The 55,824-nt window shown below is 63.0% G+C and carries 55 protein-coding genes and 1 tRNA gene; 23 read left to right on the forward strand and 33 right to left on the reverse strand.

Annotation, left to right across the window (positions count from 1 at the left end; all coding sequences use genetic code 11):
* Positions 1-164: 164 nt before the first annotated feature.
* The 6 genes from ACGKZZ_RS15115 (at position 165) to ACGKZZ_RS15140 (ending at position 6,885) form a co-directional block, all read left to right on the forward strand.
* A complete protein-coding gene (locus tag ACGKZZ_RS15115) occupies positions 165-851 on the forward strand; it encodes an adenylate kinase (protein ID WP_411224420.1) in 687 nt (228 codons plus the stop codon).
* Positions 852-946: 95 nt separating this feature from the next.
* Complete coding sequence (locus ACGKZZ_RS15120) at positions 947-1,234, forward strand: DUF4212 domain-containing protein (RefSeq protein ID WP_411224421.1); 288 nt, start codon at positions 947-949, stop codon at positions 1,232-1,234.
* A gap of 2 nt (positions 1,235-1,236) precedes the next feature.
* Positions 1,237-3,018, forward strand: coding sequence for a sodium:solute symporter family protein (locus tag ACGKZZ_RS15125; protein ID WP_411224422.1), 1,782 nt, complete (start codon positions 1,237-1,239; stop codon positions 3,016-3,018).
* Positions 3,019-3,121: 103 nt separating this feature from the next.
* Positions 3,122-4,945 (forward strand): DUF294 nucleotidyltransferase-like domain-containing protein, encoded by a 1,824-nt coding sequence (locus tag ACGKZZ_RS15130; protein WP_411224423.1) that lies wholly within the window; start codon positions 3,122-3,124, stop codon positions 4,943-4,945.
* A 22-nt stretch (positions 4,946-4,967) separates the two neighbouring features.
* On the forward strand, positions 4,968-5,468 hold the full coding sequence (locus ACGKZZ_RS15135; RefSeq protein WP_411224424.1) for a hypothetical protein: 501 nt from the start codon (positions 4,968-4,970) through the stop codon (positions 5,466-5,468).
* Between the two features lie 4 nt (positions 5,469-5,472).
* Positions 5,473-6,885, forward strand: coding sequence for an exonuclease domain-containing protein (locus tag ACGKZZ_RS15140; RefSeq protein WP_411224425.1), 1,413 nt, complete (start codon positions 5,473-5,475; stop codon positions 6,883-6,885).
* Here ACGKZZ_RS15140 and ACGKZZ_RS15145 read toward each other — a convergent pair.
* From ACGKZZ_RS15145 to ACGKZZ_RS15155, 3 genes are all read right to left on the reverse strand, one after another.
* Positions 6,878-8,368: a tripartite tricarboxylate transporter permease gene (locus ACGKZZ_RS15145; protein WP_411224426.1), complete on the reverse strand. Its 1,491-nt coding sequence runs from the start codon at positions 8,366-8,368 to the stop codon at positions 6,878-6,880. The two genes, ACGKZZ_RS15140 and ACGKZZ_RS15145, sit on opposite strands and share 8 nt — an antisense overlap.
* A complete protein-coding gene (locus ACGKZZ_RS15150; RefSeq protein ID WP_411224427.1) occupies positions 8,365-8,859 on the reverse strand; it encodes a tripartite tricarboxylate transporter TctB family protein in 495 nt (164 codons plus the stop codon). Before ACGKZZ_RS15150 ends, ACGKZZ_RS15145 begins: the two co-directional genes overlap by 4 nt.
* 96 nt (positions 8,860-8,955) lie before the next feature.
* Complete coding sequence (locus tag ACGKZZ_RS15155; RefSeq protein ID WP_411224428.1) at positions 8,956-9,933, reverse strand: Bug family tripartite tricarboxylate transporter substrate binding protein; 978 nt, start codon at positions 9,931-9,933, stop codon at positions 8,956-8,958.
* A gap of 125 nt (positions 9,934-10,058) precedes the next feature.
* On the opposite strand from ACGKZZ_RS15155, the gene ACGKZZ_RS15160 reads away from it, so the two are divergent.
* From ACGKZZ_RS15160 to ACGKZZ_RS15170, 3 genes are read left to right on the forward strand one after another with little or no spacing between them, the layout of a single operon-like run.
* Positions 10,059-10,949 (forward strand): LysR family transcriptional regulator, encoded by an 891-nt coding sequence (locus ACGKZZ_RS15160; RefSeq protein ID WP_411224429.1) that lies wholly within the window; start codon positions 10,059-10,061, stop codon positions 10,947-10,949.
* Positions 10,946-11,689, forward strand: a complete 744-nt coding sequence (locus ACGKZZ_RS15165) for a sulfite exporter TauE/SafE family protein (RefSeq protein WP_411224430.1) — start codon at positions 10,946-10,948, stop codon at positions 11,687-11,689. Before ACGKZZ_RS15160 ends, ACGKZZ_RS15165 begins: the two co-directional genes overlap by 4 nt.
* A gap of 26 nt (positions 11,690-11,715) precedes the next feature.
* On the forward strand, positions 11,716-12,333 hold the full coding sequence (locus ACGKZZ_RS15170) for a glutathione S-transferase family protein (RefSeq protein ID WP_411224431.1): 618 nt from the start codon (positions 11,716-11,718) through the stop codon (positions 12,331-12,333).
* Positions 12,334-12,336: 3 nt separating this feature from the next.
* Here ACGKZZ_RS15170 and ACGKZZ_RS15175 read toward each other — a convergent pair whose 3' ends face one another.
* The 12 genes from ACGKZZ_RS15175 to ACGKZZ_RS15230 form a co-directional block, all read right to left on the reverse strand.
* On the reverse strand, positions 12,337-13,896 hold the full coding sequence (locus tag ACGKZZ_RS15175) for a thiamine pyrophosphate-binding protein (RefSeq protein WP_411224432.1): 1,560 nt from the start codon (positions 13,894-13,896) through the stop codon (positions 12,337-12,339).
* Positions 13,896-14,993 carry a sulfite oxidase gene (locus tag ACGKZZ_RS15180; RefSeq protein WP_411224433.1) on the reverse strand — a complete coding sequence of 366 codons (1,098 nt, stop codon included), beginning with the start codon at positions 14,991-14,993 and terminating at the stop codon, positions 13,896-13,898. The genes ACGKZZ_RS15175 and ACGKZZ_RS15180 overlap by 1 nt, the downstream gene beginning before the upstream one ends.
* Positions 14,990-15,655 carry a fumarate hydratase C-terminal domain-containing protein gene (locus ACGKZZ_RS15185; protein ID WP_411224434.1) on the reverse strand — a complete coding sequence of 222 codons (666 nt, stop codon included), beginning with the start codon at positions 15,653-15,655 and terminating at the stop codon, positions 14,990-14,992. The genes ACGKZZ_RS15180 and ACGKZZ_RS15185 overlap by 4 nt, the downstream gene beginning before the upstream one ends.
* A gap of 97 nt (positions 15,656-15,752) precedes the next feature.
* Positions 15,753-16,709: a fumarate hydratase gene (locus ACGKZZ_RS15190; RefSeq protein ID WP_411224435.1), complete on the reverse strand. Its 957-nt coding sequence runs from the start codon at positions 16,707-16,709 to the stop codon at positions 15,753-15,755.
* A gap of 40 nt (positions 16,710-16,749) precedes the next feature.
* Positions 16,750-18,513: an L-aspartate oxidase gene (locus tag ACGKZZ_RS15195; protein ID WP_411224436.1), complete on the reverse strand. Its 1,764-nt coding sequence runs from the start codon at positions 18,511-18,513 to the stop codon at positions 16,750-16,752.
* Between the two features lies 1 nt (position 18,514).
* Positions 18,515-18,853 carry a succinate dehydrogenase, cytochrome b556 subunit gene (gene sdhC / locus ACGKZZ_RS15200; protein WP_411224437.1) on the reverse strand — a complete coding sequence of 113 codons (339 nt, stop codon included), beginning with the start codon at positions 18,851-18,853 and terminating at the stop codon, positions 18,515-18,517.
* The gene (locus ACGKZZ_RS15205) at positions 18,850-19,176 is read right to left on the reverse strand and encodes a succinate dehydrogenase (RefSeq protein WP_411224438.1); all 327 of its coding nucleotides are present in this window, start codon (positions 19,174-19,176) and stop codon (positions 18,850-18,852) included. Before ACGKZZ_RS15205 ends, sdhC begins: the two co-directional genes overlap by 4 nt.
* Positions 19,176-19,907 carry a succinate dehydrogenase/fumarate reductase iron-sulfur subunit gene (locus tag ACGKZZ_RS15210; protein ID WP_411224439.1) on the reverse strand — a complete coding sequence of 244 codons (732 nt, stop codon included), beginning with the start codon at positions 19,905-19,907 and terminating at the stop codon, positions 19,176-19,178. Before ACGKZZ_RS15210 ends, ACGKZZ_RS15205 begins: the two co-directional genes overlap by 1 nt.
* 181 nt (positions 19,908-20,088) lie before the next feature.
* Positions 20,089-20,445: a PepSY domain-containing protein gene (locus tag ACGKZZ_RS15215; RefSeq protein ID WP_411224440.1), complete on the reverse strand. Its 357-nt coding sequence runs from the start codon at positions 20,443-20,445 to the stop codon at positions 20,089-20,091.
* A gap of 287 nt (positions 20,446-20,732) precedes the next feature.
* A complete protein-coding gene (locus ACGKZZ_RS15220) occupies positions 20,733-21,239 on the reverse strand; it encodes a hypothetical protein (protein WP_411224441.1) in 507 nt (168 codons plus the stop codon).
* A gap of 169 nt (positions 21,240-21,408) precedes the next feature.
* On the reverse strand, positions 21,409-22,074 hold the full coding sequence (locus tag ACGKZZ_RS15225; RefSeq protein WP_411224442.1) for a cytochrome b/b6 domain-containing protein: 666 nt from the start codon (positions 22,072-22,074) through the stop codon (positions 21,409-21,411).
* Positions 22,067-22,411 (reverse strand): PepSY domain-containing protein, encoded by a 345-nt coding sequence (locus tag ACGKZZ_RS15230; protein ID WP_411224443.1) that lies wholly within the window; start codon positions 22,409-22,411, stop codon positions 22,067-22,069. Before ACGKZZ_RS15230 ends, ACGKZZ_RS15225 begins: the two co-directional genes overlap by 8 nt.
* A gap of 145 nt (positions 22,412-22,556) precedes the next feature.
* Between ACGKZZ_RS15230 and ACGKZZ_RS15235 the strand changes: the two genes are divergently transcribed.
* Positions 22,557-23,216: a response regulator transcription factor gene (locus ACGKZZ_RS15235; protein ID WP_411224444.1), complete on the forward strand. Its 660-nt coding sequence runs from the start codon at positions 22,557-22,559 to the stop codon at positions 23,214-23,216.
* On the forward strand, positions 23,213-24,544 hold the full coding sequence (locus ACGKZZ_RS15240; protein ID WP_411224445.1) for an ATP-binding protein: 1,332 nt from the start codon (positions 23,213-23,215) through the stop codon (positions 24,542-24,544). The genes ACGKZZ_RS15235 and ACGKZZ_RS15240 overlap by 4 nt, the downstream gene beginning before the upstream one ends.
* 104 nt (positions 24,545-24,648) lie before the next feature.
* Here ACGKZZ_RS15240 and ACGKZZ_RS15245 read toward each other — a convergent pair whose 3' ends face one another.
* The 5 genes from ACGKZZ_RS15245 to ACGKZZ_RS15265 all read right to left on the reverse strand — a co-directional run bounded on the left by ACGKZZ_RS15245 (position 24,649) and on the right by ACGKZZ_RS15265 (position 33,750).
* Positions 24,649-25,917 (reverse strand): DEAD/DEAH box helicase, encoded by a 1,269-nt coding sequence (locus ACGKZZ_RS15245; RefSeq protein WP_411224446.1) that lies wholly within the window; start codon positions 25,915-25,917, stop codon positions 24,649-24,651.
* Between the two features lie 343 nt (positions 25,918-26,260).
* Positions 26,261-27,520 (reverse strand): D-amino acid dehydrogenase, encoded by a 1,260-nt coding sequence (locus ACGKZZ_RS15250; RefSeq protein ID WP_411224447.1) that lies wholly within the window; start codon positions 27,518-27,520, stop codon positions 26,261-26,263.
* A gap of 114 nt (positions 27,521-27,634) precedes the next feature.
* Positions 27,635-29,428 (reverse strand): gamma-glutamyltransferase, encoded by a 1,794-nt coding sequence (gene ggt, locus ACGKZZ_RS15255; RefSeq protein WP_411224448.1) that lies wholly within the window; start codon positions 29,426-29,428, stop codon positions 27,635-27,637.
* Between the two features lie 132 nt (positions 29,429-29,560).
* Positions 29,561-32,794 (reverse strand): efflux RND transporter permease subunit, encoded by a 3,234-nt coding sequence (locus tag ACGKZZ_RS15260; RefSeq protein WP_411224449.1) that lies wholly within the window; start codon positions 32,792-32,794, stop codon positions 29,561-29,563.
* Positions 32,791-33,750 carry an efflux RND transporter periplasmic adaptor subunit gene (locus tag ACGKZZ_RS15265; RefSeq protein WP_411224450.1) on the reverse strand — a complete coding sequence of 320 codons (960 nt, stop codon included), beginning with the start codon at positions 33,748-33,750 and terminating at the stop codon, positions 32,791-32,793. The genes ACGKZZ_RS15260 and ACGKZZ_RS15265 overlap by 4 nt, the downstream gene beginning before the upstream one ends.
* Positions 33,751-33,881: 131 nt before the next feature.
* Here ACGKZZ_RS15265 and ACGKZZ_RS15270 point away from each other — a divergent pair, with 131 nt between their 5' ends.
* Positions 33,882-34,241, forward strand: a complete 360-nt coding sequence (locus ACGKZZ_RS15270) for an ArsR/SmtB family transcription factor (RefSeq protein WP_411224451.1) — start codon at positions 33,882-33,884, stop codon at positions 34,239-34,241.
* A gap of 102 nt (positions 34,242-34,343) precedes the next feature.
* Here ACGKZZ_RS15270 and ACGKZZ_RS15275 read toward each other — a convergent pair.
* A tRNA-Leu gene (locus ACGKZZ_RS15275) sits at positions 34,344-34,429 on the reverse strand.
* A gap of 121 nt (positions 34,430-34,550) precedes the next feature.
* Here ACGKZZ_RS15275 and ACGKZZ_RS15280 point away from each other — a divergent pair.
* Entirely contained in the window at positions 34,551-35,129 is a 579-nt protein-coding gene (locus tag ACGKZZ_RS15280) for a YqaA family protein (protein WP_411224452.1), read from the forward strand.
* Positions 35,130-35,149: 20 nt separating this feature from the next.
* On the forward strand, positions 35,150-35,593 hold the full coding sequence (locus tag ACGKZZ_RS15285; RefSeq protein WP_411224477.1) for a disulfide bond formation protein B: 444 nt from the start codon (positions 35,150-35,152) through the stop codon (positions 35,591-35,593).
* On the opposite strand, the gene ACGKZZ_RS15290 is transcribed toward ACGKZZ_RS15285, so the two are convergent.
* The gene (locus ACGKZZ_RS15290) at positions 35,590-36,018 is read right to left on the reverse strand and encodes an Lrp/AsnC family transcriptional regulator (RefSeq protein ID WP_411224453.1); all 429 of its coding nucleotides are present in this window, start codon (positions 36,016-36,018) and stop codon (positions 35,590-35,592) included. The genes ACGKZZ_RS15285 and ACGKZZ_RS15290 overlap by 4 nt on opposite strands.
* A 117-nt stretch (positions 36,019-36,135) precedes the next feature.
* On the opposite strand from ACGKZZ_RS15290, the gene rocF reads away from it, so the two are divergent.
* Positions 36,136-37,059 (forward strand): arginase, encoded by a 924-nt coding sequence (gene rocF / locus ACGKZZ_RS15295; RefSeq protein ID WP_411224454.1) that lies wholly within the window; start codon positions 36,136-36,138, stop codon positions 37,057-37,059.
* A 12-nt stretch (positions 37,060-37,071) separates the two neighbouring features.
* Positions 37,072-38,112, forward strand: a complete 1,041-nt coding sequence (locus ACGKZZ_RS15300) for an ornithine cyclodeaminase (protein ID WP_411224455.1) — start codon at positions 37,072-37,074, stop codon at positions 38,110-38,112.
* A 28-nt stretch (positions 38,113-38,140) separates the two neighbouring features.
* Here the strand turns inward: ACGKZZ_RS15300 and ACGKZZ_RS15305 are convergent, their stop codons facing one another.
* The 6 genes from ACGKZZ_RS15305 to purC all read right to left on the reverse strand — a co-directional run bounded on the left by ACGKZZ_RS15305 (position 38,141) and on the right by purC (position 44,188).
* Complete coding sequence (locus ACGKZZ_RS15305; RefSeq protein WP_411224478.1) at positions 38,141-39,052, reverse strand: glutaminase; 912 nt, start codon at positions 39,050-39,052, stop codon at positions 38,141-38,143.
* Between the two features lie 215 nt (positions 39,053-39,267).
* On the reverse strand, positions 39,268-40,602 hold the full coding sequence (locus tag ACGKZZ_RS15310) for a sigma-54-dependent transcriptional regulator (RefSeq protein WP_411224456.1): 1,335 nt from the start codon (positions 40,600-40,602) through the stop codon (positions 39,268-39,270).
* Between the two features lie 4 nt (positions 40,603-40,606).
* On the reverse strand, positions 40,607-42,349 hold the full coding sequence (locus tag ACGKZZ_RS15315; RefSeq protein ID WP_411224457.1) for an ATP-binding protein: 1,743 nt from the start codon (positions 42,347-42,349) through the stop codon (positions 40,607-40,609).
* Between the two features lie 89 nt (positions 42,350-42,438).
* Complete coding sequence (purQ, locus tag ACGKZZ_RS15320) at positions 42,439-43,107, reverse strand: phosphoribosylformylglycinamidine synthase subunit PurQ (protein WP_411224458.1); 669 nt, start codon at positions 43,105-43,107, stop codon at positions 42,439-42,441.
* On the reverse strand, positions 43,107-43,337 hold the full coding sequence (gene purS / locus ACGKZZ_RS15325; RefSeq protein ID WP_411224459.1) for a phosphoribosylformylglycinamidine synthase subunit PurS: 231 nt from the start codon (positions 43,335-43,337) through the stop codon (positions 43,107-43,109). The genes purQ and purS overlap by 1 nt, the downstream gene beginning before the upstream one ends.
* Positions 43,338-43,426: 89 nt before the next feature.
* Positions 43,427-44,188, reverse strand: coding sequence for a phosphoribosylaminoimidazolesuccinocarboxamide synthase (purC, locus tag ACGKZZ_RS15330; protein WP_411224460.1), 762 nt, complete (start codon positions 44,186-44,188; stop codon positions 43,427-43,429).
* Positions 44,189-44,395: 207 nt separating this feature from the next.
* Here purC and ACGKZZ_RS15335 point away from each other — a divergent pair, with 207 nt between their 5' ends.
* From ACGKZZ_RS15335 to ACGKZZ_RS15350, 4 genes are all read left to right on the forward strand, one after another.
* A complete protein-coding gene (locus ACGKZZ_RS15335; RefSeq protein WP_411224461.1) occupies positions 44,396-44,710 on the forward strand; it encodes a DUF1476 domain-containing protein in 315 nt (104 codons plus the stop codon).
* Between the two features lie 88 nt (positions 44,711-44,798).
* Positions 44,799-45,458 (forward strand): histidine phosphatase family protein, encoded by a 660-nt coding sequence (locus ACGKZZ_RS15340; protein WP_411224462.1) that lies wholly within the window; start codon positions 44,799-44,801, stop codon positions 45,456-45,458.
* 168 nt (positions 45,459-45,626) lie between these two features.
* Entirely contained in the window at positions 45,627-46,679 is a 1,053-nt protein-coding gene (locus ACGKZZ_RS15345; protein ID WP_411224463.1) for a saccharopine dehydrogenase, read from the forward strand.
* A complete protein-coding gene (locus ACGKZZ_RS15350) occupies positions 46,676-47,806 on the forward strand; it encodes a saccharopine dehydrogenase family protein (RefSeq protein WP_411224464.1) in 1,131 nt (376 codons plus the stop codon). Before ACGKZZ_RS15345 ends, ACGKZZ_RS15350 begins: the two co-directional genes overlap by 4 nt.
* Positions 47,807-47,842: 36 nt before the next feature.
* Here the strand turns inward: ACGKZZ_RS15350 and purB are convergent, their stop codons facing one another.
* The gene (gene purB / locus ACGKZZ_RS15355) at positions 47,843-49,147 is read right to left on the reverse strand and encodes an adenylosuccinate lyase (RefSeq protein WP_411224465.1); all 1,305 of its coding nucleotides are present in this window, start codon (positions 49,145-49,147) and stop codon (positions 47,843-47,845) included.
* Positions 49,148-49,262: 115 nt separating this feature from the next.
* Between purB and ACGKZZ_RS15360 the strand changes: the two genes are divergently transcribed.
* From ACGKZZ_RS15360 to ACGKZZ_RS15370, 3 genes are all read left to right on the forward strand, one after another.
* Entirely contained in the window at positions 49,263-49,679 is a 417-nt protein-coding gene (locus tag ACGKZZ_RS15360) for a DUF6314 family protein (protein WP_411224466.1), read from the forward strand.
* Positions 49,680-49,754: 75 nt separating this feature from the next.
* Positions 49,755-49,916 (forward strand): carbohydrate-binding module family 14 protein, encoded by a 162-nt coding sequence (locus ACGKZZ_RS15365; protein ID WP_411224467.1) that lies wholly within the window; start codon positions 49,755-49,757, stop codon positions 49,914-49,916.
* 191 nt (positions 49,917-50,107) lie between these two features.
* Entirely contained in the window at positions 50,108-51,166 is a 1,059-nt protein-coding gene (locus ACGKZZ_RS15370; protein WP_411224468.1) for a flagellar motor switch protein FliG, read from the forward strand.
* On the opposite strand, the gene ACGKZZ_RS15375 is transcribed toward ACGKZZ_RS15370, so the two are convergent.
* The 4 genes from ACGKZZ_RS15375 to obgE all read right to left on the reverse strand — a co-directional run bounded on the left by ACGKZZ_RS15375 (position 51,163) and on the right by obgE (position 55,795).
* The gene (locus tag ACGKZZ_RS15375) at positions 51,163-52,266 is read right to left on the reverse strand and encodes an ABC transporter ATP-binding protein (protein ID WP_411224469.1); all 1,104 of its coding nucleotides are present in this window, start codon (positions 52,264-52,266) and stop codon (positions 51,163-51,165) included. The two genes, ACGKZZ_RS15370 and ACGKZZ_RS15375, sit on opposite strands and share 4 nt — an antisense overlap.
* 76 nt (positions 52,267-52,342) lie before the next feature.
* Positions 52,343-53,608 carry a glutamate-5-semialdehyde dehydrogenase gene (locus ACGKZZ_RS15380; protein ID WP_411224470.1) on the reverse strand — a complete coding sequence of 422 codons (1,266 nt, stop codon included), beginning with the start codon at positions 53,606-53,608 and terminating at the stop codon, positions 52,343-52,345.
* A gap of 58 nt (positions 53,609-53,666) precedes the next feature.
* Positions 53,667-54,773 (reverse strand): glutamate 5-kinase, encoded by a 1,107-nt coding sequence (proB, locus tag ACGKZZ_RS15385; protein ID WP_411224471.1) that lies wholly within the window; start codon positions 54,771-54,773, stop codon positions 53,667-53,669.
* The gene (gene obgE, locus ACGKZZ_RS15390; RefSeq protein WP_411224472.1) at positions 54,761-55,795 is read right to left on the reverse strand and encodes a GTPase ObgE; all 1,035 of its coding nucleotides are present in this window, start codon (positions 55,793-55,795) and stop codon (positions 54,761-54,763) included. Before obgE ends, proB begins: the two co-directional genes overlap by 13 nt.
* Between the last annotated feature and the right edge of the window lie 29 nt (positions 55,796-55,824).

The raw sequence follows: 55,824 nt of genomic DNA on the forward strand, positions 1-55,824 counted from the left end.
TGGGCCCCCGGCCTGCCCAAAACCCGTTCCGGCAAGATCATGCGCCGCATCCTGCGCAAGATCGCCGAAAACGACACCGGGTCCTTGGGCGACACTTCCACCCTCGCCGACCCCTCCGTCGTCGAAAACCTCATCGAAAACAGAGCCATAAAAGGGTGACACACATGCGCGATACAGACACGCACACCATCGCCCCCGTGCTGATCCTGCTTGGCCCTCCGGGCGCTGGCAAGGGCACCCAGGCGCGGATGCTGGAAGAGAAATTCGGCCTTGTGCAACTCAGCACCGGCGATCTGCTGCGCGCGGCGGTTGCCAGCGGCACCGAGGCGGGCAAGCAGGCCAAGGCGGTCATGGAAGCGGGCGAGCTGGTGAGCGACGACATCGTCATCGCCATCCTGCGCGACCGGCTGGCCGAGCCGGACTGTGCCCGCGGCGTGATCCTTGACGGCTTTCCCCGCACCACGGTGCAGGCACAGGCGCTGGACACATTGCTGGCCGAAACCGGCCAGAAGATCGACGCCGCGATCAGCCTTGATGTGGACGATGCCGCGATGGTGACGCGCATTTCGGGGCGCTATACCTGCGGCACCTGTGGCGAGGGCTACCACGACACGTTCAAGTCCCCCGCCATTGAAGGCCAGTGCGACAAGTGCAAAGGCACCGATTTCCAGCGGCGTGCCGATGACAACGCCGAAACCGTGGCGGCACGGCTGGAAGCCTATCACGCCCAGACCGCCCCGCTCATTGATTTCTATGCAAAGCAAAGTGCGCTGATGCGGGTGAACGCAATGGGGCCGATCGACGACATTGCGGCCAAGCTGGGCGCGATCGTGAAAGCGGCCACCCGCTGAGGGGGCCGAACGGTCTCTTTGCAGGGATCGCTGACAAGGGAAGCGCGCATCATGCAACGGTGCGTGTCAACGGAGAAAGAAGGAGGAGCCGCAACATGGCGGACCATTTAAGCAAATCGGCGCAGGCCACCAAGAAGTCCGATGAGGACTATTGGAAGGCCAACGTGCGCATCATTCTCATAAGCCTCGTGATCTGGGCGCTGGTCTCGTTCGGGTTCGGCATCCTGCTGCGCCCGATGCTGTCGGGCATCAGCGTCGGCGGAACCGATCTCGGCTTCTGGTTCGCCCAGCAGGGATCGATCATCGTCTTCCTGGCGCTGATCTTCTTTTACGCATGGCGGATGAACAAGCTCGACCGTGAATTCGGCGTCGAGGAGGAATAAACATGGATCAGTTTACCATCAACCTGCTGTTTGTGGGCGCGTCCTTCGCGGTCTACATCGGCATCGCGATCTGGGCCCGCGCGGGCTCCACATCTGAATTCTATGCCGCCGGCCGCGGCGTTCACCCCGTCACCAACGGCATGGCCACGGCGGCGGACTGGATGTCGGCGGCCTCGTTCATTTCGATGGCGGGTCTGATTGCCTTCACCGGCTATGACAACTCGACCTACCTGATGGGCTGGACCGGCGGTTACGTTCTGCTGGCGCTGCTGCTTGCCCCCTATCTGCGCAAGTTCGGCAAATACACCGTGTCCGAGTTCATCGGCGACCGCTTCTACAGCCCGACAGCGCGTCTGGTTGCGGTGATCGCGTTGCTCGTGGCCTCCATCACCTATGTGATCGGCCAGATGACGGGCGTCGGCGTGGCCTTTGGCCGTTTCCTCGAAGTCAGCAACACCGCCGGTCTCTTGATCGGTGCCTGTGTGGTGTTCGCCTACGCCGTGTTCGGCGGCATGAAGGGCGTGACCTATACGCAGGTGGCCCAGTATGTCGTTCTGATCATGGCCTACACCATCCCGGCGGTCTTTATCTCGCTGCAACTCACCGGCAACCCGATCCCGGCGCTTGGCCTGTTCGGCGATCACGCCGCATCCGGCACGCCGTTGCTGGAAAAGCTTGACCAGATCGTCGCCGAGCTTGGCTTCAACGAATACACCACCCATCACGGCGATACCTTCAACATGGTGCTCTTCACCCTGTCGCTGATGATCGGCACCGCCGGTCTGCCGCATGTCATCATGCGCTTCTTCACCGTGCCGCGCGTGGCCGACGCCCGTTGGTCGGCTGGCTGGGCGCTGGTCTTCATCGCATTGCTTTACCTCACGGCTCCGGCTGTCGGTGCGATGGCGCGTCTGAACATCACCGAACTGTTCTGGCCCAACGGCACCGATGCGCAAGCCGTCTCGGTCGAGCAGATTGCCACCGATCCGGCCTATGACTGGATGGAAACATGGCAACAAACCGGCCTCTTGGGCTGGGAAGACAAGAACGGCGATGGCCGTATCCAGTACTACAACGACGCAAGCCCCGAGATGCAGGCGCGTGCGACAGAACAGGGCTGGGCCGGCAACGAGCTGACCAACTTCAACCAGGACATCCTCGTTCTGGCCAATCCCGAGATCGCCAACCTGCCCGGCTGGGTGATCGGCCTGATTGCCGCAGGCGGTATCGCGGCGGCGCTCTCGACAGCGGCGGGTCTGCTTCTGGCGATTTCCTCGGCCGTGAGCCACGATCTGATCAAGGGCTCGATCAATCCCAACATCTCGGAAAAGAACGAGCTTCTGTCGGCACGGATCGCAATGGCCGTGGCCATTGCGGTGGCGACCTATCTCGGCCTCAACCCTCCGGGATTTGCGGCGCAAACCGTGGCACTGGCCTTTGGCCTCGCGGCGGCGTCGATCTTCCCGGCATTGATGATGGGCATCTTTACCAAGGTGAACAACAAGGGTGCGGTTGCGGGCATGATCTCGGGTCTGGTGATCACCATCATCTATATCTTCCTGCACAAGGGCTGGTTCTTCATCCCTGACACCAACAGCTTTACCGATGCCGATCCGCTGCTTGGCACGGTCAAATCGACAAGCTTTGGCGCGGTCGGTGCGATGATCAACTTTGCCGTGGCCTTCACCGTCTCCAAGATGACGGAATCGATCCCGCAAGAGATCGAGGATCTGGTCGAAAGCGTGCGTGTGCCGCGTGGCGCCGGGGCCGCTCAGGACCACTAGACCAACAGGGCGCGCCGTCCTTGAGACGGCGCGTCTCCTTCACCTACGGTCCCGTGCCGGATAACCGGGACGGGACCTTTTCTTTTCCAGACAGGCTCACCCAATGACGCTCTCTCCTGATGCAATTCTTCAATTCCTGTCCGCCATCCACCCCTACGATTCGATGGAACAGGATGTGTTGCGCCCCCTGGTCGAGACCATCGAAATCCGCCAGGTCGCAAAGGCCGAGCAGATTTACCCGCTGTCGACCCCGCTTGACGGCATGTTCATCGTCTACGAGGGCGAAATTGAGGTGCGCGACGAAAACGACAGTCTGATTTCCCTGCTCGGCCCTCGCAATTCATTCGGGGAACGCGGATTGCTGCGCGACGGCATCAGCCTGACCTCGGCCTGCGCCACGCGCCCGTCCACGGTGCTGCTGCTGCCAGCCAAGCAGTTCCACCAGGCGCTCAGGAACAGCCCCGCCTTCCGCCGCTTCTTTGATCGCAACCGCACCCAGCGCATCGGCAAGCCCGACCTCGCAACCACTCGCGTCGAAGAACTGATGACACGCTCACCGCTGACCTGTTCGCCGGAAACCGACGTGCAGACCGCCGCGCGCCAGATGCGCGATGCGCATGTGTCCTCCATCTGCATCACCCGCGGCGACAGCTTTCAGGGCATCGCGACGATCCGCGACATGTCGGGCAAGGTGGTTGGCGACGGACTGCCCTTCGATACCCCGATTTTGAATGTGATGCGCAGCGATCCCATCTCCCTGCCCCCCTCCGCCATCGGCTCTGATGTGCTCCACACGATGATGGAGCGGCGCATCGGTCATATCCCGGTTACCCAGGCCGGTCGGCTGGTCGGCATCGTCACCCAGACCGATCTCACCCGCTTTCAGGCCGTCAGCACGGCCGATATGGTCTCTGACATCGCCCATGCCGACGCCGCCGAAGACATGGCCAAGGTCACCGCGCGCATCCCGCAGCTGCTGGCACAGCTGGTCGCCAGCGGCAGCCGCCACGAGGTCATCACCCGGCTCATCACCGATGTGGCCGATGCCGCCACCCGCCGTCTGCTGACGCTGGCCGAGGCCGAATTGGGCGCACCGCCGGTGCCGTATCTCTGGCTCGCCTGCGGCTCTCAGGGGCGGCAGGAACAGACCGGCACCAGCGATCAGGACAATTGCCTGTTCATCGACGACGCGATGACCGAGGCGCACGCCCCCTATTTCGAGGCGCTGGCAAAATATGTCTGCGACGGGCTGAACATCTGCGGCTATGTCTATTGCCCCGGCGACATGATGGCCTCCAACCCGCGCTGGCGGCAGCCGATGCGGGTCTGGCGCGATTACTTCAACGGCTGGATCAACACTCCGAACCCCGAAGCACAGATGCTGGCCAGCGTCATGTTCGATCTGCGCCCCATCGGCGGCGCCTCGCATCTGTTCGATGATCTGCAAAACGAAACGCTCAGAAAAGCCTCGGCAAATTCGATTTTCGTGGCGCATATGGTGTCCAACTCGCTCAAGCACACGCCACCGCTCGGGCTCTTGCGCGGCTTTGCCACCATCCGCTCCGGCGAAAACAAGAACCACATCGATCTCAAGCTGAACGGCGTGGTGCCGGTGGTCGATCTGGCGCGCATCTACGCCTTGCAAGCCCAGCTGACCCAGGCCAACACCGCCGCCCGCCTTGAGGCCGCCATCGCCGTCGGAGCGCTCAGCCGGTCGGGCGGGCAGGACTTGCGCGATGCCTACGACCTGATCGCGGAAACCCGGCTTGAACATCAGGCGGCACAGGTGCGTGCGGGTGTCGCTCCCGACAATTTCCTGCGACCCTCTGATTTGTCAGACTTTGAGCGAAGTCAGGTGCGCGATGCGTTTGTGGTGATAAAATCAATGCAATCGGCACTTGGCCACGGGCGCGGTATGCTCGGCTGACGCTGACAAGGGAGGACGGACCATGTTTCTGGAACTGATCGGCGTGATTGTGGCCGGCATCGGCGGCGCGGGTGTGATGCTTCTGGTGTCGCGCCTGAGCGGTGGGCGACTGCCGAAATGGATGGTGCCGGTGGCAGCGGGGGCCGCCATGCTCGGCACCACGATCAGCAGCGAATACAGCTGGTTCTCGCGCACGTCCCAGGCGATGCCCGAGGGTTTGCACGTGGTGCAAACCGTGGACAGCAAGGCGCTTTACCGCCCTTGGACGTATCTGGTCCCCTACACCAACCGATTCATCGCGCTGGACGAGGGAAATCTGCGCACCAATGCCGACGACCCCGATCTGCACATGGCCGATCTTTACTTTTTCCGCCGCTGGGGCGCGATCCAATCGGTCGAAGTCATGGTGAATTGCGAGACCGGCCAACGCGCCGATCCCGCAGTCGGGGATGGCGGCGCACCGGTCTGGCGCGACGTGACACCGGATGATCCCATCGTTCGCGGCGTGTGCGAAAGGAGCTGATCCGATGCTGACCAAGATGAGCCTGCGATCCAGCGTCGTGTTGTTTTTCGCCCTTCTGTGTCTTGGCACCCTGTTGGCCGTCGGTCTGGCGCTGTGGTTCGGCCACGCCCGCGCGCTGGAAACGGATGTCACCAACGGCTTTATCTTCGCCGCCGCGATCGCCGGTTTTCTGATCCTTGCGCTGATGGTGATCGCGTGGTTCCGGTTCGATGAAGACATCGCCAAACCCATCGAACGCCTTGCCGCGCAGCTGCGCACCCGCGCCCATGCTGGTGTCGATGGCGAACTTGACATGAAAGCCGCCCGCCATCTGGGCGATCTCGCCCCGGCCGCCTCTGCGGTTGCGCGCCAGTTGACCGACACCGCCATGAGCACCGCACAGGCCGTCGCCACCGAAACCGCACGTCTGGAGGACGAGAAAGCCCGCCTGACCGCGCTGCTCACCGACATTCCGGTTGCCACCATCCTTGTCACCCGAAGCGGGCAGATCGCGCTTTACGACGCGCAGGCGGCAGAGGTTCTGTCGCAACTCGGTGTGCCGCGCCTCAACGCGCAGATCACCGAATATTTTGAACCGGCTACCATGAATGCCGCGGTTCAGCGGCTACAGAAATCAGGCAAGGATGTCAGCTTCGAGGCTCATTCCATCGACGCGACCCAGAGTTTCGAGGTCAAGCTCAAGCCGATGCGCGACGGTGGCTACCTGATGGTGATCGACAGCCAGACGCTCGACATCTCGCCCGACGCCGAACGCCCGCTGGTCTATGATTTCGAGATTTTCGATCCCCATCCCAGCGACACCGCCTTTCACGACCTGCCGCTGCGCAAGCTGTGCTTTTCGGTGTTCGACACCGAAACCACGGGGCTCTTGCCGCACAAGGACGATATCGTACAATTGGGTGCGGTGCGGGTTCTGAACGGGCGCATCGTCAAGGGCGAGCAGCTTGACGAGCTTGTCGATCCGGGCCGCCCGATTCCGCCTGCCTCGACCAAGGTGCATCGCATCACCGATGCGATGGTGCGCGGCAAACCCCCGATCGCCAAGGTGGCGCAGAAATTCCACCACTTCTCGCGCGATGCGGTGATCGTGGCGCATAACGCCCCGTTCGACATGGCGTTCCTGCACCGCCACGCCCAATCCACCGGGCTGACATGGGATCACCCGATCCTTGACACCGTGCTGCTGTCGGCCGTGCTGTTCGGCGCCAGCGAAACCCACACGCTGGATGCGCTGTGCGAAAGGCTGAACGTCACAATCCCCGAACAATCGCGCCACACCGCACTTGGCGATGCGCTCGCCACCGCCGAAGTGCTGGTGCGGCTGCTGCCGATGCTCGAGGCGCGCGGACTGACGACGTTCGGTCAGGTGATCGAGGAAACCCGCCGCCACGGCCGTCTTCTCGAAGACCTCAACTGAGCGGCACTTTTTTGCGCAAGGTGCTGCGCGTGATGGCGAACACCGTCAGCCCGGTCAACGCCCAGAAGAACCATGTGATCGGCCCCCGGAACAGGATGATCGGGTCGCTGCCCGACATCAGCATCGACTGGCGGAAATTATCCTCCAGCAGCGGGCCGAGGATGAACGCGATGAGAAACGGCGCTGCCGGTATGCGGGCGCGCATCATCAGATAGCCGACCCAGCCCATGACGAACATCACACCCACATCAAACGCATTGTTGTTCACCGCATAGACCCCGTAAATGCACAGCACCAGAACCGCAGGCATCAGAAGGCGCTTGGGCACATTCGCGACAAAGCCAAAGCCGCGAATGGCGACCGCCCCCACAACCAGCAGGAACACCGAGCTTACGATCAGTCCGATGAACAATCCGTAAATGATATCGACATTCAGGATGAACATCATCGGTCCCGGTTGCAGCCCATGCACCATGAAGGCGCCGATGATGATCGCCGTGATGACATCCCCCGGCACACCCAGCGCCAGAAGCGGGATCAGCGTCGCACCCGCGACACCGTTGTTCCCGGCCTCGGCAGCCGCCACGCCCTCGATCTCGCCCTTGCCGAAATTGGCCTTGTTCTTCGAGGTCCGCCGGGCCTCGGAATAGCTCAGAAAGGCAGACGGCGCGGCCCCGATGCCGGGGATCGAGCCGAGAAACACACCGATCATGCTGCCCCGGATGATGCTCTTGAAGCTGTTCTTGTAATCGGCCCAGCTGCATCGCGACTTGCCCAAGGCGCGCGTCTTGCCCAGATGCGCCACCGGATTCCACGCCATCGCGATGATCTCGGGGATCGCGAACAGCCCGATCAGCACGGCAATGAAATTCAGGCCCCCCATCATGTTCGGATTGCCGAACGTGAACCGGTTGGTGCCATAGATCAGATCAAGGCCGATGGTCGCCAGCAACAGCCCCGCCAGCGCCGACAACGCGCCGCGCAGCAGGCTTTCCCCCGACACCCCCGCAATGATGGTGAGCGAAAACAGGATCAGTGCGAAAAACTCGGGCGGCCCGAAGTTGAGCGCAAAGGACGCCAGCCAGCCGGCGAACAGGATCAGCGCAAGGTTGGACACCGCATCCGCCGTGCAGGACGCATAAAGCGCCATGCCAAGCGCGCGCCCCGCTTCCCCCCTCTCGGCCATCGGATGGCCGTCAAGGATGGTGGCAGAGGAGGCCGGCGTGCCCGGCGTCTTGATCAGGATCGCCGGAATGGAGCCGCCGAAAATGCCGCCCTTATAGACGCCAAGCAGCAACAAGATGCCGTTGATCGGCTCCATGGCAAAGGTGAACGGCAAGGCCAGCGCCACTGCCATCGTGGCCGACAGGCCCGGTATCGCACCGCCGATCACCCCGACGATCAGGCCGCAAAACAGCATGAAGAAGGCTTCGAAATTGCCGACCAGTGCAAAGCCCGCGGCGAGACTGTCCAGAAGGCTCATGGCAACCTCACAAAATCACCCTGCGGGATCGCAACCCCGGCGACATGGGCGAAAAACGCATAGAGCAACAGTGGCACCACCACCGCGCAGACAACCGCCGCAATGGGATGTCGCGTGCGAAACAGGAACGCGGTGGCGATAAACGCCGCCATCGACACCCAGACCATCCCGAACACGGGCACCGCGACAAAGGTCACCACCATGATCACGGCCAGGATCAGCAAGCGCATCCAGTTCGCAAGCATCACGCCCTGCTCGAACGGGAAATCGTCGTCTTCTGCGTCGCCCCAAAGCGACACACCGATCAGCCCGAGGCCGACGATCGCAGTCAGACCCGCCAGCACATAGGGCCAGAACAGCGGCGACAGGACGACGTTGCGCACGTTGCTCGGGGCAGAGACGAAATTCGGGATCGCGAAGAAGATCAGGAACGCCGACGCCAACAGCGCGGCAATTCCCAGACGCAGGTTCAAGGCAGTGTTTGCAGGCATTCGGGGCCAAGCTCCGTCAGGGCAAAGCGCCGGGGCACATCTCTCGCCCCGGCGGTGTTCGTTTCAGTCAGACATCGGGAAATCTGCGTTCGGGGATCATCCCTCGACGCGCATGCCCAGTTCATCAACGATCTCTTTGAAGATGCCGTATTGCTCCTGAATGAAGGCGTTTGCCTCTTCCGGGCTCATAAGCTCGATCACCGATCCGTTGGCTTCCATCGTCTTGAGGAACTCTTCGTCCTTGGTCGCCTCGGCCATCCACGCGCCCCACTTTTCGGCCACGTCGTCGGGCAGATCGTCAGGACCGGCAATGCCCGTCCAACCCACCAGCGCATTGAGGCGCGGCTTGCCAAGATCGTTGGCGGACGGCGCATCAAAGCCGTCGACAGGCTCTTGGGTCGTGACCATCAGCGGCGTCAGCTGGTTGTTGGCCACAAAGCTCGCCAGGGCAGACGAGTTGGTGCAGATGAAGGTCGCCGTGCCATTGAGGACGGCTGTCGCGGCCGCACCGCCACCCTGTTGCGGGATATGCGTGGCCTTCTCCAGCGGGTTCTCCACGCCGAACTCCTTGAGCACCATCGCGCCCGCAAGATGCAGCATCGAACCGACACCGGACGAGCTGTAGCTCACACCACCCTCGTTCACCTTGGCGACAAGGTCGTCCATCGACTCGATCCCGCTGTCGGGGCGCACTGCACAGGCGACGGGGTTGATCTCGTAGACGGTGACAAAGCGGAAATCGTCAAGCGTGTAGGGCAAGGTCGCCTTCATCGCCGGGCTGACGGTGTGCGATCCGACCCGCGCGAACAGCATGGTATACCCATCCGCCTTGGCATTCTGCACCGCAACCGACCCGGTCGCGCCACCGGCGCCGGTGATGTTGGCCATCACCAACGGCTTGCCAACCGCCTCGCCCAGAGGTTTGGAAATCGTGCGCGCCGAGATGTCCGTGGCACCGCCAGCGCCGTAGGGAATGATCATGTTGATCGGGCGCTCGGGGTATTCCGCCAGCGCCGCGCCTGCGGTCAGTGTCGCACCCAGCGCCACGACAGAACCGAAAGTTCGTAGTCTCATTGTATTCCTCCCAGATTGAAAACCGGCCCTTTTGCAGGCTCTTTATTTACGCTAACCTTAAGTGGAGCTTAGATGAAGAAATAAATTATTACAGGTTCTGTAAGAAAAACTACGCAAAGGGCCATATGTCCATTCGATTGCTAAAAACATTGGTCGCCGTCGCGGACCACAAGACCTTCAGCGCGGCGGCCGATGCGGTGTTCATCACCCATGCCGCCGTCAGCCAGCAGATGCGCACTCTCGAAGCACAGCTTGACCTAGCCTTGTTCGACCGCAACCACAGAACCCCAGAACTGACCCCGCTTGGTGTCGCGGTGGTGGCCCGTGCCCGCAAGCTGGTGCGCGATTACGACAACCTCGTGCCATCGGTTCTGGGCGAAGAAGGGTTTTCCGGCGAGGTCATCCTGGGCGCGATCCCGACCACGCTGACCGGCCTTGCACCGCTCTCCCTGTCGATCCTGCGCGCGAAATACGCCGATCTGCGCATCCGCATCCATCCGGCGCTGACCGGCCCGCTGCTGACCGGGATCGACCGCGGAAATCTGGACGTCGCCATCGTGACCAAGCCCGTCATCATGCCTCCGGGCATGACGTTTCTGGACATCGCCCAAGAGCCGCTGCACCTGATCACAGGTCAGGACGTGACCGAAACGGACCCCGCGAAAATACTGGAAACGCTCCCCTTTATCCGTTTCAACCGTGATGCCGTCGTGGGCACATTGATCGAAACCTGGTTGCAGGAGAACGACATTCGCGTCAGCGAGACGATGGAGCTGGAAAATCTCGAAGCGATCTCCAGCATGGTGCACGCGCATCTCGGCGTCTCCATCGTGCCGCGCTCCTGCGTGGTCAATCACTATGCCCTGCCGCTCAAGCACCTCTCCTTGCAAAGCGATCCGCCGACGCGGATCCTGGGTCTGGCCTACCGTCAGAAACACCCCAAGCTGCGGGTGATCGAAGAAATCTACTCTGCCCTGCTCAGCGCCGTGGCACAGCATCCGGCGAATCCGGCATGAGCTGGGAAGGCGTGCTGTTCATCGTCGTCGGCGCATTGGCCGGCGGGTTCGTCAACGGCCTGGCCGGGTCCGGCACGGCGCTCTTTGCACTGGGCTTCTTTCTTGCCGCGCTTGATCCGGTGTCCGCCGTTGCGGTGGTGTCGCTGATGTCGGTGATCACCGGCCTGCAAGGCCTATGGGAGGTGCGCGACGCGCTTCAGGTGAACGTGCCGCGTCTTTTGCGCTTTATCATTCCGGGTCTCGCCGGTGTGCCGGTCGGCATATCGTTGCTCACCTTTATTGATGCCGACACGCTAAAACTGGTGATTGCCGCGCTGCTGATCGTTTACGGCGGATTTTTCAGCTTCCGCGCCAATCTCCCCCGGTTCGAACGCCGCACGCCGGTGCTTGATTCGGGTATCGGTCTGATCGGTGGCGTTCTGGGCGGCATGGCGTCGCTCTCGGGCGCGATACCGGTGATCTGGTGCTCCATGCGCCCGTGGCCCAAGGCCGAAACCCGCGCGGTGTTGCAGCCGTTCAACGTCTGCGTGCTGTTCACCACAACCGCGATGCTCTGGTGGCGCGGCGCCTATGACGGAGCGACCGTCACCGCCTTCCTGATTGCCCTGCCCGCTTCTGTTCTGGCCGCGCAGGGGGGACTGATGGTATTCCGTCGCATCAGCGACAACACGTTCCGGCGGCTGTTGATCGGTCTGTCTCTGCTGCTGGGACTCGGCATCGCGATCCGCGCGCTGGTTTGAACCCATATGACTGAGGAACGTCTTTCATGCTGACACTCTACTACTCCAAGGCAAGCTCTGCCCTCGCTCCGCATATCCTGTTGCAAGAGGTCGGTGCGACCTATGCGGTGCACGAGGTTCCCATCGACAAGGGCGCACAGCACGACACCGCCTTTCTCAAGGTCAACCCGAAAGCCCGCGTGCCTGCCCTGATGACGCCCGAAGGTGTCATCACCGAAAACCCGGCGATCCTCGGCTATATTGCGGCCACCCATCCGCACGCGAACATGCTGCCCGACACGCCGTTCGAGCGCGCAAGGGCAGACGAATTGAACGCCTATCTCTGCGCCACGATGCATGTCGCCTATGCGCACCTGCTGCGCGGCGCACGGTGGGTTGACGACGAGGCGGCGCAAAACGCGATGAAGAACAAGGTCGCCTCAAACATCGCGGACTGCGCCACGATGATCGAAACGCATTACCTCAAGGGACCGTGGGCATTGGGCGAGCACTACACCATGTGCGATGCCTACCTGATGATGGTGCCGCTCTGGATGAAAAAAGCCGGTGTCGATCTGGTCAATTATCCCAGGATCGCCACCCATCACCGCGCGATGCTGGACCGTCCCGCCACCTTGTCGGTGATGGCCGTGCACGGGCTTTGAACGCTACCGCACCACTGGCGCGGGCAAGCCTTCGATCTCTACATTGATGCAGGCGGGTTTGCCCGACGCGATGGCCGCGCGCACGGCCTCGGGAAGATCGCTCAGGTCCGTGACCAGCGCCCCGAACCCACCCAGCGCTTTCACCGCCTCGTCATAGCGCGCGTCGCTCAGATTGCAGCCATGCAGGCGCGCATCGCCAAAGTCGCGCAACTGGATCTGGTGCTCGGCGTTCCAGCGCCGGTCGTTGCCGATGATCGCGACAAAGGGCAAGCCTTCGCGCGCGGCTGTTTCGAACTCGGCAAAGTGGAACCCCGCCGTGCCGTCTCCCATCAGCACGAACACCGTCGCGCCTGGGTCAGCCGCGCGCGACGCCATGGCGTAGCACAATCCGCCGCCAATCGCGCCCGACACGCCGTTGATGATCCGGCGCGGGGCGTTCAATCCCGCCTGCGCCCATTGGCCGAACTCGCCACCGTCACACACAAGGATCGGGTTGTTTGCCTCGTCGATCAGCGGTTGCAGCGCGCGACACAAGTCCTGCGGTTGCAGCCCGTGGGATGTCGGCGTCGCGGCCCGTTTGGCCGTGTACCGCGCCACCTCGCCACGCCAGTCGCTGCGCGCCACTTCGGTGCTGCGCTCTGCAAGTGCGCCCGCCGTGTCGCTCGCGCTTTGCTCGACCGACAGGGTCAGGCGATCTTTGGCATTCAGCGTTGCGCGCGCCAGCTCGGCGGGGTCGCTGCTCACGATCCCCCATTCCGCCTGTGGCGCGGCATTGCCGAACTGTAATGTGAAATCCAGCGGTTTGCCCAAAAGCAGAATGCGCTCTGCCCGCCGGAACACCGGCGTCAAATGCCCGAGCGCCGGATCATTCAGCCCGCGCGGGCTTTCCATGACGATCGCAGGAGCGTCCAGCGCACGCTCCAGCCGCGCCGCAAGCCCCGCCGCGCGCGTGCCGTTCAACGCCGGCCCCAGAACCACCAGCGGCGTGTCACAGCCCGCCAGCCACTTCGCGATCCCGTCCGTCTCAACCGCGCGTGCCCGCGACGCCGCGGCTTCGCTTGCCTGCCCTTCGGCCAACACGACATCCGCCGGCAGCGACACATGCACCGGACCGGGCCGCCCCGTCTGCGCGACCGTCAGCGCCTTGTCGATCACAGCGCCCAGCTCATCGGCATCCGTCACCCGCACCGACCACTTGGTCAGCGATTGCGTCAACGCGACCTGATCCATTTCCTGAAACGCACCGTTGCCGTCCTGCGCCACCGGGCTGTCTCCGCTGATCAAGAGCACCGGCGTATCGGACGCCCGCGCGGTGAGCAGCGGCCCGAGCGCGTTGCCGAGACCAGCCCCGGCCGTGACCAGCGCCACCCCCACACCTCCGGTGATCTGCGCATGGCCCTCGGCCATGTAGACCGTCGCTGCCTCGTGGCGCGTGTGATAAAGGCGTATCCCCGCATCAAGGCTCGCATCGAACAGCGGCATGATCTGGTTGCCCGAGAGCGCAAAAATGTCGCTCACGCCGCGACGCGCCAGCGTTTGCATCACGATATCCGCCCCGCGCATCAGGCGTCCGCCACATGAACGGTGACGCGGTGCACCGCGTTATTTGCAAATCCGGCCATGTCGAACGGCGCCTCCAGAGGTTGTGTATTGCCATCGGCGTCGGTGGCGCGGCAGGCGAGTTCGTGAACACCCGGTTGCGCGCCCCAGTCGATCTGCCAGCCGGTCCAGGCATAGGCATCGGCGCGCTCCGTCAGGGTTGCCTCCTGCCAGTCCCCGTTCAGGAGCACCTCGACCCGCGCGATCGCCACGCCGCCACCGGACCACGCCCGGCCCTGCACCATCACGCGCCCCGCCTGCATCCAGCGTTGCCGCGTCACCCAGTCCGGCACACCCGGTGGCTTCATCAGCGATTTGACCCGGATCGAGGTGATCGGCGTTCCGGGGTCGTCGTCGTTCGCGCGAAAGCGGTAGGTCTGTACCTGCTGGAAGCCCTGATAGCGCGTCGTCAGCGCCTCGATCGTCGTCAGCCATTTGACCGAGGCCATGCCGTACCACCCCGGCACGATGATGCGCAAAGGCGCACCGTGTTGCGGCAAAAGCGGTTGGCCGTTCATACCCCAGACCAGCATCACGTCGAGATCGGCGATCTGGTCCGGCGTCAGCGACCGTCCGAAGTGATGCGGCTGACCCTTGTCGAACCCGTAATCGGCCCCGAGAAAGGCGAAATCCTGCACGCCCGCCTGCGGTTTCGCCCGCTCCAGCAAGGGTGCCAGCGGCGTGCCGGTCCATTCCGACGTGCCGACGGCTTCATAGGCCCAGGGCATCGAGAAACAGCGCGGGCTGACTCCGATCCGCCCGTTACCCGCACATTCCAGCGTCACCGGGCGGGTGACGTCCGGCAGGGCGCGGATCTCGTCCATGGTCAGGCCGAAGGGTGCGTCGAACGCGCCCTCAAATCGCAGCACATGATCGCTCTCGAACAGGAGCGGCACGTCGAAATGGCTGAGCAGGTAATGCGTGCCTGTGGGCGTGATGTCCAAACCCAATGTCTCGAGCAACGCGCCGGAGTTGCGGTTGGCCAGCGCCACCTCTTCGCGCGAAAACACCCCCTCTGTCACCGGAGGGCGCTTTGCGTCGGGCGCAAACGGGTCGGTCATATCACCTCGTCGGAACGATCATCGCTTTCGCCATAGCGTTTCAGGACGGCGGGCCGGGTGCCCTCGTAGACCCGTTCGATATTCTGCGCGATCTTGGCGTTCTCGCGCTCAAACAGGCAATCGCCGTTGAGATCCGAAGCGACGATAAACGGCCCCATCTTGTTGCACTTGATGACCCACATCGCCTGCGCAAGACCCAGTTCTTCGTTCCAGTGCACCGCCTCCACATTCTCGACCCCGCGCCCCAGAAGCGCGCCGGTGCCGTAGCCGACGGTGGAGAGGTAGATTGCACCGTTGGGGACGAAATAACTCTTGTAGTCCTTCGACGTCATGCCGCCCTTGCCGATGATCAGCTTGGCGCCGGTCTTTTCCATCCACTCCGGCAACCATTTGGCAAAGCGGAACGACGCGGTTGCGGTGACCGCGCCCATCTCGAAACTGCCATCGGGGTTGATCCGCGCGGCGGGGGAGCAATGGAAATTGGCCGCGCTTTCGGACGGCAGTTCCATCGGGATATTGGCCTGTTCCTCAAGCGCGCGCATGTAGACGCCTTCGCGGGCGGTATACATCAACCCGTCGAGGTAGACGATATCGCCGAGGCGCAGCTTGGCGATGTCTTCGTCGGTGGGCGTGGTGGAAAGGCGGATTTCGCGTGGTTTCATAGGACGGCTCCTAGATACGTGACCGTGCGGGCCGGTGATCTTCGCGAAGCGAAGACACCCTTGCCCGCCAGATGATTTTCACGGTGAAAAATCATCTTCATTCCGCCGCCTCCATCACCGGTTCCCACTCAACGGTTTCGCGGCGCTGATAGGGGGTGAACCAGTCGGGATCGGTGCGGTACTCGACCCGCCCGTCCGGGAACACCCGGGCCACCGCGCGGCGCGAGGACAGGCAGAAGGCGTGCACCGACATGGGCATCCCGCCGGTGTGGCAATAGCCGACCTCGATGTTGCACTGCACCACCATGTTCTTGCCCACAAACCCCATCGCGCCCATGCCGATGGAGTTGCCCAGTTCCTTGAATTCGTCCTCCATCTCGGCGATGCGCGGGTCGGAATTGCGGCTGCCCACGGTGCGCAGGACCGAGGCGCGCTTGCCCAGCGTCATGCAGATATCCTTGGAGCCGCCAAGCCCGATGCCGATGATCGCCGGCTGGCAGGCCAGACCGCGCTTGCCGAAGGCCATCAGACTGTCGAGGTAAAAGCGCTTGATCCCCTGAATCCCGTCGCTGGGGAACAGCATCCGGTAATCGGTGCCGAACAGCCCGCCCTTGTGCACGGTGATCAGGTCGATCCAGTCGCCCTCGGGCTCGAACCCGTATTCGATCTCGGGCGCGCCGATGCCGACATTGTTGTTGTGATCGGTGCGCCAGAGCGGATGCACGCGGTTGGGGCGCAGCGGCACGCCGTTGGTCGCCGTCGCGGTGGCGCGTCTCAGCGCGGTTTCCAGCGCGCACATGCCGCCTTCCACGCTTGCCTCGTTGCCCATCTTGACGAACCAGCGCGGCACGCCGGTATCGCCGCACATGGCGCGGCGGTCTTCCTTGGCGGCTTCGTAGTTTTCCAGCATCGCCTTGAGAACGAAGGACGAGAGATCCCCGTCTTCGGTCTCGGCGGCCTGTTGCAGGCCGGTGAGGTAGTCCTCGGGAATGTCGATGGCCGCCTTGTCCATCAGGGTTTCGGCGGTGGATTGGATGAGGGATAGGGGGATCATTGCATCTGTCCTCCGAATGTCTTTTTGAGCGAAGCGCGCATCATTGCGCCGCCACCAGTGTCTCGGGCTCGCCTTCGGGCAAGACCGTTTCGCCGGGGCGCACGATGGTGAACTGCACATCCTCGCGGCCCACTTCGATCGCATCGCCCTTTTGCTGCGCGACGGTGAAATAGCTGTCCTCCATCGCGCCCGGCTCGGGGAAATCCTCGCGGTAATGCGCGCCGCGCGAGTTGTCGCGCTCCAGTGCGGCCTTGGTGATGACTTCGGAAATATCGCACAAGGACCGCAAGTTGAGCCAGTCATGCCATGTCAGATTGAACGCCAGATTGTCAGCTGACAATCCGGTTTCCATGAGCGATTCCGAGATGTTGGCGATGCGCTTTAATCCTCTGTTAAGGCCGGATTCGGTGCGCATCACACCCACCTCGTCCCACATCGCGTTCTGCAATTCCTTGCGCAGCGGCAGGATCAGGCCGGGATCGCGGGTCAGCGGATGGCACGCACGCGCCAGTTCGGCTTCAAGAACCGTCTCGTCCGCGTCGCGCAACGACCCCATGTTGCGAATATCCGCGCCCATCACGTCGCCCGCGATGCCGCCATAGACGGTGGAATTTGCCACCCCATTGCCGCCCAGTCGGTTCGAGCCATGCGCACCGCCTGCATCCTCTCCAGCGACGTAAAGCCCTTCCATCGCTGTCCGCGTGTCCACATCGACGACGACACCGCCCATGAAGTAATGCGCGGTCGGGACCACCTCGACCTTGCCAGCGGCCAGATCGAAGCCGCTGTCGGCGCAGCGCTTGACCATGCCCTTGAATTTTTCGCGCACATTGTCGGGGCCAAGATGGGCCATCGAGATGAAGACGCCCTCCTGCTCGGGATTGTTGTTCTTGCGCATCTCGGCATAGATGCCCCGGCTGACCACATCGCGCGTGGCGCGTTCGCCCTTGGGATCAACGTCGAACATGAAGCGCTGGCCGGAATGGTTCACCAACTGCCCGCCCGCGCCGCGCAGACCTTCCTCAAGCACCGTGCCGGTCATCCGCGTGTGATCGCCCGCAAGCAGACCGGTGGGATGAAACTGCACCATCTCCATATCGCGCAAGCTCAGCCCGACGCGCATCGCCATCGCCAGCCCGTCCATCGTCTTGTCACCCGAGGGCGTGTGGTACTTGTACATCGTCGGGCCGCCGCCCGTCGCCATCAGCACCGTCTTGGCACGCACGAAGCGGAACTTGCCGGTGCGCATGTCGATCATCAGCACACCCGCCAAGGCCGATCCGTCTTTCGTCGGGATCAGGCCAATCGCGCGGTGTTCCTGTAGCTTTTCGACATCGCGCGACAGAACCTGTTCCATCAGGCGGTTGATGATCTCGATTCCGGTCAGGTCGCCCTTGTGGACCGTGCGGTCGGCGGTCTGCCCGGCGAAGGCTTTCTGGTGCAATGACCCGTCGCAGTTGCGGTCAAAGAAACAGCCGATTTCGTTCTCCAGCTCGCGGATGCGCACCACCGCCTGTTCGCAGAGCCGCCACGCCATGTCCTGATTGGGCAGCCACTTGCCACCCTGGATCGTGTCCATGAAGTGCCGTTCGACTGAATCGCCGCCACCCAAAGCGACGTTGTAGCCGCCCTGCACCATGCGCGTGCAGCCGCATTTGCCGATCAGACCCTTGACCGCGATCGTCACCCTGGTGCCTTCGGGCGCTGCCTGTTTGGCGTGCAGCGCGGCGAATAGGCCCGCGCCCCCGGTTCCGAGGATCAGGATGTCGGTGTCGTGCCGGTCGATGTCTTTTGTGCTGAACATATCAGATCGCCCGCAAGAGGAAGGTTGTGGAGACAAGGAACGACCCCGCCACCGCCGCTGCCGCCCATGTCTTTTGCGGCGCGCTCCACGGCAGCCATTCCAGCGCCAGAAGCCGCAGCCCGCCAAAGAAGTGCACGGCCAGCAGGAAGACAAGGCCGAACTCGGCCAGTTTGACCAGCGGCATGTCTGTCAGGGTGAGGAAGGCATCGAGCCGCGCGGCATCGGTGACGGCCATCGACAACACCCAGAAATGCCACGGCAGGAACAGCGCCAGAGCAAGGCCCGAGAGGCGGTGCAGGATGTAGGCCAGCCACAGCGGATGTGCGCGCGCGACGATCATAGCGTCACCGCCCAGACCGCCTGCGCGCCAAGCGCGAAAAGGCCCAGTCCGATCACCGCCGCCACTGCGTTCAAAAGCGTGCCGCGCAGGCCCGCCCATTCAAGCAGGATGGTGCGCAAGCCGATGGCGGCATGGATCGACACGGCGATCACGAACATGCCGTAAAACGCGAACCACAGCGCAGATCCTTGCGTGCGCCCCAGGATTTCCGCCGCCGACAGCCCACCCTGAATGGCGTAGATCATCACGCCGATATGCACGAGCACGAAGGGTGCCATCACCAGCGCGCTCAGGCGTTGCGCCATATAAAGACGGAACTCCATCACTTCGCTCCTTTGAAAAACCGCTGTGTCGTGGCGCGTTTCAGCCCGAGGATCGCAGACAGCGGATCAAGGTCGTTGGGGCAGTATTGCGTGCACGATCCCATCGAGTGACAGGAATGACACCCGCCCTTGCCCGACACGGCATCGAGGATCGCCCCCTTGTTGGCGTCCTTTGCGTCGTTATAGACCGTCCAGGCGCGTTGCAGCGCGGCGGGGCCGAGGTAATCGGGGTTGCCCGCCACCGTGTCGCAGGCCGAATAGCAGATCGAACAGTTGATGCACTCGATCCCGGCGCTGGCGGTCTGGCGGTCGCTGGTGCCCGGATCAATCGCCTCGATGGCGTCGTCGCGGGTCAGGGTCGGGTGATGCCGGCCTTCGGCGGCAACCCATTTGTCAAAGAACGGGTCCATGTCGGCGGCCAGATCCTTGATCACCGGCAGGTTGCGCAGGGGCGCGATGTCAAGTGCGCCATTCTTCAGCACCTTGCTGACATGGGTGCGACAGGTCCAGCGCGGCACGCCGTTGACCATCATCGCGCAAGAGCCGCACATGCCGACGCGACAGGCGAAACGGTAGGTCAATGTCGGATCGGTGTTCTGCTGGATCCACGACACCACGTCGAGGACGGTCTGGTTCTCGTAGGCGGGCACATCGAACCGCTCGGCGCGCGGGGCGGAATGTGCGTCGCCTCTCTGCACCGTCACGCTCAGAACCGTGTCTTGCCCATCCATCGTTCACCTGCCACGCACGCTGTCAAAATCTATCTGGCAGGATGTTAACCTTCAGGTTTGATAACCAAAAGGCAAAAGTTATTACTATTTCTGTAAGCTTTGGTTACTGAACGGCTGAAAATCGCGGATGGGATTCAGGGTCGCGGCCGGCCTCGCCGTGGCGAGGCCGGGGAGCGTCGGTTTACTTGACTTGCGCAGGCGTGCCGTTTTGCGGCGGCTGCGTCGCGCCGACCGGCGCAGGGTTGCTGGTGCCGGCGCGGTAGTCGTCATCCTCGTAGTCCATCTCGACGATCCGAAGCGTCGCCGGATCGAGTTTGACTTCGATTTCCCGACCGGAGGCATCGCGGCCCTCGATCTCGTAGCAGCCATCGTCGATCTCGAAGGTTCGCACGGTCCAGCCGTTCGTTTCGGCCACTTGCATCGCGGCCTCGCGCGGCTGCCATTGGCTGCGTGGCACGGAGCAATCGTCATCATCGGCGAGCGCTGCGCCCGCGGGAAGCAAGGCAATCATGGAAAAGGCTATCAGGGTCTGTTTCATGGCAGGGTCTCCTTTTGTACATCTGCAAGGTCAATCTGGCGGTCAGACCTGAGGATTGCCTGACGGTGGCGCGAATTTCGCTTCAGCTTTCTGTCAGGAAACACACCCGTTTGCCCGGTGTCGCTCGTGCGGAACTGTCCTTGGGCTTTGTCCCGCATGTCGGTGGCGACGGGCGGGATCAGCGACGCGATTATACAAAAAAATCGCGCCCGAGATCGGACGCGATTTGCGATATTTAGGAACGAGTGCGGGTTGCCGTCGCTCGTTATGGGAAACAGAGCGAATGCTCAGGGATTCCCGACCGGGCGCGTTTGTCCCGAGCCGACAAGCAGGGCCGAAGGATAAAGAACCTCGATATCGCTGGTCTCGTGCCAGATCATGCGCTCGGCCATTCGCGCGATTTCGGAGTGACCGGCGTCTTCGGCCGCAGCGTAAAGCTCGACCAGTGCGGTCACGAGGTCAACGTCGCGGTCGTGAAGTTCCGACAGCTCCGCCTCAAGCTCCATCCGCTCGGGCAGGTTCGACACGACCGCCGCCTGTCCGCTGGCGGCGGCATCCAGGCCGCCGAGCAACGGCAGCACCAGCCGCTCCTGCGCCGCGCTGTGCGGGGCCATGAGTCCGGCGGCGGCCCGCGCGGCTGCGCCGATCGCGTCAGACCTCTCGGCGGTCCGGTCGAGTTGATCCTGAAAATCCGCGTGAACTGCACTCAGCGCGTAATGGGTGTCGTTCTGAGCCGCGATGACCGGCATGGCGAGAGCCGATAGGGCAACGGCGATGATGAGTTTGGTTTGCATGACAGTATCTCCTCTACTGATGATGACCACTCTGCGCGCGCGACCTGAATTGTTCCTGACGCTACGGCGATTCGCGCGTCAGCTTGCCGTCAGGAAGAAAACGGCCCCGCTGGTGAGAGCGGGGCCGGTCTGGTCGGATGGGGCGAACAGGGCTTGGCGGACCGGGCGCTCAGACGATGTCGCCGGGGCCGGGTGCGCGCTTCTTGCCGGTGAACATGGCCCGCGTCAGGTTCTCGTGGTGCCGGACGGAGGCGAGCGCGACACCGCCCACATGCAGCGCTGCAAGCACAAGCAACAGGTTGGCCAGTGCCTCGTGAACCTCCTCGAGGGTTTCGTCGATGTCGCCACGCGCATCAAAGGCGTCGCCGTCACCGTCGGCCCATGCGGGTGCCACGATGGCCGGCAGGGACGGCAGCATCGCGATGCGGTCGGGCTCTGCCATGAGCCAGCCGGTGACGGCAGTGCCCGAGAGGGTCACGAGCAGCGCCACGATCATGGCGGCGCCCGCCGGATTGTGCCCGAGATATCGCCGTTCCCTGCCCCGGCTCATGTCGCCGAGATAGGTGAGCGTCTTTCGCGGCCCCTTCACGAAGCGGCTGAAGCGCGCATGGCGACTGCCGATCAGCCCCCAGACGAGCCGCATGGCGACAAGCCCCGCGACACCATAGCCTGCGACTTCGTGAAGGGTATCAAGCTCGTCCGCGCTCAGCCAGGCCACGGCGAATGCGGCGACCAGCGACCAATGGACGATCCGAACCAGAGGGTCCCAGACCCGGACCGTGGCGGCCGTGCCTGCGCCTGTTTGCGGTGCTGTCTGCGCGTGCGTATCAGTCATCGTCGTCCTCCTCGTGATCCCGGTCCCGATCCTGTCCGCGGCGATCGTCGTCGTCATCGTCGTCGTCCTCGTCTTCGTATTCGAACTCGATCACCTGAAGCGTGGCCGGATGGACCGTGACCTCAATCCGGCGCCCCTCGGCGTCGCGACCGTCGATGTCATAGCAGCCGTCGTCGATCTTGATGCGGCGCACCGTCCAGTCGTTCACTTCGGCCAGCCGCGCGACGGCGGCGCGTGGTTGCCAATTGGCCATCGGCACGAAGCAGTCGTCATCCGCCAGCGCGACGCTGGCCGGGACGACCGCGAGAAAGCCGAGAATTGTCAATGTCTTCTTCATGGGTCAAACTGCCCTCCGGGGTCATCTTGATCCAATTCATGCGCGCCGAAGCTGACGGCAACCTGAAGCGGCTTGAGCCACCCGCTTCAGCTTTGTGTCAGCCAGTCGGATCATGCAGGGTCATCGGGAAAGGACAGGAACGACCATGCGCATCCTTCTGATCGAGGACGACACCACCTTCGGCGCCGCGGTCCGTGACCAGATCGCCGCCGATGGACAGTCGGTGGACTGGGTCACGCGGCTTGACGCCGCCGGCGACGCGCTGCGCGCCACCTCGTATGATCTGATCCTGCTCGACCTCATGCTGCCGGACGGGCGCGGCATCGGGTTCCTGAAGAGCCTGCGCACGCGCGGCGACGTGACGCCGGTGATTATCCTGACGGCGCTCGATCAGGTCTCGGACAGGATCGAAGGGCTGAACGCGGGTGCCGACGACTACCTCGTGAAGCCTGTCGATCTTGCCGAGTTGTCGGCCCGGATCGGCTCGGTCGCGCGGCGCTATAGCGGCAACCCCAACCCTATCGTCACTCACGGACCGCTGGACATCGACCTAGCGGCGCGCAGGGTTCTTCGCGACGGCAAGCCCGTCCCCCTGACAGCCCGGGAATGGGCGCTGTTTGAGGCGTTCCTCGCGCGTCCGGGGCACCTGCTGTCCAAGGCGCAGTTGGAGGAGAAGCTCTATGCCTTCGATGCGGAGGTGGAAAGCAACACGATCGAGGTTCATGTCAGCCGTCTGCGCAAGAAACTGGGCAGCGCTGTGATCGAGACCGAACGCGGCATGGGCTATAGGCTGGGCCGGCCATGAGTGTCCCGCGCAGCCTTCAGGCCCGGCTCGGTCTGTCGCTGGGCCTCGTGCTGGCCATCCTGTGGCTGCTGGCGGCGACGGTCACGTCCGTCATCGTGCGCGGCGAAATGGACGAGGTGTTCGACAGCGCCCTGCGCGAAACCGCGGAGCGCATCCTGCCGCTGGCCGTGATGGATATCGTCGGTCGGGAAGATCAGGGTGTAACGCAGCGGCTCGCTCCGATCCGGGAGCATGACGAATTCTTCACCTATCTCGTCCGCGATTCCGAGGGCCGCATCCTGCTGCAATCCCACGCGGCGGACCAATCCGTGTTTCCACCCTACGAGGGTCCAGGATTTTCACAGACAGCGACCCATCGCATTTACAGCGACGCGGTGCTTCAGGGAACGATCCGTATCACGGTGGCCGAACCGCTGGCACATCGCGCGTCGGTCGCGCGGGACATTCAGATGGGCCTGAGCCTGCCGCTGCTGATCGTGCTGCCGGTGGCGCTTGTGGCCATCATCCTGGCGGTTCGGTTCAGCCTCGCCCCGCTGCGCCGTTTCCGCGCGCGGCTCGAGGCGCGCGGCGCGCGCGATCTGTCCGAAGTGCCCGCACATGACTTGCCGGCAGAGATCGGCCCGCTGGCCGCGACACTCAACAGTCTTCTCACCAGGTTGCGCGAGGCGTTCGAGGCCGAGCGCAGCTTTGCCGCCAACGCGGCGCATGAGCTTCGGACCCCGCTTGCCGGTGCCATCGCGCAGGCGCAGCGCATCCGCTCGGAGACGCGTGATCAGGCCACCGAAGCCCGCGCTTCGGAGATCGAGGCGACGCTGAAGCGGCTGACGCGGCTGTCCGAGCGTCTCATGCAGCTGGCCCGCGCGGAAGGCGGGCGATTGCGGAACGACCAAAGCTCCGACCTGCGCGCCGTCGCGCGGGTTATTGCGGACGATATCGGGCGGACGGTTGCGCCGGGGCGGCTTGTGCTGACGCTGCCGGACGCCGCTGTCATGTCCGACCTCGACCCGGATGCCTTTGGCATCCTCTTCAGAAATCTCGTGGAAAACGCTTTGCGTCACGGCGCGCAGGATGCCTCGGTCGACGTGACGCTGACAGGTGACGGACAGCTCATCGTGGCAAATGACGGCCCCGTCCTGCCACGCGACACCCTTGATCGGCTGACCGCGCGGTTTGAGCGGGCGGATGCGCGCAGCGATGGCAGCGGGCTTGGCCTTGCCATCGTCGCCGCCATCGCGAACCGGATCGGAAGCCCGCTCATTCTGGAATCGCCGCGTCCGGGCACGGCGACGGGCTTTCAGGTTTCCATGAGGTTACCGACAGACGCCTAGGACGCCTTAACGGGCGCGCGATACGTGGACCGAAGGACGTCTCGGGGGGCAAAAAGAAACGGCCCGCCGAAAGGGCGGGCCGCATTGGATTTGATGGCCTGTACTCAGGCGGCTTGACGCGACCGGTTGCGGCGACGGCGGTTGCCGCTCGGCTTGGCCTTGGCGCTTTGTCCTGCGCCCTGACTACCGCCCTGCCCGCGTCCGCGACCGCGCGATTGCGGCTTGCGCGGCACCGGGCCTTCGGGGGCTTTGCCGCTGGCGACCGGCACGTCGATCTTCATCAGCTTTTCAATCTGGCGCAGCAGATCCGCCTCGTCGGGGGCGCAGAAGGCAATCGCTTCGCCTTCGCGACCTGCACGCGCTGTCCGGCCGATGCGGTGGACATAGTTGTCCGGCACATCCGGCAGATCGTAGTTCACGACGTAGGACACACCGGGAATGTCGATGCCGCGCGCGGCCACGTCGGTGGCGACCAGCACGGTGATCGTGCCATCGCGGAACGCCTTGATGGCGCGGTCACGCTGGCCCTGGCTCTTGTTGCCGTGAATGGACGCGGCGTTGTAGCCGTCGGCCACCAGCCCCTTCATCAGCTTTTCCGCGCCGTGCTTGGTGCGCGAAAACACCAGCGTCAGCGCGTCCATGTCACGCGACAGGATTTCGCGCAGCTTGCCGGGTTTTTCGGCTTTGCTTGGCAGGTGGTGCACCGATTGGCTGACCTTGTCGGCGGCTTTGCCCGGAGGCGAAACCTGCACCTTGGAGGGGTTGGTGAGGTAGGCTTTGCTCAAATCCTCCATCTGTTTCGGCATGGTGGCCGAGAACAGCATGGTCTGGCGCGGCGTGCCCAGCTTGGGCGCGATCCGGCGCAGCGCATGGATGAAACCCATGTCGAGCATCTGGTCGGCCTCGTCCAGCACAAGGTGCTGCACGGTGCGCAGGTCAACCGCGCGGCGGTCCATCAGGTCGATCAGGCGACCCGGTGTGGCGACCAGAATGTCGGTGCCCTTGAGAAGCTGGTGGATCTGCTTGTTGATGGACTGGCCACCAACAACCACGGTCACCCGCAGCTTGCTCTTGGCGGTCAGTTTGCGCAGATGCTCGGCGATCTGGTTCACCAGTTCGCGTGTCGGCGCGAGGATCAGCGATTTCGCGGTTTTCGCAGCCGGGCGTTCGGGCATGTCGAGCAGGTGATCGACCAGCGGCAGGCCAAAGGCCAGCGTCTTGCCGGTGCCGGTCTGGGCCAGGCCGAGAACGTCATTGCCTGCCAATGCCAGCGGTACGGCCTTGGCCTGGATCGGGGTCGGTGTCGTGAGGCCGGCATCTTTCAGCGCGGCGAGAAGTTCGGGCTTGAGGCCCAGTGTGTCAAAATCAGACAAAAGATATCCTTTATGGCCGCACGATATGTCGCACGGCAAAGTGTTCGACCGCATCAGCGCGGTCAACGAGGGTGTCGCAGAGCCTTAAGACATCACGGGAGAGCCCCGGTAAATCTGGCACTGCGTCAGGGACCCTGCGTGATGGGGAACTGAATTCTGTATCGCCGATGCGCCAAATATGACGGGCGCGGCAAGCTCACGCGGCTGCGCGGCGATGAGTGGCAAATGGGCGCTGGCGGCGCATATGTCAACCGTTAAAGCGATGTGGGTGGCGCGAGCCGGCAGTTAAGTGTCTCAAAATGGCGCGAAAAGCCGCGCGGTGGGCGCGACTTCACTTAGACGCTTACCGCCCGTAGCGGGCGGCGGTGAGGCCGTCGAAGGAGATCTCGGGTTCCTGGCCCAGCACCACATCCGCCACGGCGCGCCCCGATCCGCAGGCCATCGTCCAGCCCAGGGTGCCGTGGCCGGTGTTGAGGAACAGGTTGGGATATTGCGTCTCGCCCAGAACCGGTGTGCCGTCGGGTGTCATCGGGCGCAGGCCGGTCCAGCCTTCGGCGCGGGAAATGTCGCCGCCTTTGGGAAAGAGATCTCCGATGACGTGTTTCACGGTGTCGGTGGCGTGCGGGCCAAGGCGGTTGGAATAACCGGCGATCTCGGCGGTGCCCGCCACGCGGATGCGGTCGCCCAGACGGGTGATGGCGACCTTGTGGGTTTCGTCCATGATCGTGGATTGCGGCGCGAAGGCGTCATCGGTGACGGGCAAGGTGACGGAGTAGCCCTTGACCGGATAGACCGGCAGTTTGATGCCAATCGGGTTCAGCACGTTCACCGCATAGCTGCCCATTGCACAGACATAGGCATCCCCCGTGATGCGGCCCGACAATTCGGTGTCGATGCCTACCACCTTGCCGTCTTCGACCGCGATTGAGCGGATGGATTGACCGAATTTGAATTCGACCCCCATTTCGATACATTTTTCGGTCAGCGCGATGGTGAACATGCGGCAATCGCCGGTGCGATCCGCCGTCAGGCGCAGGCCGCCGACGAACTTGTTGCGCACTTCGGCAAGGGCCGGTTCGATGGCGATGCAGGCATCGCGTCCCAGCACCTCGTAGGGGGAATCGTATTCGGCCAGGATCTCCTGATCGGTCTTTGAGGCCTTCATCTGCTTGGCGGTGCGGAACAGTTGCAACGTGCCCTGCGCACGCCCGTCAAAGTCGATGCCGGTTTCGGCGATCAGGTCGGGCATGACATCGCGCGAATAGCTGGACACCCGCACCATGCGGCTTTTGTTGATGCGGTAGCTGTCCTCGTTGCAGTTGCGCACCATCTGCACGCCCCATTTCCACATCGTCGGGCTGATGAGCGGCCAGATAAACAGCGGTCGGCGCTTCATGAACATCCATTTGACGGCCTTCATCGGGATGCCGGGAGCGGCCCAGGGCGAGGACATGCCGTAACTCAGCTGCCCCGCATTGGCATAGCTGGTTTCCAGCCCCGGCCCTGTCTGGCGGTCGATCACCACCACGTCGGCCCCCTGCTTGGCGAGGTAGTATGCCGTGGTGACGCCGATCACGCCCGCACCCATGACGACAACTTTCATAGAACTGACCTTTCGCTCCGGTTCACCGGCAAGATGGGACAAGCGCGTGTCGGGCGCAAGGCGGCTGGCACGGTGTTTTGGAGCACCTGCACCAGCCCTCTGTTGGGCGACCGCTCAGCGACCGAAGGCGATGCCTTCGCGCCGTGGATCGGCGCCGCCCGACAGCCCGCCATCCAGCGCGATGGCGTGCAGCCCCGAGGTCAGCGCCCGCGCGTTCACCTCGTAACCAAGAGCCGTCAGCGGCTCTTGCAAGCTGCCCGCCGGTGTATCAGCCTCGATGTCATAGGTGCCGAACCGGTTGACCAGATGCGGCTGCGACACCGCCTCCTGCACGTTCATGCCCCAATCGAGATACGCGACGATCGCGTTGACGACATAGCCGATGATCCGGCTGCCGCCCGGACTGCCGACCACCATCACCGGAGCGTCGTCCTTCAACACGATGGTCGGAGACATCGAGGAGCGCGGCCGCTTGCCCGGCTCAACGCGGTTGGCGATGGGGATGCCGTCGGAATGGGTGCTGAAGGAAAAGTCGGTCAGTTCGTTGTTCAGCAGAAAGCCCCGCACGAACAGCCGCGAGCCGAAGCCGTTCTCGATGGTCGTCGTCATCGACAGCGCGTTGCCGTGGGAATCGACGATCGAGATATGCGAGGTCGAGGGCAGCTCGATGCTGTCATCGTCGGCCCAGAGGCCCGCGTGATCGAATTCGGGCGTGCCCGGCGCCACTTCGGGCAGCGCATCGTCGCCCGACAACAGCGCAGCCCGTCCATCGAGATACGCAGGCTCGAGCATGCCCTCGACCGGCACCGGCACGAAGTCGGAATCAGCGACATACCGGCCCCGATCCGCAAAGGCGAGCCGCGAAGCATCGCCGATCAGCCGCCAGGCTTCGGGCGAAGTTGCGCCAAGTGTCGCCAGATCATAGCGGTCCAGCATCCCGAGGATCTGCCCTACAGCCAGCGCACCGGACGATGGCGGCCCCATGCCGCACACATCATGCGCGCGGTATTCGACGCAGACCGCCGGGCGCTCGATCACCCGGTAGAGGCCCAGATCAGTTGTCGACAGCACACCGGGATTGCCGTCAGCGCCGCGCACCGTCGCCACGATGTCCTGCGCAATCGGGCCGGTATAGAACGCATCGCTGCCGTGCCGCGCCAACTGGCGCAGAGTGTCGGCATAGGCCGCGTTTGTCAGCGTATCGCCTTCAGCGATGGCGTTGCCACCCGGAAAGAAATAGGCCGCCGTCGGCTCAAAGCGCGCCAGCCGCTCGGCATCGCCCGCCACCAGTTCCGCCAGCCTTGGCGACACGGGAAAGCCGTTCTCGGCCAGCAAAATCGCGTCATCGAACAGCCCCGACCAATTGGCCTGTCCCCAGCGCCGGTGCGCCTCTTCCAGCAGGCGCGGTGTGCCCGGTGTGCCGACTGAGCGGCCACCGACCACCGCATCGTAGAATTGCAACGGCTCCCCCGCATCGTCCTGAAACAGCGTGGGCGTCGCGGCCAGCGGCGCGGTTTCGCGCCCGTCCAGAGTGGTGATCTCGCCGCTCGCACCGTCGAACCAGACCAGAAACGCGCCGCCGCCCAGACCCGAAGATTGCGGCTCGACCAGTCCAAGCATGGCCTGTACGGCAACCATTGCGTCCGCCGCCGTGCCGCCGTTTTCCAGGATCTTTGCCCCCGCCTGAACGGCGCGGGGGTTGGCTGCGGCGATCATCCACTCCTGTGCCTCGACAGGCTGACCGTTGCGCTTGGCCTCCAGCGCGGTTTGAATGTCGGGCGAGAGATCGTCGAAAACCGCGGTGGTCTGGCTTTCAGCCTCGGGCGCGACAGCGTCGGCGGCTTGCTGCGCCAGCGCCGGGCTGGCAATCAAGAGTGAAACCCATAGTGCGTTCAAAAATCTGGACATCGGTCTGATCCTCCCAAGTGTCATGCTGATCCGGGGCGAGTATGCCCGCAAATGCCACATCCACGAAGGACCTTTTTCATCCACCCCCTTTGTCTTGATGTAGCGACAGGTGAGGAACGCGCAGCGTTGCCGCTACGCGTCAGACCCGCTCGGGCGGTAGGGCGCGTCGGCGTTCTTGAACAACACGTAGATCGCCGGGATCGCAAGAACCGTCAGCAGCGTTGACGAGGCCAGCCCGAACAGCAGCGATATCGCCAGACCCTGAAAGATGGGATCGGTCAGGATGACTGACGCGCCGATCATCGCGGCAATGGCTGTCAGCAGGATCGGCTTGAAGCGGATCGCGCCCGCGCGCAGCAGGGTTTCGCGCAAGGGTTCATCCCCGACCGCGCCGTGGCGAATGAAATCGACCAGCAGGATCGAGTTGCGCACGATAATCCCCGCCAGCGCGATGAAGCCGATCATCGACGTGGCCGTAAAGGCCGCATCGAACAGCCAGTGCCCCAGCACGATGCCGATGAACGTCAGCGGGATCGGTGTCAGGATGATCAGCGGCACCCGGAAGGAGCCGAACTGCGCCACGACAAGCACATAGATGGCGAGGATCGCCACACCAAAGGCTGCGCCCATGTCGCGGAAGGTGACATAGGTGACTTCCCATTCGCCATCCCAAAGCAGCGTCGGGGTCGCATCGCTCGGCGGTTGGCCGTACAGGCTGATCTCGGGGCGCGGCACATCGGCCGACCACGGCCGGTCGTCCAGCGCATCCTGCACCGCAAGCATGCCGTAGATCGGCGCTTCGTATTCGCCGGCCAGTTCGGCCATGATCATTTCGGCAAACCGGCCATTGTGGCGGAAGATCGGATAGCTTCCGACCTCTTCGCTGACGGTGACCACATCGCCCAGTTCCACAACGCCGCGATCCCCCGGCAAAAGATTCGCAGGCACCGGCGTCGAGGCCATGCGCTCGGACCAGTTCAATTCGCCGCGCGGCAGGGCGACGCGAATTTCGGTCGGATCACGCCCCTCGCCGCGATGCGAATAGCCAACGGGAACGCCGTCGAACAACATGCGGATGGTGTCATAGACATCGCTTTGCCGTACCTTGAAGAATTCAAGGCTGGCCTGATCTATCGCCAGCCGCAGGCGCGGGCGCGGTTGGCCGAAACTGTCCTCGATATCAACGACGTAAGGCACAGCTGCAAACGCTTCGCGCACCTCGCGCGCGACCGCGCGGCGGGTGTCGGCGTCGGGGCCGTAGATCTCGGCCAGCAGCGTGGCAAGAACCGGCGGACCGGGCGGTATTTCGGCTACAGCGATCGAGCCGCCCTCCGGCAGGGCGATACCGGACAGCACCTCGCGCGCCTTCAGCGCGATGTCGTGGGAGGAACGCTCGCGGTCATGCTTGGGCAGCAGATTGACCTGCAAATCGCCCAGTTCGGGGCGGCTGCGCAGGTAGTAATGGCGCACCAGCCCGTTGAAGTTGAACGGCGCGGCGGTGCCTGCATGAAGCTGGATCGAGGTGGCCTCGGGCAGGCTCGCAAGCCGCTCAGCGGCATCGGTCAGCACCCGTTCGGTCTGTTCCAGACTGGTGCCCTCGGGCATGTCGAGGATGACCTGAAACTCCGACTTGTTGTCGAATGGCAGCAGTTTCACGACGACAGTGCGGTCAAAGAACAGCGTCATCGACCCGACGGTCAGTGCCAGCACCACGATCAGGAACCCACCGGCGCGCCAGCGGCTTGCGATCACCGGGGTAGCGACGCGCCGGAATAGGCGGCCCAGCACACCTTCGGAGTCGTGGTCATGTCCGCTTGCGCCCGCCCCGCCCCGCCCGGCGATCTTGAGCATCAGCCACGGGGTCAGGATCACTGCGACGAAGAACGAAAAGATCATCGCCGCCGACGCGTTGACCGGGATCGGCCCCATATACGGCCCCATGAGGCCCGACACGAACAGCATCGGCAAGAGCGCCGCCACGACCGTCAGGGTGGCGACAATCGTCGGGTTGCCCACCTCTGCCACCGCTTCGATGGCGGCAGTGACGCGGGGACGGTCATCGCGCATGGCCCAGTGCCGGGCGATGTTCTCGATCACCACGATGGCGTCATCGACAAGGATACCGATGGAGAAGATCAGCGCGAACAGCGACACGCGGTTGATCGTGTAACCCATCATGTTGGACGCGAAAAGCGTCAGCAAAATCGTCGTGGGAATGACGATGGCAACCACGATCCCCTCGCGCCAGCCGATCACCAGAGCGACCAGCAGCACGATGGAGACTGTGGCAAGGCCAAGGTGGAACAGCAGTTCGTCAGCCTTTTCGTCAGCGGATTCGCCGTAGTTACGGGTGATCTCGACGTTGATGTCGTCGGGAATCAGCGCCCCGCGCAGCAGCTCCATGCGTTCCAGCACATGTTCGGCAACCAGAACGGCATTGGCGCCTTCGCGCTTGGCAATGGCGAGCGTGACAGCCGGCAGTTGGGTCCAGCCCGCGTCGCCATCCGCGCGCGTGAGCGTCCATGTGCGGGACTCGACCGGCGCGCCGCCGACGACGATATCCGCGACATCGCGCACATAGACCGGACGGTCATCGCGGGTGGTCAGTTGCAGCAGGCCGATATCGCCGGGGCCGTGAAGGGTTTGCCCGGCAACCACGGAGAGGGTGCGGTCCATCGCGGTGACTTCGCCGGGTGAAAAGGTCTGGTTCGCCTCGGTGATGCGGGCGGTCAATTGCTGCAACGTCACCCCGTAAAGCGCCATCTGCTCGGGATCGGGTTCGATCCTGATCTGGTCGGTGCGGCCGCCAACGATATAGGTCAGGCCCACATCCTCGACCGACATCAACGACGCGCGCAGTTCCTCGACCAGCGAATAGAGCGCGCGGTCGTCCCAGTGTTCCGCCACTTCGGGGCTTGGCGACAGGGTGAGCGCGACAATCGCCACATCGTTGATGCCGCGCCCGATGATGAGCGGTTGCGGAATGCCCTGCGGGATACGGTCCATATTGGCCATGATCCGTTCATTGACCCGCAGAATCGCGGCATCGGGATCGGTGCCGACATCAAACCGCGCTGTGACCATCACCTGATCGTCTTCGGTCTGGGAATAGACATGCTCGACCGCATTGATCGAGCGCAGGATCGCTTCAAGCGGTTCGGTCACCAGCTCGACCGCATCGGGTGCGCGCAGCCCTTCGGTGCGCAGCATCACATCCACCATCGGAACCGAAATCTGCGGTTCCTCCTCGCGCGGGATGATCGCGAGCGCAATCAAGCCCATCGCCAGAGAGGCGAGCAGCAACAGCGGTGTCAGCGGCGAGCGTATGAATGCCTTGGTCAGCCGGCCCGAGATCCCGAGGTTCATGGCTGCACCAGCCTGTCGCCTGCCGACAGCCCTGCTAGCACCTCGACCCCTTCGGCGCTTTCTTCACCCAAGAGAACAACCACGTCGCGGGTGCCCGCTGCGGTTTCCAGTGAGACAAAATCATTGCCGTAACGCGTGGTGACATAGTCGCGCGGAATGATGATGACCTCGCGCGATTCGACGCTCACATTCACCCGCACCCGCTCGCCGACAAAAAAGCTGCCAAGGCCGTCAACCTCGGCGTCGGCGACGATGCGGCCATTCGCGATCAGCGGATAGACCTGCCGGATCACGCCGGTCGAGGCCACATCGCCGCCAAGGGCCGCGCCGACAACCTCGATCTCGTCGCCCTCGGCGATGGAGCGCGCGTGGCGTTCGGGCAGGTTCAGCCGCAACAGGTAATGATCCGAGGCGATGGTGGCGACCGGTTCTCCGGGCAACATGACGCTGCCCCTCGGGCTCTGCACATCCAGAACCCGCCCCGCCGCCGGAGCCAGCACCTCGCCTTCGCGTTGCTGTTGCACCAGAACGTCGCGCGATTGGTTGGCCGAGGCAAGCTGCCCCTCAAGCACCGCGACCGCCGTCTGCGCCTGATCGAGCCGGGTTTGTGGAACGATCCCGCGCTCCAGCAAACCTGCGGCCCGTTCCAGATCATCGCGCGCCTGTCGCAGCTGCGCCTCGAGCGACGCGGCCTGCGAGGTGGCCGCGGCAATCTGCGGTGCCATCTGTTCGTTGACCACCAGCGCCACGACATCGCCCGCCGCCACCATGTCGCCCTCATCGACCAGCAGATCGACGATGGTGCCGCCGATCCGTGTGCGTGCCGTCAGCGTATCCACGCTTTCGACGGTGGCGAACACGGCCTTGCGATCATCCGCCAGCGACGGTGTCACCTCAAAAGACTGGGACACCGCCGGAGAGGCGAGAAACAAGAACATCACGAGAGGCTTCAACATGGCAGCACCTTCGGCTTTGGCAGTTTGATGCGCAGCCGCAGGGGAAGCGAGATGCGCGCTTGACACAAGTATTAGATAAAACTAATTTAATAAATGCTAATTTATAGCAAACCTGAAATTGATGCGAGACAATGACGCAGCCCACACCCGATCCACTGGACGATCTGCAAGGCCGCGCCGAAGAGGTTGCGGGATTGCTCAAGCAACTGGCGAACACCCGCCGCCTGCTGATCCTGTGTCGTCTCGCATCAGGCAAGGCGACCGTATCGGAACTCTGCGTTGTGGCCGGTCTGTCACAATCCGCCATCTCGCAGCACTTGGCAAAGATGCGGTCGGACGGGTTGGTGCGCGGTGAAAAGGACGGGTTGCAAATCCACTATTCCATCGTCGATCCCCGCTGTCATGAACTGCTCAAACACCTGAGATCCAGCTTCTGCGACCCGATCGACAGCGCCGCCCCTGTCGAAGACCGAAATGGCGACACGAAATAGCGGCGTCTGCCGACGCGGCGCAGGAGAAACGGATATGACGGGAACATGGTGTCTGGCGGGGGAGTGACGCCGCAACGCCACCCCGAACACCACCTAAGGCTTTGGTACCCAAGGCCGGACTCGAACCGGCACGCCCGTTAGGGCGGGGGATTTTGAATCCCCTGCGTCTACCATTCCGCCACTTGGGCCACGCGGTGTTCCTACCCAAGCGCTCCGCGCACGTCCAGCGTAAAAACGCATCTTTTCGCGCCGCACTTGACCGAAAGTCGCGCCCATGCTCTTAGCCGGTCACACCCCGCCGGAGACCTCATGCTCAGAAACCTTTATGACTGGACGATGTCGCTGGCCGACCATCCGCGCGCGCTTTGGGCGCTGGCGGTGGTGGCGTTTGTCGAAAGCTCGGTGTTTCCGATTCCGCCCGATGTGCTGATGATCCCGATGATCCTGGCCCGCCCCTCGCGCGCCTGGCTGATCGCGCTGGTCGCAACGGTGGCCTCGGTTCTGGGCGGACTGCTGGGCTACGGAATCGGCTATTTCTTCTACGAAGCCATCGGTGAGCCGATCCTCAGTTCGCTCGGCAAGGCGCACGCGATGGAGGAATTCAACGTCCGGTTCAACGGCGTCGGCTTCTGGGCGGTTCTGATCGCCGGGGTGACGCCGTTTCCCTACAAGGTCATCACCATCATGTCGGGCTGGACGGCGATGCCGCTGGCCACCTTTGTCGTGACGTCGATCATTGCCCGCGCATTGCGGTTTTTCATCGTAGCCAGCCTCTTGCGGGCGTTCGGCACACCGGTTCGTGATTTCATCGAACGCCGTCTGGGGCTTGTGTTCACGGGCTTTATCGGATTGTTGATCGGTGGCTTTTATGTCGTGAGGTTCATGTGACACTGGGGCGCAAATCGCTGATGCTGCTGGCGGCGGCCGGATCACTGGCGCTGATGATCGGCGCGCTGGGGTTTCAGTATATTGGCGGTTTGCCACCCTGCGAAATGTGCATGTGGCAGCGCTATCCGCATGTTCTTGCGATCGCCATCGGGCTGATCGCCCTGCGGTTTCCCGCAGTCGCTCTGGCATGGTTGGGCGCGCTGGCAGCGTTCGCCACGGCTGCCGTCGGGGCCTTTCACACCGGGGTCGAGCGGGACTGGTGGGAGGGTCCGACCTCGTGCTCGTCCCAACCCATCGGCGGGCTGACCCCCGATGAGCTGTTCGACCAGATCATGACCGCCCCGGTGGTGCGCTGTGACGAGGTGCCGTGGGAGATGCTCGGGCTGTCGATGGCAAGCTGGAACATGATCGCATCGCTGGTTCTGATGGCGATCTGGATCGCGGCGGCGCGGCGGCCCGCCTAAAGCGCGCTCTTGCGCGTCGCCAGCAGCAGCGACGTTTCGGACTGCGTGACCCCGTCAATCTTGCGAATCCGCGACAACACGTCGTCCAGCGCCTCGAGCGTGTCAGTGCCGAGTTCCGCAATCACATCCCAGCGTCCGTTGGTCGAATGCAGCCCGCGCACCTGCGGCAACCCCGAGAGCAGGCGAATGACCCGGTCGGTGCCGCGCCCCTCGATGCCGATCATCATCAGCGCCCGCACCGGATCGCGGGCCGTGTCCTGCCTGAGGACAACCGTATAGCCCACCACCTCGCCGCTCTGGCGCAACCGGTCCAGCCGCGCCCGCACGGTTGCCCGCGAAAGGCTCAACAGCGTGGCAAGGTCCGATACGGACGCCCGCCCGTCATGTCGCAGCGCCGAGATCAACTGCCGGTCTGTTTCATCCACAATGATCGCTCCTGCTTGTCATTCTGATAAATTGTAGCCCCAACCGGACAATTTGGCCACTTAACGATGCATCATTCTGGTGAATAGATAAACGCAACGCGAAAGAACAGGGAATGGATGATGGGTCAGGATATCGTTTTGGTCGGCGCGCCGCTGGATTGCGGCAAGGCCCGCAAGGGCTGCCTCATGGGCCCCGACGCCTATCGCATCGCCGGACTGGCGCGCGCGCTCGCTGACCTTGGACATAATGTCAGCGACCTTGGCAACGTTGCGCCAGACGTCAATGCGATTCCCGACCGCGACGGGCTGATCGACCTGGGCGAGACAATCGGCTGGACCACCGCCCTGATGCGCGCCGCCGAGGATGCAATGGGACAGGGGTTGCCGATCTTCATGGGTGGCGACCACGCCCTGTCGCTTGGCACCGTGCCGGGCGTGGCCGCCCATGCCGCCAAGCGCAATCAGCCGCAATTTGTCCTCTGGCTCGACGCGCATAGCGACTTCAACACATTGACGACAACCACATCGGGCAACCTGCACGGCACGCCGCTGGCCTATGCCACCGGGCAAAGAGGGTTTGACGGATTTCCGTCCCCTGCGGCGACCGTACCAGCGGGGCAGACCTGCATCATCGGCCTGCGCTCGGTCGATCTTCCCGAACGCGCGCTGATGGCGGAGACCAAAATTCGCGGCTACGACATGCGCGCCATTGACGAATCCGGCGTCGCCGCGCTTTTGACGCCGTTCCTCAAGGACGTGGCCGCAGCCAACGGCGCGCTGCATGTCTCGCTCGATGTCGATTTCATCGACCCCACCCACGCCCCCGCCGTCGGTACCACCGTTCCCGGTGGCGCGACCGTGCGCGAGGCGCATCTGGTGATGGAACTGCTCTGCGACAGCGGGTTGATGACCTCGCTTGATCTGGTGGAACTGAACCCGATGCTGGATGAACGCGGACGCACCGCGCATCTGATGGTCGATCTCGCGGCGTCGGCACTCGGTCGTCGCATCTTTGACCGCCCGACCCCGCGCTTGATGTAGAAGGAGCGTCTCATGCATCCGTCAGACAAGGCTCTGGTTCCGTTCGTGTCGGTCGATCACATGATGCAGATCGTGCACCGCGTCGGCCTGCCGCAAATGATCACCCGCATCGCCGATGCCATCGAGGACGATTTCCGCCGCTGGGAAAGCTTCGACAAGACGCCGCGCGTTGCCGCCCACAGCCCCGTCGGCGTGATCGAGCTGATGCCGACGGCGAACGACACGCTCTATGCGTTCAAATACGTCAACGGCCACCCCAAGAACACCGCAGACGGCTTGCAGACCGTCACCGCGTTCGGGCTTCTGGCGGATGTGCAGACCGGCTATCCGGTGCTCCTGTCGGAGATGACGATGCTGACGGCGCTGCGAACGGCCGCGATGTCGGCGATGGTCGCAAAGCATCTCGCGCCCAAGGGGGCCGACACGATGGCGATGATCGGCAATGGCGCGCAGGCGGAATTTCAGAGCATCGCGATGCAGACCCTGTGCGGCATCACATCCGTGCGCCTCTATGACAAGGACCGCGCGGCCACCGCCAAATGCGCCAGAAACCTTGCCGGCACCGGATTGACCGTGGTGCCCTGCGACAGCGCCGAGGCGGCCATCGAAGGCGCGCAGATCCTCACCACCTGCACCGCCGACAAGCAATATGCGACGATCCTGACCGACAACATGGTTGGTGCCGGAGTCCATATCAACGCCATCGGCGGCGATTGCCCCGGCAAGACCGAACTGGCCGAGGCGATCCTGCACCGCGCGTCGATCTTTGTCGAATACCCGCCGCAAACCCGCGTCGAGGGCGAGATCCAGCAATTGCCCGACGACCACCCTGTGACCGAACTCTGGCAGGTCATCACCGGCGCGGCGCCGGGGCGCAAGGATGCGCGCGACATCACCCTGTTCGACAGCGTCGGCTTTGCCATCGAGGATTTCTCGGCCCTGCGCGTGGTGCACGACCTGACACTCGAAACCGGCCTAAACCTGCCGCTGGACTTGCTCGCCGACCCGGACGATCCGCGCGATTTGTACGGGATGCTGATGCGGGCAAGTTAGGGGCCAGCCGCGCGCCGATACCGCGTTCCTAGAACACCGACCATTTTGTGATATCTGACAGCATCGTTGCGGCGCGCGTGCCAGCGCGCGAATTTCCATAGCGGTTGAGTCCGGGCGACCATATTGCGATCGACGCCACATTCGGTGCGATCACCAGAAGGCCGCCGCCGACGCCGCTCTTGCCCGGCAATCCAACCCGAAATGCAAAGTCACCGGACCCATCGTAATGCCCACATGTCATCATCAACGCGTTGACGCGTCTGGCGCGTGGCAGGGACACGACTTTGGGAGCTTCCTTTAATCCCGCCAAAGACGCACCGGCCATTGCCAATTGATCGGTTGTCATCTCGATTGCGCATTGGTGAAAATAGGTGCCCAGCGTCAGCGCCGGGTCGTTCTCAAGATTTCCGTGCGACTGCAAATAATAGGCCAGCGCTTTGTTTCGCGCGCCGGTTTCCTGTTCTGATGCCGCCACGTCTTCATTGATATAAATGTCATCCGACCCGGACATATATTTGATAAGCTCAAGAATTTCCGAAAGCGCCATCTTCGGCTCTCGCCCCGACAATAGGGCGTCTGTGGTCACAATAGCGCCCGCATTCAGAAAGGGGTTCCGCGGGCGGCCCTTTTCCCTTTCGAGCAAGACGACTGAATCAAAAGACGCACCGGAAGGTTCCCGACCGACCCTGCTCCAAAGCTGGTCTCCGGTTCGTCCAAGTGCTGCGATAAGTGAAAATACCTTGGTGATGCTCTGAACGGAGAACGGCTTGGACGCTGCACCGGCGTTGACCAGTTTGCCGTCAGCCAGACAGACGCTGATTGCAAACTGCTTGGGATCGACGCAGGCAAGTTCGGGAATATACTGCGCCGTCTCGCCCCAGTCATCCTGATGAAAAATCGTTTCTTTTATAGAGTTAAGAATATCTTCCAATCTGACCATCCAAGTGAAACCGTCAATCAAGTGGCGTCTTATGAGAAAACAGTGGGATTTACAAAGTTCACAAAAGATGTGCTTCGCTGGCCAGTCATTCCAGTCGAAAACCGGCGTATCCGCAGCCATTGTCGCCCGCGCCGATGTGTTCGGCGCGCACTCGCTTCACCCTTGTGCAGCGCACACTCTGCACGCTGGAACCCAAGTTGACGCGTTTCAAGCGCTCAAAGATAATCCGACCGCTGCAACCCGTATTTCGCCATCTTCTCGTTCAACGTCCGGCGCGGCAGGCACAGTTCGTCCATCACCGCCGCGATCGAACCGCGATGGCGGCGCATCGTGTTGTCGATCAGCATCCGCTCGAACGCCTCGACATATTCCTTGAGCGGCTTGCCCTCGGTGGTCATCACCGGCTGCATCTCGTCGTGATCCGACATCAGCAGCGACGCGATGGTTCCCGTCCCGCGCCGCGATTGCAGCACCGCGCGTTCGGCCAGATTGATCAGCTGGCGCACATTCCCGGGCCACGGCGCTTGCAACAGCTGGGCCGCTTCCTGGGCGCTGACCTGCGGCGCGTCACAGCCGTATTCATCGGCGTATTGATCCGCCAATGCGGTGAACAGCGTCAGGATATCCTCCCCCCGGTTGCGCAACGGCGGCGTGGTGATCTTGAGCGCGGCCAGACGATAATAGAGATCGGAACGCAGCGCATCTTCGCAGGTGCGGCCCTCGTCCTGCAGATTGCAGATCGCCACGATCCGCGTTTCTGGCGGGGTGCCCTGGTCGTTGATCACAGTGAGCAGCCGCGCCTGCGCGCTGTCCGACAGCGCCTCTATGTCCTCCAGCACCAACGTGCCGCCGCGTGCCTCTTCGATGGCAGGCAAGCGATGATCATCGGGCAGCATCGGCCCGAACAGCCGCCGGATCAGGGTGTCCTCGTCCATCGCGGCGCAGGAGATGAGCACGAATTTCTTGCCCGCCCGGCTGCCAACCGCGTGCAGCGCATGCGCCACCAGCGTCTTGCCGGTGCCGGTTTCACCGTCGATCAGCACATGGCCGTCGGCCTGCCCCAGATCGAGGATGTCCTCGCGCAACCGTTCCATCGCTGGGCTCGCCCCGATCAGCTTGCGCATCATCTGGTTGCCGTCACCCAGTTCGCGCCGCAGTGCCCGGTTGTCGAGCGTCAACCGGCGCGCGTTGGTGGCTTTCTTGGCCAGATCCGACATGCGGTCGGGGTTGAACGGCTTCTCCAGAAAATCGAACGCCCCGATGCGCATCGCCTCGACCGCGATCGGCACGTCGCCGTGCCCTGTGATCATGATGACCGGCAATGCGCTGTCCGAACCCATCAGTTTGCGCAAGAGCTGGATCCCGTCCATGCCCGGCATCTTGATGTCCGAAATCACGATCCCCGGATAATCGGGGCCCAATGCGCCCAACGCCTCTTCGGCGCTGGAAAAGGTCTCGGTGTCATACCCCGACAAGGCCAGCCATTGGCTGATCGACTGGCGCATGTCCTTTTCGTCGTCAACTATCGCAATTTTCATGGCTTTTCCCATGGTTTCACTCCGCCGCCTGCGTTTGGTCGTTCAATATCGGCAACTGCACTTCGAACACAGCGCCGCCAATCTCTGCATTGCGCGCCAGAAGGCGGCCGCCTAGGTCGTTTACGATCCCCGAGGAAATGGCAAGGCCCAGGCCCACACCATCACCAGGTTGTTTGGTGGTGTAAAACGGCTCGAACAGCGCATCCAGGTCTTCGATGCCGTGGCCATTGTCCCGGATCGTCAGGGTCGCGGTCTCGCCGCTGGCAAGGATGATCTCGAGTTGCGGGTCGTCAACCGTCTTGGTGGCGTCCAGCGCATTGCGCAACAGGTTGATCATCACCTGTTCGATCCGCATCCTGTCGCCCATCACCAACACCTTTTCGTCGGGCAGGATCTTGGTGATCTTGACCTTGCGCGATTTCAGTTGCGGCTCCATCATCGTCAACGACGCCGCGAGCGCATCGCCCATATTCACAGGCGTAAATGCCTCTTGCCCCTTGCGCGCATAGCTCTTGAGCTGGCGCGTGATACCGCCCATCCGCTCGATCAGATCGTCGATCCGGCTGAAGGCGGAAAACGCCTCGTCCGGCCGGTTGCGCCGCATCAGCAGCTTGGCCCCGGCAAGGTAGGTCTTCATCGCCGCCAGAGGCTGGTTCAACTCGTGGCTCACCGCCGCCGACATCTCGCCCAGGGCGGCCAGCTTGGAGCTTTGCGCCAGCGTCTGTTCGGCCACGGCCAGGGTCTCCTGCACCCGCTCCCGCTCGGCGATTTCCCGCTGCAAACGCTGGTTCAATGCGCGAAGCTCTGCCGACTCGCGTTGAAACAGCGCCATGCGCAACGCCGCCTGTCGGCCAAGCGCATAGAACGCCAGCGCCAACAGAATCGCAAACCCCATGATCTCGAGCGCCAGCACCGCGTTGACCCGTTCGCGCACGCTGGAATAGGTGGTGAAGGTCGTCATGTTCCAGCCCCGGAACGGTATCCGCCCCTCGATCCGCATCACCGCCTCGCCCTGAAAATACGCATCCGCCGGCAGGACCGTCCAGTCCGCCGTCGCGCGGATCGCCCGCTCGATGGCGCTGTCAGCCGGTTCCCGCTGCAAGGCGGTCTCGACGGTTTGTCCGCGCCATCTCGGCTCGGTCGCCAGAATGATCTCGCCTTCGCTGTTGGTCACCAGCACCGCATCCGAAATGCCGGCCCAGGCTCGTTCGAACTTGGCCAGATCGACCTCGACGACGATCACCCCGATGGTCTGCGCCTGGCTTTCCATGCGCCGCGAATAGCTGAAGGAGTAACTGCCCACCTCTTCGCGCTGGGACGAAAACACCGTCGCATTCGAGCGCAGCGCTTCGACGAAATACGCGTCGTTGCGATGCTGCTCACCCAGCCGCTCGCGGTTGGTCGCCGCCACAGTGCGCCCGTCCCTGTCGAGCACCATCAGCGAGGCCGCGCCGATTTCATCGACAAACGAGATCAGGCGTTGCGAGCTTTGGCTGAAATCCCCTGAATTCAGCGCGCCGATCAAGGCCGGATCGCGCGCCAGAAGCTGCGGCACGATCGCGTTGCGGCGCAATTCCGACATCAGGTTGCCGGAATAAAGCGCCAGCCGCAACTCGGCGCGATTGCGCGTGGATTCGGTAAAGCGGTCGGTCAGGAAGTGGTTGGTGACAAACACCGTCGCCACGGCGACGATCACCAGAAGGCTCAGCGCCGCGCGCACGATCCAGGGCCGCGGCCCGGCCTGTCGTCCCTGTCTCAACGCTGGTAACCTGATCGCCATTTACGCACGATAAGCCCATCGCACGCCCCACTCAAGCAAAGCGCGCGCGGCGCAGTCCAAGGCAGGCGCTATGCCGCCGCCAGGGCGCTGGCAAGACTGGCAAACACCGCCTTGCCATCAGTACCGCCATGCGCGGCATCGGACGCGCGTTCGGGATGCGGCATCATCCCCAGAACCCGACGGTTCGCCGACAGGATACCCGCGATATCATCGACCGACCCGTTCAGATTGCGGCCATAGCGAAACGCCACCCGATCCTCGGCGCGCAACTCGGCCACGACATCGTCGGACGCGGTATAATTGCCGTCGTGATGCGCCACCGGAATGTCGATCTGCTGGCCGGTCTCGTAGCCGCTGGTATAGATGCTGTCACTCGTCCCCACGATCAAGGGCACGGTGCGGCAGATATACTTCAGCCCCGCATTGCGCAGCAGCGCTCCGGGCAAAAGACCGGTTTCCGTCAAGACCTGAAAGCCGTTGCAAATGCCCAGAACAAACCCGCCCCGCGTCGCGTGGGCCTTGACCTCGGCACAGATCGGCGAATTGGCGGCAATCGCGCCGCAGCGCAGGTAATCGCCGAATGAAAACCCGCCCGGAATGGCCACGAGATCGACGCCGTCGGGCAGCGCCGTGTCCTTGTGCCAGACCATGTCAACCCGGCACCCCGCCTCGCGCAGGGCGACGGCCAGATCCCGATCACAGTTCGAACCGGGAAAAACAATCACCGCCGCGCGCATCAGACCAACTCGATCCGGTAGCTTTCGATGACCGTATTGGCGAGCAGACGCTCGCACATCTCGCGCACCCGATCCTCTGTCGTGCCCTCGGCCAGATCAAGTTCGATCACCTTGCCTTGCCGCACCTTTTCGACACCGTCAAAGCCAAGCGATCCCAGCGCATGGCGCACCGCCTCGCCTTGCGGGTCCAGAACCCCGTCTTTCAGCATCACATGAACCCGTGCCTTCATTTCAAGCTCTCCGTCTGGGTCAGGGCTCGCGCCCTTGCGTCTTCTCTTTCAAAATACTCGACCGCGGCACGCGCCAAAGCGCGCCGCGCTCAGTTGATCAGCTTGGGCTTCTCGATCGGGGTGGCGTTCGCGGGCATCACGCCAAGCCGGCGCGCCACTTCGGTATAGGCATCCGCCAGATTGCCAAGATCGCGCCGGAACACGTCCTTGTCGAGCTTGCGGCCCGTCTCGATATCCCACAGGCGGCAGGAATCCGGGCTGATCTCGTCGGCCACGATCAGCCGCTGGAAATCGCCGTCATAGACACGGCCGACCTCGATCTTGAAATCCACCAGCTTGATACCGACGCCGTACATCAGCCCCGACATGAAGTCGTTGACGCGCAGCGCGAGGCTGAGGATGTCGTCCATGTCCTGCTGGCTGGCCCAACCGAAGGCGGCGATATGCTCCTCGGTGACCAGCGGGTCGCCCAGCTTGTCGTCCTTGTAGCAATATTCCACGATCGGGCGTGGCAGCGGCGTGCCTTCCTCGATTCCCAGACGCGTCGCCATCGTGCCCGCGGCAAAGTTGCGCACGATCACTTCCAGCGGAATGATCTCGCAGGCGCGGACAAGCTGTTCGCGCATGTTCAGCCGTTTCATGAAGTGGGTCGGCACGCCGATGGTGTTGAGACCCACCATGAAGAACTCGCTCAGACGGTTGTTGAGCGCGCCCTTGCCGTCGATCACGTCGCGTTTTTCGGCGTTGAAGGCGGTTGCATCGTCCTTGAAATACTGGATGATCGTTCCCGGCTCCGGGCCTTCATACAGGATTTTAGCCTTGCCTTCGTAAATCTTTTTGCCACGGGCCATGCGGGATCTTTCTGTCAAAGCGCGTAAAATGCGCAAACCACAAACACGCAATGCCGTCGGCATCGCCAATGGCGGCGATCAAACGGCTGCGCTTGGGTGCCTCTTAGTGCATGGGGGCGCACGGAGCAAGCGACGCGCGCACTTGATCCGGGCGGCGCGGCAGGCCATATCTGACGCAACGCCAATACATCCCCAGGAGAGTGTCCCATGTCGACCTTTGACGACCGCGAAAGTGCCTTCGAGAACAAATACGCCCATGACGCGGAAATGCAGTTCAAGGCCGAAGCGCGCCGCAACAAGCTTTTGGGTCTGTGGGCTGCCGATCTGCTGGGCAAAACCGGCGACGCCGCCAATGAATACGCCAAGGACGTCGTGAAGGCCGACTTCGAAGAGGCCGGCCACGAAGACGTGGTGCGCAAGGTCTCCGGCGATCTGGGCGGCAAGGCCAGCGATGACGAGATCCGCGCCAAGATGGCCGAGTTGATGGTCGTCGCCAAGGCACAGATTCTCGACGAAGTCTGACGGTCAACCGTTTTCCCTGCAACGCGCCCGCACCCGGCCGGGCGCGTTTTGCATTTTCCGTCCGTTCAACCATCTGCTTTGAGGGTCTATGTCGCATATCGTTCTGGTTCGTCACGGCCAAGCCAACACCGGTGCCAGGGATGACGCCGATTACGACCGGCTGAGCGATCTTGGCCATCGTCAGTCGGGTTGGCTGGGCGAGCACCTGCGCCACAAGGGCGACGTCTTTGCGCAGATCTGGACCGGCACCCTGCGCCGCCATGTGGAGACCGCAGACGCCATTGCCGCCGACACCGCCGGCCCCACCACCCGCGATGAGCGGCTGAACGAGCTTGAGTATTTCACGCTGGCGCAATTGCTCGCCGAACAACACGCGATTCCCCTGCCCGACACGCGCGAGGGCTTTGTGCGCCATTTGCCCAACCTGTTCCGGCACTGGCAGGAGGGCAAGCTGGAAGGTGCGTCGGAAAGTTTCGCGCAATTCGAGAGCCGGGTGCAGGATGCGCTGCACGAAATCGGCGCGCTGCCGGGGCGGTCGCTGGTGGTGACCTCGGGCGGGTTGATCGGCATGGCGATGCGCCTGACGCTCGGTCTGGACATGGGCGCGTTCTGCAATGTGTGCCTCTCGGTGCAGAACACATCGCTCAGCAGCTGGCTTCCCTTGGAAGGCCAACTCGCCCTCACCCAGTTCAACGCCCTGCCCCATCTCGACACGCCCGAACGGCTGTTTGCCCAGACCCATATCTGAAGAGACCCGCCGACATGGGTGCGCTGGTCGCGCACGCACGATATCTCGGCCTGTGGCCTCGGGATGCCTCCGGCGGAGGTATTTATCGCCCAAAGAAACCGGGTCGTCGGGGTTTTGTCCCGCGCTGGCTCTGGCTAGGGTGGCGCGAAATATCGAATTGGAGACGCCATGACCCACCTTTGGGTGCGCGCGGAGAGCCGCGACAATGAAGACCGCGTCGGCATTCTGCCCGACGGGGTCGCCGCGCTGATCGCGCAAGGGATGCAAGTGACGGTCGAGGAAAGCCCGACGCGCGTGATCCCGATTGACGAGTATCGCGCGGCCGGCGCAGAGATCGCCGCCGAGGGTGCCTGGGTTGACGCACCGGAGGCGGCGATCATTTTCGGGCTGAAGGAGTTGCCCGACGACGGCACGCCGCTGCGCCATCGCCACATCATGTTCGGCCATGCCTATAAGGGCCAACCCGACGGCCAGCGGCTGCTGGCGCGGTTCAAGGCGGGCGGTGGCGCGCTTTACGATCTCGAATATCTCGAAGATGCGGATGGCCGCCGCGTCGCCGCGTTCGGCTATTGGGCAGGCTATGCAGGCGCGGCTGTGTCGCTGTTGGCTTATGCCGCGCAACAGGACGGGCGCGAGTGCCCGCCGGTGACCACGTGGCAATCCTCGCAGGCGATGCGCGAGAAGGTGCGCGCGGCGCTTGCCGACAAGCGCCCGGATGCACTGGTCATCGGCGCTCTGGGCCGTGTCGGCACCGGCGCCAGCGATCTGTGCGAAGCGCTTGGTCTAACGGTCACCAAATGGGACATGGCCGAAACCGCAAGCGGTGGTCCGTTTCCCGAAGTGATGGACCATACGCTCTTCTTCAATTGCATCCTGGCGCGCCCCGGCACTCCGGTGTTTGTGCCGGAAACGACATGCAGCGATCCGCGCGCCTTGCGTGTGATCGGTGACATCGCCTGTGATCCCGACAGTGATTTTTCTCCGGTCAAGGTCTATGATCGCGCGACAAGCTGGGACGCGCCTGTGATCCGCGTTTGCGACGACCCGCCGCTCGACGTGATGGCGATCGACAACCTGCCGTCGCTTCTGCCGCGCGAATCCTCAACCGATTTCGCAGCTCAACTGCTGCCCCACCTCAAAACGCTGGAGACCCTTGACCAAGGCGTCTGGGGCCGTGCGAACACCCATTTCAAGACATATATCCAGAAGGTGACGACATGACGGTTCATTGGTGCGGCACGGGGCTTTCGACGGTTCCCGGTTTGCGGCGGTTGCTCAAGAACAAGACACCTGTGACGGTCTGGAACCGGACCGTGGAAAAAGCGCGGCAGGCGGTTGGCGATCTGACCGACGACATTCGTGCATTCGACGCCGACGCCCTGGCCCAAGCGACCGCCAAAGGCGATGTGATCGTGTCGATGTTACCGGGTGACTGGCACGTCCAACTGGCGCAGATCGCGATCGACAAGGGCGCGCATTTCGTCTCGTCCTCCTATATCGCACCGGAGATGCGCGCGCTGGACAGCGCCGCCAGACAGGCGGGAGTCGCGCTGGTCAACGAGGTCGGGCTCGATCCGGGAATCGATCATCTGATGGCCCATCATTTGGTGGCGGATTACCGCAAGAGTGCCGCGTATGACGTTGATAACACGATCTCTTTCAAATCCTACTGCGGCGGCATCCCGAAAGTCGCCAACGCTTTCCGCTACAAGTTCAGCTGGGCGCCCGTCGGCGTTCTGAAGGCGCTGCGCTCGCCGTCGAAATCCATCCGCCACTTCACCGAGTTGGACATCAAACACCCGTGGGACGCGATCAGCCGCTATGACGCGCCGCTGCCAACGCCTGAAACCTTCGAGGTCTACCCCAACCGCGACAGCCTGCCCTTCATGGCCGATTACGGGTTCGATCCGCGCTGGAAGGTCAAGGAATTCGTCCGCGGCACGCTGCGCCTGAACGGCTGGACCGAGGCATGGGCGGATATCTTTGCCGAAGTCGGCACCGCCAGCGACGCACGCCTGACCGAGATGGCAAACGACCTTCTGGAACAGAACGCTTACGACACCGACGAGCCGGACCGCGTCGTGCTCTGCGTCGATCTGCTGGCCGAGAAAGACGGCCGCGCGGTATGGCACAAGACCTATGTCATGGATGCCTGGGGCGACGCCCGAGGGTCTGCGATGGCACGGCTGGTGTCGGTTCCGGTGTCACTGGCCGTCGAGGCCGTGCTCAACCGCGAAATCGCACCGGGCGTCACACCGGCACCCAGCGATCCCCGGTTGGTCAACCGCTGGCTTGATGAGGTGCAGACATTGGCACAGCGCCTGATGGTGGTGGATCATCTGGCATGAGCGTATTGGGTCGGGCACAGCGCCCGACCCGCCGGATCAGTCGCCGAACACACGGGCGAAAATCGTGTCCACATGCTTGGTGTGGTAGCCAAGATCGAACTTCTCGTTGATCTCCTCTTCGGAAAGAGCGGCCCGCACCTCATCATCCGCCAGCAGTTCCTCGCGGAAATCGGTGCGGTTGTCCCAGACCTTCATCGCGTTGCGCTGCACCAGCCGGTAGGCGTCGTCGCGCGATACGCCGGCCTGCGTGAGCGCCAGAAGCACGCGCTGCGACATGACAAGGCCGGGAAACTTGTTCATGTTTGCCAGCATGTTCTCAGGGTAGACCAGCAGCTTGTCGATCACCCCGGTCAGCCGTGCAAGCGCGAAATCCAGCGTGATCGTCGCGTCCGGCCCGATCATCCGCTCGACCGAGGAATGCGAGATGTCGCGCTCGTGCCACAGCGCCACATTCTCCATCGCCGGGATCACCGCCATCCGGACGATCCGGGCAAGGCCGGTCAGGTTTTCTGTCAGAACGGGGTTCTTTTTGTGCGGCATCGCGCTCGAGCCCTTTTGCCCCATCGAGAAGAACTCCGCCGCTTCCAGCACTTCGGTGCGCTGCATATGGCGAATCTCGATGGCGATGTTTTCGACGGAGGAGGCGATCACGCCCAGCGTGGCAAAGAATGACGCGTGCCGGTCACGCGGGATGACCTGCGTGCTGATCGGTTCTGGCACGAGGCCCAGCTTGTCGCAGACATGCTCCTCGACCGCCGGGTCGATATTGGCGAACGTCCCGACAGCGCCCGAAATCGCGCCCGTTGCCACTTCGGCGCGGGCATCGCGCATCCTGCTGAGGTTGCGGTCCATCTCTGCGTAGAAACGGGCAAAGGTCAGGCCCATTGTCGTGGGTTCGGCATGGATACCGTGGGACCGCCCGATGCGTATCGTGTCCTTGTGCTCATAGGCGCGGCGTTTCAGGGCGGCCAGCAGGTCTTTGAGGTCCGCGATGAGGATATCGGCGGCGCGCACCAGTTGCACGTTGAAGGTGGTGTCGAGAACATCCGACGAGGTCATGCCCTGATGCACAAACCGCGCTTCATCGCTGCCGACATGCTCTGCCAGATGGGTCAGGAACGCGATCACATCATGCTTGGTCACCGCCTCGATCTCGTCGATCCGCGCCACGTCGAACTCCACGTCCTTGGCCTTCCACACGGCTTGGGCGTTTTCGCGCGGGATCACGCCCAGATCGGCCATCGCATCGCAGGCATGGGCCTCGATCTCGAACCAGATGCGGAACTTGGTGGCAGGGTCCCAGATGGACACCATCTCGGGGCGGGAATAGCGGGGGATCATGCGTGCGATCCTTTCTGTGCTGGCTTGCGGATGTTGCGCGCAGTCCTAAACTGCACATCCGCGACCGACAAGAGAGGCCACCACCCATGAGACGCTTTGCCCTGAACCCGCGCCCGTGAGCACCCCGCCGACGCTTGGCGATTTCACCGGCGCGTGGCAGCTCAGCCGGACGATCACCGACGATCACGCCGGATCGACCGGGCGCTTTGACGGCACGGCGCTGTTTGAGCCGGACGCGTCAGGCTTGCGCTATTTCGAGAGCGGCACGCTTTGCCTTGCCGGCCAAATGCCACTCCATGCCGAACGCCGCTATCACTGGGCAGACGATGGCGCGTCCATTGCCGTTTCCTTCGCCGATGGCACATTCTTTCATCGCTTCACCACGTCCGCCCCCGAAGCCACCCACTGGTGTGATCCCGACACTTATGCCGTGTCATATGACTTCACCGACTGGCCCCGCTGGCGCAGCACGTGGAGCGTCTCCGGCCCGCGAAAATCCTACCGGATGATCACTTTCTTCACACGCGCCTGACGTCATATCAGTTCCGGTTTTGCCAAATCGGAAAACCGTGCTAGATTTTGATACTCACAAACAGGAGAATGACTGATGACCATCAAGACACTTCTGACCACATCGGCCCTGCTGATCGCCAGCGCGACCGCCAGTTTCGCGGAGTGCAGCTGGGGCAAGGAGCACGTCACAATGACCTGTTCCGCCGGAACCGTGTTCGATGCCGACACCAACACATGCAAAGTCGTGAGCGGCTGACCAACCGGACCGGTTTGAAACTCATGAGGGCGGCCGATGGGCCGTCTTTTTTTCGCCATCTGCAAGCCGTACGGATCAATCGTACGGCTCGGGCGTACAAACCGTACATTTTGTGCCCGGCTTCATCAGAGCGCTGACGCTTTCTTAACTTCGATCTCCTATTCCGATGAGATCACGACGGAGTAAGCCCGATGTCACAACTCACCGCAATTCCCAGCCCGCGCCCGGACTCCGCTCCGGTCGTCCGGCTGTCGCGACGGGCCAAGGCCGCGATTGTCGTGCAGTTCATCCTCAAGGAAGGCGCCGATGTGCCACTGACCGCCTTGCCCGAGGATTTGCAGATGCAACTGACCCAGTTGTTGGGCGAGATGCGCTATATTGATCGAAACACGATGAATTCCGTTATTGAGGAATTCGCGCACGAGCTTGATTCAATTGGGCTTTCCTTTCCCGGCGATATTGCAGGCGCCTTGTCTGCGCTGGATGGCAAGATCAGCGATCAAACCGCGTCGCGCTTGCGCAAGGAGGCGGGTGTACGCCAGATCGGTGATCCGTGGAAGCGTATCGCCGCCTTGCCCAACGCCCGCCTGCAAGCGCTCGTCGGGTCCGAATCCATCCAGGTGGTCGCGGTGATGGTGTCCAAACTCGACGTCTCCAAAGCCGCCGACCTGCTGAGCAGCCTGCCCGGCGACGTTGCCCGCCGCATCACCTATGCCATGTCCATGACCGACGCCGTGACACCCGACGCGGTGGATCGGATCGGCATCAGCCTGGCCACGCAGATCGACGCCGAACCACCCAAGGCGTTTCGCTCGCAACCGTCCGAACGTGTCGGCGCGATCCTGAATTTTTCCCGCGCCGCCAAGCGGGATGAGCTGCTGACCGCGCTGGATGAAGAAGACAAGATGTTCGCCGAAGAGGTGCGCAAATCCATCTTCACCTTTGCCCACATCCCCGACCGGATGAGCCCCATCGACATTCCCAAACTCACCCGGGATGTCGATCAGGAGGTGTTCGCGCAAGCCATCTCCGGCGCCGTTTCCGAGACGGATGTCGCAACAATCGAATTTATATTATCCAACATTTCCAACCGAATGGCGGAATCTCTTCGTGAGGCGTCTGAAGATTTGGGAGACATCAAACCAAAGCAGGCCGAGGCCGCGATGGGGGACATTGTTCGTGCTGTTCGGGCGCTTGCGGACAGCGGCGAAATCACCCTGCGCACCAGCGCCGAGGAGGACGAGAGTTAACGCCGGATCACCGATCCGCTGTCCTTGCGAAACACGAAACACCGGTCACGCCGAACGGTCAGCCACATCACCGTTCCGGGGTTGGGCAGGAATACATTGGGCACCGTCGCGCGGATCAGACTTTGATCGTGGTCCATGCGGAATTCAACAAGGCTTTCCGACCCCATGAAACGCGCGCGTTCGACAACACCCCTGGCCGGTGCCCCCGCCAGCGGCGTCGGGTTCGGCCCGCGGCCATGACGGTCAAAGTCGATCCCCACATGCTGCGGGCGAAAAACGATCTCGACCTCGCCGCCATCGGGCACGCCGGGGGCGAGAAACTGACCAAACGGTGTGTCGGTCAGCGCCCCCTGCACCGTTCCCTCGACCAGATTGATATCCGAGAAAAATGACACCGCAGCCTTGTCGGCAGGTGCGTTGTAAATGTTGTAGGGCGCGCCGCGCTGCACGATCTTGCCGTCCCGCATCAGCGCAATCTCATCAGCCATACGCATCGCTTCTTCCGGCTCGTGCGTCACCAGAAGCACCGACGTGCCTTCCTCCTTCAAGAGCGCCAGCGTGTCGTCGCGGATACCATCGCGCAAGCGGTTGTCGAGGCCGGAAAACGGCTCGTCCATCAGCATGATGGAGGGTTTCGGCGCAATCGCGCGCGCCAGCGCCACGCGCTGCTGTTCACCGCCGGACAACTGATGCGGATATTCGTCGATATAATGCAGCAGCCCCACCCGATCGAGCAGCGCCGAGACACGCGGCAGCTTGTCTTTGCGCGAACCGGTCAGACCAAACCCGACATTGTCACCGACGCTAAGATGAGGAAAAAGCGCGAAATCCTGGAAGATCAGCCCGATAGAGCGACGTTCCGGCGGTACGCGAAACACCGTGTCGCAGACCAGATTGCCGTCCACATAGATCGACCCGCTGGTTTGCATGTCGACACCGGCGATGATCCGCAGGGTGGTTGACTTGCCACAGCCGGACGGCCCCAAAAGGCACGTCACATGGCCCGGCTCGATCGCCAGCGACACGTCATCGACCACGCGCCGGCCTTCAAAGTCGCGCACGATATTGCGAATTTCCAGCCGGGGATGGGTTCCGGTCAAGCCTGCCTCACGAGTTTTCCGAGTGAAATTATCGGATTAGCGTCAGTTAGCAGCGAAATCCGGCCACGACAACCCCTCAGGACCGCGTCGCACCGTCACCGGTGACCACATATTTGAAGCTGGTCAACTGCTCCGCACCAACTGGCCCCCGGGCGTGCAATTTGCCCGTTGCAATGCCGATCTCGGCGCCCATTCCGAACTCGCCTCCGTCCGCGAACTGGGTGGAGGCGTTGCGCATCACAATCGCGCTATCGACGCGTTCTATGAACCGCGCGGCGGTGGCGTCGTCCTCGGTCAGAATGCAATCGGTGTGGTGCGAACTGTGATCGCGGATATGGGCGATGGCCTCGTCCACATCCTCGACCACACGGGCGGCGATGATCCGGTCGAGATACTCGCAGCCCCAATCGGCCTCTGTCGCTTCGGTTGTGCCGTCGATCGCGCGCAGGGTTTCGTCGGCGCGCACCTCGATCCCCGCGTTGATCAGCGACCGGATCACGCCCTGCCCGATGGTGTCCACCACGTCGCGGTGGATCAAAAGACACTCCGCCGCGCCGCAGATGCCGGTGCGCCGGGTCTTGGCGTTCAGAATCACGTTCAGACTCTTGACCGGATCGGCATCTTTATCGACATAGATGTGCACGATTCCTTCGAGATGGGCAAAAACCGGCACGCGCGCTTCGCGTTGCACCAGGCCAACAAGACCCTTGCCACCGCGCGGAACAATCACATCGACATAGTCGGTCATGGTCAGCAATTCGCTCACCGCCGCGCGGTCGCGTGTGGGGACAAGCTGGATCGCATCTTCGGGCAGGTTCGCGGATTTCAACCCCTCGACAAGACAGGCGTAGATCGCCTTGGAGGAATGAAAACTCTCGGAACCGCCACGCAGGATGACGGCGTTGCCCGCCTTGAGGCAGAGCGCGCCGGCGTCGGCGGTGACGTTGGGGCGGGATTCGTAAATCACGCCGATCACACCGATGGGCGTGCGCACGCGTTGGATATGCAGGCCCGTGGGGCGGTCCCATTCTGCCATGACGGCACCGACAGGATCGGCCTGCTCGGCCACCGCGCGCAGGCTGTCGACGATGCCGCGCACCCGGTCCTCGGTCAGCAGGAGGCGATCCATCATCGCTTCGCTCAACCCTTTTTCACGTCCGAATTCAAGGTCTTGCGCGTTGGCCTTGATGATGGTTTCGCGGTTCTTCCAGACCGCATCCGCCGCCCCGATGAGCGCTGCGTGCTTGCGCTCGCCGGAGGCGAAGGCGAGTTCCGTGGCCGCGGCACGGGCGCGTTGGCCTATGTCGCGCATCATTTCGGGAATGTCGGTCATGTCTTTCATCTCGGCAGCCTTTTGGCAGGTTCACTAGCTTGCATGGTTTCAGAACACCAAAGGCGCATCAGATCGCCATATCGTCGCGGTGTATTACCACGGCACGGCCGGGATAGCCCAGAATTTCCTCGATCTCGGCCGAGTTGTGCCCTTTGATCGCGCGCGCCTCGGTCGCGGTGTAGCGGGTCAGGCCAAGACCAAGGTCGCGGCCCTCGGAGTCGCGGATCATCACCGGATCGCCGCGCCCGAAACTGCCGGTGACTTGGGTGATGCCGGGCGGCAGGAGCGACGTGCCTGCAGACAGTGCGCGCGCCGCACCTGCATCAACAGTCAGAGTGCCTTGCGGCTTCATCGCCGAAATCCAGCGCTTGCGCGCGGCGTGCGGGTCAAGCTGCGGCGTGAACCAGGTTGCGCGGCCGCCATTTTCAAGCGCCTGTAATGGGTTAAGCGGTGATCCTTCGGTGATCGCCATCGCGCAGCCCGACGCGGTCGCGGTTTTTGCCGCCATCAGTTTGGTTTTCATTCCACCTTTGGACAGGCCCGATCCGGCATCGCCGGCCATCGCCTCGATCTCGGGGGTGATGGCGTCGATCAGCGGAAAGTGGCGGGCGTTCGGGTCCTGCATCGGGTTGGCGCTATAGAACCCGTCCACATCCGAGAGCAGGATCAGTTGGTCGGCGCCGACGGTTGCAGCCACTTGCGCGGCAAGCCGGTCATTGTCGCCATAGCGGATTTCATCGGTCGCGACGGTGTCGTTTTCGTTGACGATCGGGATGACGCCGAACCCGACAAGCGTTTCCAGGGTTGCGCGGCTGTTGAGGTAGCGGCGGCGGTTGGAACTGTCTTCGAGGGTGACAAGCACCTGCGCGGTGTTCAACCCGTGCGGGGCCAATGCCTCCTCATAAGCGCGGGCCAGCCGAATCTGGCCGACCGCCGCGGCGGCTTGGGACTGTTCCAGCGGCAACACCGTGGGTGGCAGTTTCAGAACGCCGCGTCCCAGCGCAATGGAGCCGGAGGAGACCAGAATGACATCCGTCCCCCGCGCCTTGATCCGCGCCACATCCTGCGCCAGCGACAACAGCCAGTCGCGCCGGAGATCGCCGGTTGACCTGTCCACCAGAAGCGCCGAGCCGATCTTGACGACAAGCCGACGCGCATCGTTCAGGGCTGCCACGGCGCGGGCTCCTGTTCAGGTTCCTCGCGCTTACGGGTGGTCTTGACGTGCTTGCGCAAGGCACGAAGCACCTCGGTCAGCCCTTCCTTGGAGACACCGGACATGAGCATCACGTCCTGCCCCGATTTACGCTCCAGCTCTTCCTTGAGAAAGGCGCGCTCCTCGTCGTCCAGCGCGTCGATCTTGTTCAGCACGGTAATGCGCGGCTTGTCGGCCAGCCCTTCGCCGTAGGCTTCGATCTCGTCGATGATGGTTTGATAATCCTCCAGCAACGTGCCGGAGGTGCCGTCAATCAGATGCAAGAGCGCAGCCGAGCGTTCGACATGACCGAGGAACACATCGCCAAGGCCCCTGCCCTCGTGCGCGCCTTCGATGAGGCCCGGAATATCGGCCACGACAAATTCGGCATCATCAATGCCAACGACCCCGAGGTTGGGGTGCAGCGTGGTAAACGGGTAATCCGCCACCTTGGGCCGCGCGTTCGATGTGGCGGCGAGGAAGGTTGATTTGCCGGCGTTCGGCAATCCCAGAAGGCCCACATCGGCAATCAGCTTGAGCCGCAACCAGAGCGTACGCTCAACCCCTTCCTGCCCCGGATTGGAGCGGCGCGGAGCCTGATTTGTGGAGGTCTTGAAGCGCAGGTTGCCCCAGCCGCCATTGCCCCCGCGCGCCAGCAAGACACGCTGGCCGAGCTCTGCCAGATCGGCGATCACGGTCTCTTGGTCTTCCTCAAGGATTTCGGTGCCGACCGGCACCTTGAGGACAATGTCCTTGCCATCGGCGCCAGTGCGCTGACGGCCCGCGCCGGGGACGCCGTTGTCGGCAAAGAAGTGCTGCTGGTAGCGGAAATCGATCAAGGTGTTCAGCCCGTCAACCGCTTCGGCCCAGACATCGCCACCGTCACCGCCATCGCCACCATCCGGCCCGCCGAATTCGATGTACTTCTCTCGTCGGAAGCTGATGCACCCGTTGCCGCCCGAGCCGGAGCGGATATAGACCTTGCAGAGATCGAGGAACTTCATGTGGTATGCCTTTGATCGGGCTGGTTCGC

This window comes from Marivita sp. S2033, assembly GCF_046592965.1.
Classification (GTDB): Bacteria; Pseudomonadota; Alphaproteobacteria; order Rhodobacterales; family Rhodobacteraceae; genus Marivita.

Excerpts from the sequence above, each read along its gene's own strand:
- ACGKZZ_RS15115 (WP_411224420.1), top strand. The coding sequence starts at position 165 with ATGCGCGATACAGACACGCACACCATCGCCCCCGTGCTGATCCTGCTT.
- ACGKZZ_RS15120 (WP_411224421.1), top strand. The coding sequence starts at position 947 with ATGGCGGACCATTTAAGCAAATCGGCGCAGGCCACCAAGAAGTCCGAT.
- ACGKZZ_RS15125 (WP_411224422.1), top strand. The coding sequence starts at position 1,237 with ATGGATCAGTTTACCATCAACCTGCTGTTTGTGGGCGCGTCCTTCGCG.
- ACGKZZ_RS15130 (WP_411224423.1), top strand. The coding sequence starts at position 3,122 with ATGACGCTCTCTCCTGATGCAATTCTTCAATTCCTGTCCGCCATCCAC.
- ACGKZZ_RS15135 (WP_411224424.1), top strand. The coding sequence starts at position 4,968 with ATGTTTCTGGAACTGATCGGCGTGATTGTGGCCGGCATCGGCGGCGCG.
- ACGKZZ_RS15140 (WP_411224425.1), top strand. The coding sequence starts at position 5,473 with ATGCTGACCAAGATGAGCCTGCGATCCAGCGTCGTGTTGTTTTTCGCC.
- ACGKZZ_RS15145 (WP_411224426.1), bottom strand. The coding sequence starts at position 8,368 with ATGAGCCTTCTGGACAGTCTCGCCGCGGGCTTTGCACTGGTCGGCAAT.
- ACGKZZ_RS15150 (WP_411224427.1), bottom strand. The coding sequence starts at position 8,859 with ATGCCTGCAAACACTGCCTTGAACCTGCGTCTGGGAATTGCCGCGCTG.
- ACGKZZ_RS15155 (WP_411224428.1), bottom strand. The coding sequence starts at position 9,933 with ATGAGACTACGAACTTTCGGTTCTGTCGTGGCGCTGGGTGCGACACTG.
- ACGKZZ_RS15160 (WP_411224429.1), top strand. The coding sequence starts at position 10,059 with ATGTCCATTCGATTGCTAAAAACATTGGTCGCCGTCGCGGACCACAAG.
- ACGKZZ_RS15165 (WP_411224430.1), top strand. The coding sequence starts at position 10,946 with ATGAGCTGGGAAGGCGTGCTGTTCATCGTCGTCGGCGCATTGGCCGGC.
- ACGKZZ_RS15170 (WP_411224431.1), top strand. The coding sequence starts at position 11,716 with ATGCTGACACTCTACTACTCCAAGGCAAGCTCTGCCCTCGCTCCGCAT.
- ACGKZZ_RS15175 (WP_411224432.1), bottom strand. The coding sequence starts at position 13,896 with ATGCGCGGGGCGGATATCGTGATGCAAACGCTGGCGCGTCGCGGCGTG.
- ACGKZZ_RS15180 (WP_411224433.1), bottom strand. The coding sequence starts at position 14,993 with ATGACCGACCCGTTTGCGCCCGACGCAAAGCGCCCTCCGGTGACAGAG.
- ACGKZZ_RS15185 (WP_411224434.1), bottom strand. The coding sequence starts at position 15,655 with ATGAAACCACGCGAAATCCGCCTTTCCACCACGCCCACCGACGAAGAC.
- ACGKZZ_RS15190 (WP_411224435.1), bottom strand. The coding sequence starts at position 16,709 with ATGATCCCCCTATCCCTCATCCAATCCACCGCCGAAACCCTGATGGAC.
- ACGKZZ_RS15195 (WP_411224436.1), bottom strand. The coding sequence starts at position 18,513 with ATGTTCAGCACAAAAGACATCGACCGGCACGACACCGACATCCTGATC.
- sdhC (WP_411224437.1), bottom strand. The coding sequence starts at position 18,853 with ATGATCGTCGCGCGCGCACATCCGCTGTGGCTGGCCTACATCCTGCAC.
- ACGKZZ_RS15205 (WP_411224438.1), bottom strand. The coding sequence starts at position 19,176 with ATGGAGTTCCGTCTTTATATGGCGCAACGCCTGAGCGCGCTGGTGATG.
- ACGKZZ_RS15210 (WP_411224439.1), bottom strand. The coding sequence starts at position 19,907 with ATGGATGGGCAAGACACGGTTCTGAGCGTGACGGTGCAGAGAGGCGAC.
- ACGKZZ_RS15215 (WP_411224440.1), bottom strand. The coding sequence starts at position 20,445 with ATGAAACAGACCCTGATAGCCTTTTCCATGATTGCCTTGCTTCCCGCG.
- ACGKZZ_RS15220 (WP_411224441.1), bottom strand. The coding sequence starts at position 21,239 with ATGCAAACCAAACTCATCATCGCCGTTGCCCTATCGGCTCTCGCCATG.
- ACGKZZ_RS15225 (WP_411224442.1), bottom strand. The coding sequence starts at position 22,074 with ATGACTGATACGCACGCGCAGACAGCACCGCAAACAGGCGCAGGCACG.
- ACGKZZ_RS15230 (WP_411224443.1), bottom strand. The coding sequence starts at position 22,411 with ATGAAGAAGACATTGACAATTCTCGGCTTTCTCGCGGTCGTCCCGGCC.
- ACGKZZ_RS15235 (WP_411224444.1), top strand. The coding sequence starts at position 22,557 with ATGCGCATCCTTCTGATCGAGGACGACACCACCTTCGGCGCCGCGGTC.
- ACGKZZ_RS15240 (WP_411224445.1), top strand. The coding sequence starts at position 23,213 with ATGAGTGTCCCGCGCAGCCTTCAGGCCCGGCTCGGTCTGTCGCTGGGC.
- ACGKZZ_RS15250 (WP_411224447.1), bottom strand. The coding sequence starts at position 27,520 with ATGAAAGTTGTCGTCATGGGTGCGGGCGTGATCGGCGTCACCACGGCA.
- ggt (WP_411224448.1), bottom strand. The coding sequence starts at position 29,428 with ATGTCCAGATTTTTGAACGCACTATGGGTTTCACTCTTGATTGCCAGC.
- ACGKZZ_RS15260 (WP_411224449.1), bottom strand. The coding sequence starts at position 32,794 with ATGAACCTCGGGATCTCGGGCCGGCTGACCAAGGCATTCATACGCTCG.
- ACGKZZ_RS15265 (WP_411224450.1), bottom strand. The coding sequence starts at position 33,750 with ATGTTGAAGCCTCTCGTGATGTTCTTGTTTCTCGCCTCTCCGGCGGTG.
- ACGKZZ_RS15270 (WP_411224451.1), top strand. The coding sequence starts at position 33,882 with ATGACGCAGCCCACACCCGATCCACTGGACGATCTGCAAGGCCGCGCC.
- ACGKZZ_RS15280 (WP_411224452.1), top strand. The coding sequence starts at position 34,551 with ATGCTCAGAAACCTTTATGACTGGACGATGTCGCTGGCCGACCATCCG.
- ACGKZZ_RS15285 (WP_411224477.1), top strand. The coding sequence starts at position 35,150 with ATGCTGCTGGCGGCGGCCGGATCACTGGCGCTGATGATCGGCGCGCTG.
- rocF (WP_411224454.1), top strand. The coding sequence starts at position 36,136 with ATGATGGGTCAGGATATCGTTTTGGTCGGCGCGCCGCTGGATTGCGGC.
- ACGKZZ_RS15300 (WP_411224455.1), top strand. The coding sequence starts at position 37,072 with ATGCATCCGTCAGACAAGGCTCTGGTTCCGTTCGTGTCGGTCGATCAC.
- ACGKZZ_RS15305 (WP_411224478.1), bottom strand. The coding sequence starts at position 39,052 with ATGGTCAGATTGGAAGATATTCTTAACTCTATAAAAGAAACGATTTTT.
- ACGKZZ_RS15310 (WP_411224456.1), bottom strand. The coding sequence starts at position 40,602 with ATGGGAAAAGCCATGAAAATTGCGATAGTTGACGACGAAAAGGACATG.
- purQ (WP_411224458.1), bottom strand. The coding sequence starts at position 43,107 with ATGCGCGCGGCGGTGATTGTTTTTCCCGGTTCGAACTGTGATCGGGAT.
- purS (WP_411224459.1), bottom strand. The coding sequence starts at position 43,337 with ATGAAGGCACGGGTTCATGTGATGCTGAAAGACGGGGTTCTGGACCCG.
- purC (WP_411224460.1), bottom strand. The coding sequence starts at position 44,188 with ATGGCCCGTGGCAAAAAGATTTACGAAGGCAAGGCTAAAATCCTGTAT.
- ACGKZZ_RS15335 (WP_411224461.1), top strand. The coding sequence starts at position 44,396 with ATGTCGACCTTTGACGACCGCGAAAGTGCCTTCGAGAACAAATACGCC.
- ACGKZZ_RS15340 (WP_411224462.1), top strand. The coding sequence starts at position 44,799 with ATGTCGCATATCGTTCTGGTTCGTCACGGCCAAGCCAACACCGGTGCC.
- ACGKZZ_RS15345 (WP_411224463.1), top strand. The coding sequence starts at position 45,627 with ATGACCCACCTTTGGGTGCGCGCGGAGAGCCGCGACAATGAAGACCGC.
- ACGKZZ_RS15350 (WP_411224464.1), top strand. The coding sequence starts at position 46,676 with ATGACGGTTCATTGGTGCGGCACGGGGCTTTCGACGGTTCCCGGTTTG.
- purB (WP_411224465.1), bottom strand. The coding sequence starts at position 49,147 with ATGATCCCCCGCTATTCCCGCCCCGAGATGGTGTCCATCTGGGACCCT.
- ACGKZZ_RS15365 (WP_411224467.1), top strand. The coding sequence starts at position 49,755 with ATGACCATCAAGACACTTCTGACCACATCGGCCCTGCTGATCGCCAGC.
- ACGKZZ_RS15370 (WP_411224468.1), top strand. The coding sequence starts at position 50,108 with ATGTCACAACTCACCGCAATTCCCAGCCCGCGCCCGGACTCCGCTCCG.
- ACGKZZ_RS15380 (WP_411224470.1), bottom strand. The coding sequence starts at position 53,608 with ATGAAAGACATGACCGACATTCCCGAAATGATGCGCGACATAGGCCAA.
- obgE (WP_411224472.1), bottom strand. The coding sequence starts at position 55,795 with ATGAAGTTCCTCGATCTCTGCAAGGTCTATATCCGCTCCGGCTCGGGC.